Below are 57,391 nucleotides of genomic sequence, written 5' to 3' on the forward strand. Positions count from 1 at the left end.
GTGATTTTCGCTTTGCTTGTGCTTGGGTTTCAGCTGGGATTTTCGTATTACAAAAAGAAAAATCCACCGAAGGAAATTGAGGTGGAATTCCTTTCGGAGCAGCTTAATCCTGAATTTCTCGCAGAATTTGACCCGAATGATTTATCGGCGGAGGACTGGCAGAAACTTGGCTTCAGCAAAGGCCAGGTCAAGACGATTCTGAACTATAAGAATGTTGTTGGCGGCAGTTTCAAATCGAAGCAGCAGTTTAAAAAATGCTACGCCATTTCAGCTGAGATGTATGCGCAGCTTGAGCCCTACATCCTGCTGCCTGAAAGCGGTTTTGGCGGCTATCAAAAACGAGAAATTAAAATTCCGGGCAGGTTTAATCCGGATAATTATTCGCAGAAAGACTGGGAAAAAATGGGTTTTTCCGAAAGGCAGTCTGCCGCGATCTTGAAGTACAAAAATTACTTGGGCGGAAGTTTCGTGAGTAAGGAAAAGTTTAAGGAGTGCTTCATTATTTCGCAGGAAAATTACGCCAAACTAGCGCCGTATCTCATCTTGCCAGAAAAAACGCCCGCCAGTTATTCCCTATTTGCAGGGCGGGAAAAACGAGAGCTGAAAATTCCGGGCAGATTTAATCCCGATGATTTTTCGCAGCAAGATTGGGAAAAAATGGGTTTTTCGGAAAAACAGTCTGCCGCAATTTTGAAGTACAAAAATTACTTGGGCGGAAGTTTCGTGAGCAAGGAAAAATTTAGGGAATGCTTCATTATTTCCGATGAAAATTATGCTAAACTTGCGCCGTATTTGATTTTGCCAGAGAAAACGCCGGAAGATTATTCGCGCTTTCCAAGAAGGGAGAAACCGAAGGTGGAGCTTGCGCCGTTTGACCCGAATCTTCTGGATTTGGATGGATGGAAATCGCTTGGTTTCAGCGAGAAACAGGCCCAGGTTATTGTAAACTACCGTGACAGAAATTTGCGCGGGAGCTTCCGAAGTTTAGAAGACATCAGGAATTGCTTCGTGATAAATGAGGACAAATATTGGGAGCTCAAGCCGTTCATCAGGCTGAATCCTGAGAATTTTTCAGGCACAGCAACCAGAAATCCGCAGCAGCATTCTGCGCAATTTGCACCGAAACCTGCAGCACCGAAAGGCGCACCGAAAGTTGCAGAACCGGAAAGCCTTGGCCCTACGGATTTCGCAAAAGTGGATTTGAACCAAATCACCTTCAAACAATTGCGTGAATTTGGCTTTTCCGAGAAAGATGCAGCAATGCTTTTAAGTTTCCGCAAAAAACTTGGCGGTTTTGTGAACACTCAGCAAGTTGTGGATATTTATGAAATCGACAAGGAGTTGGCGACAAAATTGGTGAATTCCACACAACTCAATACTACAAGCGTTCAAAAATACAGCCTTGTGGATGCGCCGGAAGATTGGCTGAAAACGCATCCGTACTTCAAATATTCGGCGGATAAAATTATTTTCTACCGGCTAAGCCACCCGGACGAAAAGAAAATCTGGAAATTCCTGCAGCTGAAGCCCGAATACGAAGCAAGGATGCGGCTTTACACAAAATAAAATCAGCTCAATCCTGTGATATTGCCGTCTTTATCGATGTCCATTCCTTCGGAAGCCGGCACGCTTGGAAGCCCTGGCATCCGCATCATATCGCCAAGAATCGGGATGATGAAGCCTGCACCGGCAGCAAATTCAAACTCACGGACTGTGATTTTAAAGCCGATTGGCCTGCCGATTTTCTTCTCATCGTCCGACAGTGATTTCTGAGTTTTCGCCATACAAATCGGCAATTTGTCGAAGCCTAAATTCTTGATGGTTTTCAGTTGAGATTTCGCTTTCTGGGAAAAATTCACGCCATCCGCACCATAGATTTCTTGGGCAATGATGCCGATTTTCGTTTCAATCGTATCATTCACATCGTACAGCGGCTGGTAATTATTTTCGCCACTTTCCGCAGATTCCGCCACAGCAGCCGCCAGCTCACGCATTCCTTCGCCACCTTTCGTGAATTCATCGGCAAGAATCGCCTTCACGCCCAATTCTTCGCATTTTTTTTGGATAAATTCAATCTCATCCTGGGCATCAGTTGCAAAATGGTTGATGGCGATAATCGGTTTCAGGCCGAGCTTCAGCGCATTTTCGATATGTTTGCCAAGATTTTCAAAGCCTTTCTCCACGGCCTGCAAATTCGGATTTTCGTATTCGCCTTTTTTCGCGCCGCCGTGATAGCGCAGCGCACGAACTGTGGCCACAATCACGAAAGCATCGGGCTTTAGCCCAGCATAATGGCACTTGATGTGTAGGAATTTCTCCGCGCCCAAATCTGCACCGAAACCAGCTTCCGTTACCACGAAATCTGCAAGGGAAAGCCCAGTTTTTGTCGCGATAATCGTATTTGTTCCCTGAGCAATGTTGGCAAAAGGCCCACCGTGAAGAATCGCTGGATTGCCTTCCAAAGTCTGAACCAGGTTCGGTTTAATGGCGTCTTTCAGGAGAATTGCCATTGCACCTTGCGCTTTCAAATCCTTTGCAAAAACCGGTTTTTTATCGAAAGTGTAGCCGATGAAAATATTGCCGAGCCGCATTTTCAGGTCTTCAAAATCTTGAGAAAGGCAGAGGATCGCCATCACTTCGCTTGCCGGCGTTATGTTGAAGCCTTCTTCGCGCACGATGCCATCGGAAAGTCCGCCAAGTCCCACCACTATTTTGCGCAGCGAGCGGTCATTCATATCCATCACCCTTTTCCATACAATGGTTCTCGGATCGATGTTTAGCGAATGTTCTTTGTTCTGCAAATTATTGTCAATCAGCGCAGAAAGCAGGTTGTTCGCCTTCTCAATAGCTGCAAAATCGCCCGTAAAATGCAGGTTGATATCCACCATCGGAATAACCTGTGCGTAGCCACCGCCTGCAGCACCGCCTTTGATACCGAAAACTGGGCCAAGGCTTGGCTCCCGCAAAACGGCGATTGCCTTTTTCCCGATTTTGTTCAGTCCGTCGCAAAGCCCTACAGATACGGTGGTTTTGCCCTCGCCTGCAGGTGTGGGATTGATGGCGGAAACCAGTATCAGTTTGGAATTCCGGATTTTCGCTTCGTCGATATATTTCAGCGGGATTTTCGCTTTGTGCTTGCCGTAGTATTCAAGGTCGTCATTATCGATATTTATTTTTGCGGCAATTTCCTTAATATGCTGAATGTCAGCACTTTGCGCAATTTCTAAATCTGTAGGGAAGCTCATATCAGTCAAATTTTCTTTAGGTAAATTTACGAAAATTCGCCGTGAATTTCTCAGATTTCCGCTGATATATCTTCGATTTTCATCGCATTTTCCACAATAAAATCGCCGATTTTTGTGCGGCGGAGGTTGGATAAATATGCGCCGACTTGCAATTTCTGTCCGATATCGTGCGCAAGGCTGCGGATGTAAGTGCCTTTCGAGCAGCCCACCGTAAAGCGTACGATCGGCATTTCGATTTTGATATCGTCGATGTAATGGATGGTGGTTTTGCGCTTTTTCATTTCCACGGTTTCGCCGGACCGCGCAATGTTATACGCCCTTTCACCACCTATTTTTATGGCGGAAAATATGGGCGGTGCCTGCTCAATTTCGCCGATGAAAGTTTGGATGCATTCGGTGATTTTTTCGTGGGAAAGATGGGAAATATCGGTGTGGAGGATTTCCGGTTTTTCCGTGTCGAAGGATTCGGTTTGTGCGCCGAGTTTTATTTCGGCGATGTATTCTTTGGGTGCGTCCTGAATTTCCGGGATTTTCTTGGTGAATTTCCCAGTGCAGATGATGAGCAGGCCTGTAGCCTTCGGATCGAGCGTACCGGCGTGCCCGATTTTGAATTTTTTCGGAAGGTCGAATTTCCGACGCAGGAGATATTTGAGCTTGTTGACAGCCTGAAAGCTTGTCCAGTCCAAAGGCTTATCAATCAGGAAGATATGGCCGTCGAGAAGTTGCTGGGCAGTCATTGCAAGAAGTTATCCAAATCTGCTAAAAAATCAGTAGCGTTGAGAACCGGAATTTCTGATTTGCGGAAATCCTTTTCATTTTTTGTAATGATGACACAGCAACCTGAAGCCAAGGCGCTGAAATACTGAAGGGCGTCTTCAAAATCGGAAAAATCCGAGTTTATAGCCTGGTTAACAACCTCATCATTTATTTCTGAAACGCACGAAATCTGCTTGAATAATTTAATCTTTTGCAGAGCAGTTTCTTTGCCCAAGGTTTTTGTAAGAAGGTAAAATGTAGTGGCAATGCTGACGGGAGATATGTAGATTTTCCAAGCTCTATTTTCGGAAATGCTAATAATTTTGCCTATTTCCAAAGCGCCTTTTCTCTCACCGAGAAAATCCATTATGGCGTTGGTATCGAAGAAGATTTTCGAAATCATCCGTGTTTTTTTTCTTGGTAATCGTAGTAGATTTCTTTTAATTCTTCGTCTGAAAGATTGCCTGGAATGGATTTCCCTGAAAGTATTTTCTGGACTTGCGGAGATAATGGAATTTCCGAAACATCCGAATCCAAATTGGTAAGGTAGTTTTCTACGAGTTTGGAAAGGTCTGTATTATGGGCGGAGGCGTATTTCCTGGCTCTGCGAATGACGGCGGCATCCATCGTGAGTGTGAGTTCTTCGCTGTGCATCGTTTTATTTTTTCAAAGTTAAGGATTTTCAGGAATTAAAATGGCGGTGCGAATTTGCGCGAGGGATAGTAGCGGATACCCCGCAGCGTAGCCGCGGAGCGAAGCGGAGCGGCGAAGCGAGGAGTATGAGCGGATAGCCCAGTGCCGATGGCAGCGCGATTAGCGCTGGCAATCGGCACGCGCCGTAAAAATTTTAACTAAAAACTACGCCTGGAAGTACGAGAAGTAGATGATGAGCACGAGGCCTACTACGATGCGGTACCAGCCCCACGGCTTGAAACCGAAACGCGTGAGAACGCCGATGAAGAAACGGATGGCGATGACGGCGACGATGAATGCCACGGCGTTGCCGATGAGGAAGAGCTTGAGGTTTTCGCCCTGCATCAGCATTTCGTAGCCTTTCTGCTCGATGCCCTGGTAGTCCCATTTTTTGAGGAATACGGAGTAAACCGTGACGGCGAGCATTGTGGGTACGGCGAGGAAGAATGAGAATTCTGCGGCGGCCTTGCGGGTGAGCTTCTGCTGCATACCGCCAATGATGGAGGCGGCACTTCGGCTGGTGCCTGGCATCATTGCCATACATTGCCAGAAGCCGATGAGTATGGCGCTTTTGAAGGATATGTCTTTTTCGTCGTCAATGATTTGGTTGGTGAAAAGCCTGTCGATGAAGAGCAGGAAAATACCACCGATGACGAGCATCACGGCGATTGGGATGGGCTTGCCGAGAATTGCATCGATATAATCATCAAAAAGATAGCCAAGAAGCAGCGCTGGAAGTACGGCTACGGCTAATTTCAGGTAGAAATTGAGGTTGCTGAAGTTGAAGAATTTTTTCCAGTAAAGCGCTACGACAGCGAGTATGGCGCCGAACTGTATGGATACCTGAAACATCTTGACAAACTCATCTTCCTGGATGCCGAAAATAGAGCTGGTGAAAATCATATGTGCCGTGGAAGATACGGGCAAATATTCCGTGAGGCCTTCCACAATGGCGATGATGAGGGCTTTTAGTAAGTCCATTTAAAATTATTTTTTGCGCTTTAGAATGGCGTAGGCCTCCACGGCGAAACCGAGGACTACGAGCAGTGGTGCAATGCGAATTCTGACTATTGAAAAGATACCGTCGTTCCAGTAATTTGGGTCAAAAGTTCCATCCGGCCTTGTATTGGCGCCGCTTCCCATCATCAGCAGGAATCCAAGAATTATCAGCGCAAGGCCGATGAGCATCCACCTGAAATTTTCTTTGCCGAAGTAGAAAGCTTCCGATTTTTCGTCAGAAAGTATTTTTTGCTGCGGCTGAATTTTCCTTTGCTTTGCCATCGAAATCAACTGTAATAAAGGTCATCCACATTGGAACGAAGGAAGCGCCAAGTTGCAACCACCGTGCTGAGAACGGTGATGATAATGCCCAAGGCTAAAATTCCCAAACCTAACCAAATATACTTAGGATCTTCTGTAACGAACTGCTGCCCAATCTGTTGCGTGAAATAATACCAAACGCCAACTAGGGATAAAATCGCGATGATGGAACCAATCAACCCCAAAACAACGGCTTCTGTGATGAACGGCCGCAGGATGAAGCCACGCTTTGCACCTACCAGCTGCATCGTTTTGATGATGAAGCGTTTTGCGAAAATTTTCAGGCGTATCGAATTGTTAATCAGCACGATAGCTAAAATCAGGAACAGCAGTGAGAAGCCGAGAATCCACTTGAGAATTCGGCTGAGATTGTTGTAAATTTCCACCATCATTGTGCTGTTGTTCTTCACATCCACAATGCCTGGCACCGCTGCAATCTGCGCTATCGCACTATCGATTTTCGCCGGGTCCACATATTCCGGGCGAAGCGAAACTTCTACGGAAGATGGGTAAATATTCTTGTCGAAAAGTGCATCGCTATCAATTCCCATACTGGCTTTCGCCTCCTGGGCAGCCTTTTCCCGGCTGATGTAGGTCGCCTTTTTTACCGGCAGCAAAACCTGGATTTGCCGGAAGGCTTCCTGCTCCTGTTTTGCAATTTTCGCCGAATCTTTCGCGTCATAATTCTCGTTGAAAAACGCATTCACCACCAATTGCTCCTTGATGTAGTCCGAATATTTCTGCGCATTGATGAGAATCATACCCATCAAGCCGAGCAGGAAGAGAACGAGCGAAATGGAAATCACGACCGTAATGTTGCTGGAACGCAGCCTATTCCTATTTAAATCGTCCACTGTTTTAGCCATTCAAAAAATTTTTGGCTAAAATAGAAAAATCTTGCGAAATTTGCCGCTTCCAAAGCCAGGCAAAAACTGAAAGCATTGAGTGTAAAAGCGAAAAAGCATCTCGGTCAGCATTTTCTCACGGATGAAAATATCGCCCGGAAAATAGTGCATTCCCTGGATTTTGGCAAGGCGGAAAACATCCTGGAAGTAGGGCCAGGGATGGGCGTTCTCACGAAATACCTGCTGGAAACCGACCGCAAAATCTGGCTGGCGGAAATCGATTCGGAATCCATTGATTATCTGCAGTTTAACTATGAAAAGCTGAACGCTGCCAGCTTCATCGGCGATTTTCTTCAGACGGATTTTTCCTTTGTAAATGATGAAGAAATCTCAGTAATCGGCAATTTTCCTTACAATATTTCGTCGCAGATTTTGTTTAAAATCGTGGATTTTTACCGGCAAATTCCTGAAATGGTGGGGATGTTTCAAAAGGAAGTGGCTGAAAGGGTGGCCGCAAAACCGCGCAGCAAAGACTACGGCATACTTTCGGTTTTGGTGCAGGCGTACTTCAGCGTGGATTATCTCTTCACCGTGAACGAAAATGTGTTCAGCCCGCCGCCAAAGGTGAAATCCGGCGTGATAAAATTGGTACGAAATCCGAAGGAAGGTTTGCAGGGCAATGAGAACCTTTTCCGGCAGATTGTGAAAACCGGCTTCAATCAAAGGCGGAAAAAGCTTTCCAACGCGCTGAAACCGCTGAGCATCCCGGAAGAATTGAAGGAGCATCCTTTTTTGGAAAAGCGCGCCGAAGAGCTTTCCGTGGAAGATTTTATCGGCTTTGCAAATGAGTGGAAAAATTCCGCCGTTCAGTAATCTGCCCGATTAAATTTCCTTCGAAACGCCCAGGCCAAACAGCGCGAAATCGTATTTTGCAGGGTCATCGGCGTTCATTTTTCGGATGGCCATATCCAGCTCCTCCACAGTTTTCCAGTCGTTTTGTTTTCGGGAAACCAGTCCAAGTTTTCGGGAAATATTTCCAGTGTGAACATCCAGCGGAATCGACAGGTTTTTCGGCGAAAGCTTTTGCCAGATGCCGAAATCCACGCCTTTTTTATCCTGGCGAACCATCCATCGCAAAAACATCATCAGCCGCTTTGCCGAAGAATTTTTGTAGGTGGAGCTGATGTGCTTCCTGCTTCTATGCTGCTGATTTTCAGCGAAAAACGCATTGCGGAATCTTTCGAGCGAATGGTAAAAATTGGCCTCGTTTTCTTTCAGGATAAAAAGATTTTCCAGCGAAGAATTTTCACGGTAAAGCCGCTGCAAATTTTTCAGGAATTCCGCAAAATCTTCACCGTTAAAAGTTCTGTGAATACTCTGGTTTTCAATGGATTGCAAATCTTTTGGCTTAAAATTCAGCACGAAATCATACGGCGAATTGTCCATAAAATTCAGCATTTTTTCCGCCGATTTCAAAATCGATTTTCGGTTTCCCCATGAAATTGTGGCCGCTAAAAAACCCGCAATTTCGATGTCCTGTTTCTGCGAAAAACGGTGCGGAATGCTGATGGGGTCGTTCTCTATAAAATCCGGAACATTGTAGAAATCCGCCTTTTCATCGAGGAAAATTTTCAGCTCATCGAAATTCATTTCGGCAAAATTTCAATGCGTTCCAGAGCAGTTGGCAGAAAGCTGTTCGGGAAAATTTCGCGGGCTTCATCGGTGAAAACGCTTCTATCGGGATATCGGTTCGAAAAATGGCCGAGAATCAGTTTGCCGGCATTCGCTTTTCGGGCAATTCTTGCAGCTTCCAGCGCTGTGGAATGCCCCGTGAAATCCGCCATTTCCTTGAGTTCCTGCAGAAATGTGGCTTCGTGGTACAGCACATCCACATCCTGAATTATCGGCACGATGCTTTCAAAATAGCGGGTATCGCTGCAGAAAGCGTAGGAAACCGAGCGGTCTGGATTTTTTGTAATTGATTCATTTTTAATTAGATAGCCATCGCTAAGTAGAAAATCATTGCCGTCCTTCAAATTCTGATAATCGCAGACTTGAATTTCCGGATACTTGGCAATTTCCTGCATATTCAGATGCCTTGGCTTCGGCTTTTCGCGGAAAAGGTAGCCGTTGCAATAGATGCGGTGATTGAGCGGAATCGTGAAGACTTCCACCTTTTTATCTTCGAAAATCTTCTCGGAATTTCTGCCCTGAAGTTCGTGATATACCACCTCAAAACCGCGCTGCGTTTCCGTGATTCGGAAGATGGTTTCCAGCATTTCCTGAATGCCTTTCGGGCCGTAGATGTGCAGCGGCGTTTCCCTGCCCAGAAGCCTGAAGCTTGCAACTAAACCGGGCAAACCGAAGCAGTGATCGCCGTGAAGATGCGAGATGAAAATATGGTTGATTTTCGAAAATTTCGCCCTTGCCTTCCGCAATTGCACCTGGGTTCCTTCGCCGCAATCGATGAGGAAATGCCGCTCTTCCATTTCCAGCAGCTGTGCTGTGGGCGAAGAATTGACGGTGGGAATCGCTGAATTGAAACCGAGGATTGTGAGAAAGGCGCTCAAAATATTTTGTTAAAAGGCTGTAAATTTACGAAACAAAGTTTTGATTTTTGTCATTATATTTGCATAAATGCTTGGCGATGAATGCAGCAACAAGTTTAAAACTTTTCCAACCTACTCAGGAATTTATTCCGGATGCTGAGAAAGCACGGGAATTTGTTTCGAGAATTGAGCAGACCGTTGACCAGAAGTTCGACGAAAAATTAAACATTCTCGTGACAAAAAATGACCTTCATTCTGAGATGACCCAACTGAGAAAGGAAATGGCGGACAACAAGAATGATACGCTGAAATTTATTGTGATGGTAGGTTTGGGGCAAGTTATCACCATTATCGGTGCGATTTTGGCGATAATTAATTTTATTCGCTAAATCCCTGATTTCTCAATTTCCAAATTTCTCAATCAATTTATCAAACGCCCTTTTTCTGTGGCTTATGGCGTTTTTTTCTTCGGGCTGCATTTCGGCAAAAGTCCTGTCACAGCCTTCTGGAACGAAAATCGGGTCGTAGCCAAAACCTTTGTGGCCTTTGTTTTCCGTTAAAAGTTCGCCGTAAACTCTGCCTTCAAAAAACTGTGCGCCATTGTCATCAAAATAGCAGAGCACCGTTATGAAATATGCATTTCGGTTGGGTTTTCCCTGCATTTCTTCCAGAACCTTCGCGATATTTTTATCAAAATCGTGGTCGCCGGCATACCTCGCGGAATAAATTCCGGGCCTTCCGTCAAGCGCTTCCACCACCAATCCGGAATCATCGCCAATGCTTGGGATTCCAGTTTTCTCGAAGCAATATTTCGCCTTGATTAGGGCATTGTCTTCAAACGAATTTCCGTCTTCCACAATCTCATCGTGAAGCTCAAAATCCGAGAGGCTTTTCACAAAAAAATCATCGCCCAAAATCTGGCGGATTTCATCTTTCTTGTGTTCGTTGTGCGTGGCGATAAGGATAGATTTCATCAATCTTTTTTCGAATTAAAATTAGAAAACTTTAAACTAATTGTTGTCCCCTTGAATCTTCAGCAGGCAGTTTATTAAAAAAATAAAATGCGACACCAAAAATTAAACATCCTGCAAAAAATAACTTCCAGCCTTCTATGTTAAAAGCAATTTCAAAACTTTCGGAATTTGAACTGAGAATTAAAAGGCAGGAAACCAGATTGTTGAAGGCGTGCAACAGGATGGAATTCAGCAGCGAGCCCGTACGCCAGTACACGAAGCCGAGGACGAAGCCGAGCAGAAACGCCCCTATCGTCTGCCAGGGATTTCCGTGAATAATGGCAAAAAGGAGCGAAGAAAACATAATTGCGGAAATTGGTTGCCAGCCTTTATTCTGCAGACCTTTTTGAATAATCCCCCGGAAAATAATTTCTTCCAATACCGGCGCGAAACCGACCGTCATCACTAGCATTGTGGGTGTGTCCATTGAGACCATCTCCATTGCGCGGGCGAAGGTGTCGTACCATTTTCCAAAAACCGGGCCGGTGACAGGCACCAGCGAGACTAGGAATTCGGAGATGAGCATCATCCCGAGCATCATCGGAAAAATGACAAGGTAAACTTCTGGTTTTGAAGGTTTTAAATTAAAATTTAATGCTTCGCCTATAGCCGGTCTGCATGAGAAAAAATCGAAGGCGAAGATAGCACCAAGGAGCCCGCTGCTGTTTAGGACGATCATGAAAAACGGCTCCGTCTGCAAATCTTTCTGAAACACGAGAAGGCAGATCCCGGCTATCAGCGCAGGAAAGAGACTTGCGGCAAACATCCCTGCAAGCATTATCAGGAACGATTTTAAATCAAAAATATATTCGGGCAGAAACGATTTTTTCAGCATCCGCTGGTGGATTTCAGGCAAATATAAAACTTTTACGGTTCAGTAAAAATCACGATTTTTGCGGTCTTAAATTAAACGATGGCTGATCTTCTACAGGAAATAAAAAAACGCAAAACCTTCGGCGTCATCGCTCACCCTGATGCCGGAAAAACCACGCTCACCGAAAAGCTGCTGCTTTTTGGAGGTGCCATTCAGGAAGCAGGCGCAGTGAAATCCAACAAAATCAAAAAAGGCGCAACTTCCGACTTTATGGAAATCGAGCGGCAGAGAGGAATTTCCGTGGCAACTTCCGTTCTTGCTTTTGAATATAAAGGCCACAAAATCAATATTTTAGATACGCCCGGTCACAAAGATTTTGCAGAGGATACCTACCGAACTTTGACGGCGGTAGATTCCGTAATCGTGGTGATAGATGTGGCAAAAGGTGTGGAGGAGCAAACCGAAAAACTGGTGCAGGTGTGCAGGATGCGGAAAATTCCCATGCTGGTTTTCATCAACAAGCTGGACCGCGAAGGAAAGGATGCGTTCGATCTGCTGGACGAGGTGGAGCAGAAACTTGGGCTCACCGTCACGCCGCTTTCTCTGCCGATTGGTATGGGTGCGCAGTTTCAGGGCATCTATAATCTTTGGGAGAAAAATATCGAGTTTTTCCTGGAAGAAAAAAAGCAAAAAGTAGGCGAATCCGTAAAAATCGACGACCTGAACGATGCCAAGGTTGATGAACTCATCGGCGAAAAAGCGGCAGCAACTTTGCGCGAAGAAGCGGAACTTGTGGAAACGGTTTACCCACCTTTCAACCGTGAAGAATATATGAGGGGCGATTTGCAGCCGGTGTTTTTCGGCTCTGCGCTTAATAATTTTGGCGTGAGGGAATTGTTGGATGCCTTCATCGAAATTGCACCGATGCCGCAGCCAAAGGAAGCGGAAGAGCGCACCGTAGAGCCGGTGGAGAAGAACTTTAGCGGCTTTGTATTTAAAATTCACGCCAATATGGATCCGAAGCACCGTGACAGGCTGGCTTTCGTGAAAATAGTTTCAGGGACTTTCCGCCGAAATGAAAACTATCTGCTCGTTCGCGAAGGCAAGAAGATGAAATTTTCTTCGCCGAATGCATTTTTCGCGGATAAAAAAGAGGTAGTGGATGAGAGTTTTCCGGGCGATATCGTGGGGCTTCACGACACAGGAAATTTCCGCATCGGCGATACTTTGACGGCTGGCGAAAAACTGCATTTCAAGGGAATCCCTGCATTTTCGCCGGAGCATTTCCGTTATATTAATAATGATGATCCGCTGAAAGCCAAGCAGCTTGCCAAGGGAATCGATCAGCTGATGGATGAAGGTGTGGCGCAGCTTTTCACGCTGGAAATGAACGGCCGCAAAATCATAGGCACAGTTGGTGCGCTGCAATATGAAGTAATACAATATCGTCTGGAGCATGAATACGGTGCAAAATGCAGCTATGAGCCGCTTTCCATCCACAAAGCGTGCTGGGTAGAAGCCGATGAAAAATCGGAGGAGTTTAAGGAATTTGCACGGCTGAAGCAGCGGTTTTTAGCGCGCGACAAATTTGGCCAGCTTGTATTTCTTGCAGATTCCGCCTTCACCATCCAAATGACGCAGGACAAGTTTCCAAATGTGAAACTGCATTTTATTAGTGAGTGGAGGGATTAAACTTATAAAGCATCGGCCTTTTCCACGAGCATTTCCTTAAGCTTCGTCAGTTCCGCTCTCACGAATTGCAGCCGGTCTATTACCGAAATGGTTTCAGGGATGCGTTCATTGGTTGTCAGCGCGATTCTTGCGCCGTCCAAAGTGTAGCCCTTTTCCTTCACCAAATGGTAAATCATCTGGAAATGCTTCACATCTTCCGGCGTGAAATAGCGGTTGCCCTTCGCATTTTTCTTCGGGCGGATGATGGGGAATTCCTTTTCCCAATACCGTATCAGCGAAGTATTTACTTTAAATGCGTCGGCCACTTCGCCGATGGAATAATAGAGCTTATCCGGAAGATTGATTTTCATTAATGCGAAAATAAAAAAACCGCACCATTTTTCCGTGCGGTCTTTGATTAATTTTTACTTCATATTTCGAACTTCGTCCACCACATAGCGTGTGTTTCCGCGCCAAGGCAGCGGTGCGTGGTATTCTTTGTAATGCAGGTCCACATATCTTCCGCTTGCACCTTCTAACTGCTTGAAAACCTGCTCGTTCTCAATCGAAAATTCAAACTCGTTGCTCTGCACACCGCCTATCTGCGTATTCCTTCCGCTTCCTGCGGAGAAGCCTTGCTGAATCAGCTTTCCTTCGTAGGTTTTAAAGATGTTGCCTTTGTAAACGGCATAGTTCAGGTACCCAGATTTTACCCCGGTGCCAAAGACAAAATAATATTTGTACCAAATCCAGCCACCCAGGATCAGTAGCCCCACTAGGCTAAGCCAGATGAGCGTTTTCCTGAAGCCGTTTCCAGACTTTTTTTCCGGCTCAAGGTTATCTGTGTAAATTGTTGCTGCCATTTTTATTTTTTTTGAATTGCTCTTGAAATTACTATTTTCTGGATTTCCGAAGTACCTTCATAGATCTGCGTAATCTTCGCATCACGCATCATCCGCTCTACATGGTATTCCTTCACATAGCCGTATCCACCGTGGATCTGCACGGCTTCCACGGTAGTATCCATCGCCACTTTCGATGCGTAAAGCTTCGCCATAGCACCGCTCTCGGAGATATCCCTGCCCTCATCTTTTTCCGCTGCTGCCTTCCATACCAGCATCCTTGCGGCGGCTATTTCTGTAGCCATATCTGCAAGTTTGAAAGCTACCGCCTGATGGTTTATAATTTCCGTCCCGAAGGATTTTCTTTCCTGAGCGTACTTCAACGCGAGCTGATAGGCTCCCTCCGCAATGCCAAGCGCCTGGGAGGCAATGCCGATCCTGCCGCCGTTCAGCACATTCATTGCGAATTTAAAACCGAAACCATCCTCCCCGATTCTGTTTTCTTTAGGTACCTTCACATCGGTAAAGAGCAGGGAATGCGTGTCGCTCCCGCGGATGCCGAGCTTATCTTCCTTCGGCCCTACCTCGAAACCATCCCAGCCCTTCTCCACGATGAACGCGTTGATGCCGTGGTGTCTTTTTTCAGGATTTGTCTGTGCTATCACGATGTAGTACTGCGCCGTACCGCCGTTGGTAATCCAGTTTTTCGTGCCGTTCAGCAGGTAGTAATCGCCCTTATCTTCCGCCGTGGTTTTCTGCGAAGTAGCGTCCGAGCCGGCCTCAGGCTCAGAAAGTGCGAATGCGCCTATCACCTCCCCGCTAGCGAGCGGCGCCAGGTATTTCATTTTTTGGTCTTCGCTCGCGTATTTTTCCAGCCCTGCGCAAACCAGCGAGTTATTTACCGACATTATCACCGCTGCGGAAGCATCCACCTTGGCGATTTCTTCCATCGCCACCACATAGGAGATGGCATCCAGCCCTGCACCGCCGTACTTCGGGTCCACCATCATCCCAAGGAAGCCAAGCTCCGCCATTTTTCTTACCTGCTCTTGGGGGAATTTTTGATCCCTGTCTCGCTCTATGACGCCTGGCAACAGTTCGTTCTGGGCAAAATCCCGTGCAGCCTGCTGTATCATCAGCTGCTCTTCGGAAAGATTAAAGTTCATTTTCAAAAAAATTTTGGTAAATGTAAGGCTTTTCCCCCAAATCTGCACTGGCTTGTGTGCCGGTATGGTTTTATGACATTTTGCATATTTTGCAAAAAAGTTTAATTTTATCGAAAATAATTTATATGACTCCAAAAAGGCTTTTTGACATCCCATATTTTCAGGCAGAAAAATTTCCTCAAGAGGTGATGTTCGGTTCAAAATATCGCGGCAGATGGCAGACGCTCAGCACGAAGCAGTTTATAAACCTAGGCAATGCCACCTCCAGAGGCCTCTTAAAAATGGGTATAAAACCGGGCGACAAAATCGCGCTAATTACTTCCGCATCGCGTAATGAGTGGGCAGTGATGGACTTCGCAATCCTGCAGATAGGTGCCGTTACGGTGCCCATTTACCCCACCATTTCCCGGGACGAGTATGAATATATTTTCAATGATTCCGGGGTGAACTATTGCTTTGTTTCCGATGCTGAACTGTATGAAAAAGTGCTGTCCGCAAAGCGGAATGCTCCTGGATTGATGGGCGTTTTCACCTTCGATGAGGTGGAGGGCGCGCCCAACTGGAACGAAATCCCCGATCTTGGAAAAAATGAAACGACGCAAATAGAAGTTGACGACCTTGCGAAAGCCATCCACGAGGAAGATCTGGCTACTCTCATCTATACCTCCGGCACCACCGGAAAGCCGAAAGGCGTGATGCTATCTCACAAAAACATTGTGAGCAATGCTAAAGACTGCTCGCACCGGATCCCGAAGCTGCGCGGTGTGGAGACTAGCGACACCAAGGCGCTGAGCTTTCTGCCGATTTGCCATGTCTTCGAGCGGATGCTTTTCTATATGTATCAGATCAACGGCTTCTCCGTGTATTTCGCGGAAAGTATCGATAAAATGAGCGAAAATATGCAGGAAATAAAACCGCATTTTATGACGGTGGTGCCGCGCGTGGTAGAAAAAGTATACGATAAAATTTATCAGAAAGGCACAGAAGCCGGCGGATTTAAATCAAAAATATTTCACTGGGCGCTGGAAGTAAACGAGGGCAGAAAGGAATTTACCAAACCGAAGAACCTGCGGGAAATCCTCGCTGACAGGCTGGTTTTCAGGAAATGGCGCGAGGCACTGGGCGGGAACATCGCCGCACTGATCTGCGGTTCCGCGGCACTCTCCGAAAGGCTGAATAAAATATTCAATAACGCCGGCATCCCAATTTTGGAGGGCTACGGCCTTACCGAAACCTCCCCCGTAATAGCCGTAAATTCTTTTCAGAAAAGAAAGCTGGGCACCGTAGGCATCCCGCTGGAGAGCTGCCTGGTGCGCATTGCGGAGGACGGGGAAATCACCGTGAAAGGGCCGTCCGTATTTCTGGGCTACTACAACAATGAGGAAATGACCCGCGGTGTTTTTACGGAGGATGGTTTCTTTAAAACCGGCGACATAGGCCATATAGACGGCGAAGGATATCTTAAAATTACTGACAGAAAGAAAGAAATGTTTAAAACTTCCGGAGGGAAATATATAGCTCCGCAAGTCATTGAAAACCAGGCAAAAGCATCAAAGTTCATTGAGCAAATTATGGTTGTGGGCGAAGGGGAGAAAATGCCGACTGCGCTTATACAACCTGACTTTGATTTTGCCAAGGCCTGGGCAGAGAGAAAAGGCCACAACATCGGAAATACGCCCGAAAAAATTGCAAAAAACCAGATATTGAAGGATCGTATTATGCAGGACATAGAGCTTCTGAATAAACCCCTTGGAAATTGGGAGCAGATTAAAAAAATTGAGCTTACCGGGGATGTCTGGTCTATCGACGGCGGACAGCTCACCCCTACCCTAAAACTTAAACGGAAAGTTATTAAAGAAAAATATAGGGATCTGATTGATCAGATGTACGGCAGAAGATGAGTAAGCAGGGATCATTGAAATTATTTTTTTTCGAAATTTTTCTATGACATTTGTCATATTGAAAATATTGTTTAACTTTATGAAAAATTAAACAAATGAAAGTTGAACGCTTATTTGATGTAGCATACTATGCATTAAACCGCTATCCTCAGCCCGTGATGATGGCATCCAAACTCAACGGGGTGTGGCAGAAAATCAGTACAGAGGAGTTTATCAATATGGGCAACACGCTTGCCCGCGGCCTACTGAAACTCGGCATTAAACCAGGAGACAGAATTGTGCTTATAACCTCCTCCAGCCGTATCGAATGGGCATTGGCAGAATTTGCGATTTCCAGAGTCGGCGCGGTCTCCGTACCTGTGTACCCTACGATCTCCGAGCAGGATTATAAATTTATCTTTAATGATGCGCAGGTAAACTACTGCTTTCTTTCAGACCTTTCACTTTACGAAAAAGTAGAGGCAATCAGGTCGGAAGTGCCCACACTGAAGGCGGTTTATACTTTTGACGATATCCCCGGGGCGGCAAGCTGGAAAGAGGTCTATCACCTCGGTATTCCTGAGGAAAATCAGAAGGAGGTCGACGGGATTTCAGCAAACATTAAACACGAAGATCTGGCGACAATCATTTACACCTCGGGCACTACTGGGCGGCCAAAGGGCGTGATGCTGAGCCATAAAAATCTGATTAACAATATGATGGAATGCAGCGAGCGGTTCCCCATTGATGCCAATGCAGATTATAGGGATCTTCGTGCGGTAAGTGTATTGCCGATATGCCATGTAATTGAGAGAATGGTGTATTATCTGTATATTTATAACGGTATTTCTATTAACTTTTCTGACAGCATCGAAAATATTAGTGAAAATATCCAATTTGCAAAACCACATTATATGACCGTGGTACCGAGGCTGCTGGAGAAAATGTATGACAAAATTTATGAGAGGGGCGATCAGGCAGGAGGAATAAAATCAAAGATTTTCCACTGGGCTCTTAGAGTGAACGAATGCCGCAATACTACCGGTAAGCCTTCCAACCTTCGCGAGCACATCGCCGACAAACTCGTATTCAGCAAATGGAGAGAAGGACTTGGCGGAAATATTGTTTCTCTTATTTGCGGTTCTGCGGCGCTTTCAGAACGCATCAACAAGCTTTTTACCAATGCAGGAATCCCGGTAATGGAAGGCTATGGGCTTACGGAAACCTCTCCTGTAATATCGGTAAATTCTTTTCAGCACAACAAAATAGGGACCACGGGGCTGCCTCTGAAAAGCTACGAGGTACGCATCGCTGAGGATGGCGAGATTAATGTGAAAGGGCCTTCGGTCTTTATGGGCTACTACAACCACGATGAGATTACCAAGGAAGCGTTCACGGAAGACGGCTTCTTTAAAACGGGCGACATAGGGCATCTGGACTCGGATGGTTTCCTGAAAATCACCGACCGCAAGAAGGAAATGTTTAAAACTTCCGGAGGAAAGTATATTGCACCGCAAATAATTGAAAATCAGGCTAAAGCTTCAAAGTTTATAGAACAGATAATGGTGGTAGGCGAAGGTGAAAAAATGCCGACCGCGCTCATTCAGCCGGACTTTAATTTTGCACAAATGTGGGCAGAGCGGAAAGGATATGATATCGGCCGAACTCCGGAAGAGATTGCAGAAAATCAGCTTTTAAAGGACCGGATAATGCAGGATATCGGATTGCTGAACAAAAGCCTTGGCAAGTGGGAAAAAATTAAAAAAATTGAACTTACTGCAGATGTATGGTCAATCGATGGTGGCCAGCTGACACCAACTCTGAAACTGAAACGAAAGGTAATTAAAGAAAAATATAAAGATAAAATCAATAAGCTGTACGGCAGAAAATAAAAAAACCGCTGATTTCAGCGGTTTTTTTTATTCACGAAATGCTATCACTTCCTTCATTTTTTCATTTTCTTCATTCACAAGTTCGTCATCTACGAGGATTTTCCCGGAATGTTCATCAATAATGATTTTTTTCCTCTGGGCTATTTCCATTTGCTTCTGCGGCGGTATTGTAAAATACGAGCCTTTCGCTGCACCTCTTTCTACGCCTACCACAGCAAGCCCGTTCACGGAATTTTCGCGGATTCTCCTGTATGCAGCAAGATTCCTCTCATCGATTTTTGCCGCAAACTCTTGAGATTTTTCAAGCAGGTATTCTTCTTCCTTCTGCGTTTCGCTGATTAAGCCTTCCAGCTCGTTTTTCTTAAACTTGAGATGTTCTGCAGAGCTCGCTATTTTTTCAGTCAATTCGTCAAGGTTCTCTTTCTTTAAAGAAATTTTCGCATCAAACTCCCTGATGCGCTTTTCCGCCAGCTGGATTTCCAGCTCCTGATATTCAATCTCCTTACCCAAAGATTCAAATTCCTTATTGTTACGCACATTATTTTGTTGAGATTTATACTTCTCAATCAGGGTATTAGCATGATTAATAACCTCTTTCTTATTTTTAATCTCATCGTTCTGCTCCTTAATCTCGGCGCGGAACTTTTCGGCGCGCTTTTCCAGCCCTTCTATCTCGTTCTCAAGGTCTTCCACTTCCATCGGCAGCTCGCCACGCGTATTTCGGATCTCATCCAGCCTTGAATCGATGATTTGCAAATCATACAGCGCTCTCAGCTTGTCCTCTACGGAAATCTCGGTATTCGTTTTCGCCATTGTTACAGGTAATATTTTACAGGATTGGTATCTACTTCTGATTGTAAGACGGCAAAATTACTAAATTTTCCGGACAAAATTTTAAAAAGCTGCAACTTTACCCACTGCTCCGATTCGAAATGCCCGATGTCGCAAAGCAGCAGCCTGCCTTCCGCCTGAAAAAAATCGTGGTATTTCAAATCGCCAGTGAGGTACGCATCGCAGCCTGCAGCCTTTGCCGCCGAAATTCCGGACGCGCCGCTTCCTCCCAGTACACCTACCCGCTTTATTTTCTTGCCAAAATTTTCCGAATGCCGTATCACTTTCAGCCCGAAGGTTTCCTTCACCTTTTGCAGGAAATCTTCCGCGGAAATTTCCTCGGCAAAATCGCCGTACCTTCCCAAACCGGAATATTGGTTTTCATTTTCCAGCTGATAAATTTGGTACGCCACTTCTTCGTACGGGTGCACGGCTTTTATCGCGTTCAGGATTTTATTCTGCTTAAATTTTTCAAAGATGAAGAACAGCATATCTTCCGCGCTCTCTTCCCTCTCACCAATATCTCCGGTGGTAGGATCTGAACCGGGCAAAGGCCGGAAAGTGCCATCACCACTCACTTTGAAAGAGCATTCATCATAAAAGCCAATGTTTCCTGCACCAGCATCAAAGGCCGCCTGCTTCACCTTTTCCACCGCATCTTTCGGCGTATGCACCACTATCTGCTGCAGGTTTTCCTTCTTCGGCATTAATATCTTCTGATTTTCCAGCCCCAATTTTTCGCAAATCGCAAAATTCACGCCCCAATAATCATTGTCGAAAGCCGTGTGCACCGCATATATCGCCACCTTATTTTCGATGGCCTTCATCACCGCTTTTTCCACATAGTTTTTTCCTGTTAAAGATTTTATTCCCGAAAAAATGATGGGATGAAAGCACAAGATAAAATTCGCATCTTTCTGCAGGGCCTCATCCACAACGCTTTCCAGCGCATCGTGGCAAATCAGCACGGCACGGATTTCCCTGTCCGCTTTTCCGCAGAGCAAGCCTGCATTATCAAAATCTTCAGCCTGCCGGATGCTGAATTTTTCGTCAAGCCATCCAGAAAAATCACGAATTGTCATCGGTTTTTTTGCTAAGTTAATATTTTTGCAGTGAAAAACCTCTGCTTTGGAAACGCATAGAATTAGGCCAGAACACAACTTGGTGCCCGTAAACAATAAATTTCTGAAAAAAATTTTCCGAATCATTTATTATTCGGATACGCCTGGCGGGAAGATTTTTGATATTATCCTCCTCATATTGATCGTCATAAGTACGATGGTGATTATGCTGGAGACCGTACCGGCAATCGACATCCTCTACCACCGTGTGTTTTTCTACACCGAGGCGGCAATTACCACTATTTTCACTATTGAATATTTACTGCGAATCCTCTCCGTAAAAAACAAGGAGGATTATATCCTCAGCCCTCTCGGTCTGCTGGATGTCTTATCCCTTGTGCCGTTCTATCTGGGAATGGTATACCCTGATTTACATTATTTTATGATTTTCAGGATGCTGCGCCTGCTCAGGATTTTCCGGATTTTCAATCTTGCAGACTATATGAATGACGGGCATTACATCGTCTCCGCATTAAAAGAAAGTTCCAGGAAGATCTATGTTTTCTTGCTTTTTATGATAATCTTCATAACTATTATCGGCGCGGCCATGCATGTAGTAGAGGGCGGTAGCGAAGGTTTTACCAGCATTCCTCAAAGTATTTACTGGGCGGTGGTTACAATTACCACCGTAGGTTATGGTGACGCCACCCCTTCTACCGCAATTGGTAAATTCCTGTCCATCTTGGTGATGCTTGCCGGTTATAGCATCATCGCCGTACCTACCGGTATCGTTACGGCGCGCTTTCGGGAACAGGCGAGGAGCTGCAAAGCCTGCCCACGCTGCCAAACCGATAATGATCTGGATGCCGTTTACTGCAAAAAATGCAGCGAGAAGTTTGTCAATTAAAAAAATAAAAGATCTAAGCTAAAACCATCAGGCTGAACCACTTTTGCCTTTTTACTTTTGCCTTTTACCGTAAAATAAACTGTGTCAAAGTTTAGAGCTTTGACACAGTTGAAATCAATAATTTGTCACGCTGAGCCTGTTGAAGCACCAACTTCTTACTTTTTACTTAAAAATCCTTGGCTCTTTAAATATGTATCACTTCGCCGTATGCTGCGGCTACAGCCTCCATCACCGCTTCGGAAATTGTAGGGTGCGGATGCACGGATTTCAGAATTTCGTGGCCCGTAGTTTCCAGCTTGCGCGCTACCACAGCTTCCGCAATCATATCCGTTACGCCGTCGCCCACCATATGGCAGCCCAGCCACTCACCGTACTTCGCATCGAAAATCACTTTGATGAAGCCATCCGTATTTCCGTTAGCAGTGGCTTTCCCAGAAGCTGAAAGCGGGAATTTCCCCACCTTTATTTCCAGGCCTTTTTCCTTCGCCTGCTTTTCCGTAAGGCCTACGGATGCCACTTCGGGATGACAGTAAGTGCAGCCAGGAATATTGCCGTAATCGATTTTTTCCGTATGAAGTCCCTTGATTTTTTCAACGCAGGTAATGCCTTCCGCAGACGCAACATGTGCCAGAGCCTGCGTCGGCAAAATATCGCCAATTGCATAGTAGCCCGGCACAGAAGTCTCGTACCACTCGTTCACCACCACCTTGCCTTTCTCGGTTTTGATGCCCACCTCTTCGAAGCCCTGCCCTTCCACATTGGAAGTGATGCCCACCGCGGAAAGCAAGATGTCCGCTTCCAGCGTGGTTTCGCCGTCCTTGGTTTTCACCTTCGCTTTTATGCCTTCGCCGGAAGTATCCACACTTTCCACAGAAGAACTCGTCATAATTTCAATGCCGGATTTCTTCAGGGATTTTTCCATATGCTTAGAAACCTCCTCATCTTCCACCGGAAGAATTGTAGGCATAAATTCCACAATCGTAACCTTCGTTCCCATAGAGTTGTAGAAATCCGCGAATTCCACACCTATCGCTCCGGAGCCTACCACGATCATCGACTTCGGAAGCTGCGGCAAATTCAGGGCCTGGCGGTAGCCGATGACTTTCTTGCCATCCTGCGGAAGATTCGGCAACTCTCTTGAACGGGCACCGGTTGCTATGATGATGTGGCTTGCAGAATACTCCTTCGTTTCGCCATTTTCCGCCGAAACAGAAACCTTTTTGCCTGGCTTCAGCTTCGCCGTTCCCATAATTACATCAATCTTGTTCTTCTTCATCAGGAAGGAAATTCCGCCGCTCATCTTCTGCGCTACGCCGCGGCTTCTCTGCACTACCTTGCCAAAATCAAAGCCAGGATTTTCCACTTTATTAAGGCCGTAATCTTCGGCGTGCTTCAAGTAATTGAAAACCTGTGCAGATTTCAGCAGGGCTTTGGTAGGGATGCATCCCCAGTTCAGGCAGATGCCGCCAAGGTTTTCCTTTTCGATGATTGCCGTTTTAAAACCAAGCTGCGCCGCACGAATTGCCGCAACATATCCACCGGGACCAGAACCGATGACGATGATATCGTAGTTCATTGTAAAAAACTTTCTGCGAATTTACGAAAAAAACAGTCTAAAAGTCATCCCTTCCTGGTAATGCACATTACAAATTTTAATATAAAATTAATATGATGATATATATCAGTTTAAGTAAATTTGTCTGCAAACCTCCACCATGAAATATACGCTTGTAAAAAGGAACAAAAGCACCATTGCGCCCGACCACAGGCAATTCGTAACCTGGATGAGGCGACACGATATGCAGCATTTTGAATCAAATGAGGCATTTATGGACACCTATGCGCACCGTAAGGCAACTTTTGAAGACATTAAATTGCGACATAGCAGCGAAGAAGAGTTTGTAGAGGATCTTATTGCCCACGGCCTTTTGAAAATCGAGGAAACCAGGAAGTTTGGGTTTTTTGGAAATTTTAGCTGAAAGAGTGAGGCTGAAATTTTCGCACAAGAGCACCGCAAGCGTAGGCAAGAAATTTTAAATTCGCCTTTTTCCTTGAAGCTTTCTGCTCAGTTTTTAAACACTCAAAAACTTCCCCGGATTGCTCTCGTGGAAAAGCGCGTAAACTTTCTCCACAACATCATCGGCAGATGGCTTGCTGAAATAATCGCCGTCGCTCGCATAGGCAGGCCTGTGATCTTTCGCCGCAATGGTAATCGGCTCGCTGTCCAAATATCGGAAGGCCTTCTGCTTCTCGAGAATTTGCTGCAAAATAAACGCAGACGCTCCGCCTTCCACATCTTCATCAATCACGGCAAGCCGGCTGGTTTTCTTCACGCTTTCCGCAATTTCACCAGCCAAATCAAAAGGTATAAGTGATTGAACATCAATAACTTCCGCAGAAATCCCAAGTTTCTCAAGTTCGTTCGCAGCCTCGGTTACAACCTTCCAAGTTGAGCCGTAAGTTACCAGCGTAATATCGCTGCCTGGCTTCGTAATTTCAATTTTTCCGACAGGCACCGTGAATTCTCCGATATTATCCGGCTGTTTCTCTTTCAGGCGGTAGCCGTTCAGGCACTCCACAATCACGCACGGATCGTCGCTCTGTAGCATTGTGTTATAAAATCCGGCGGCACGCGTTAAATCCCTGGGAACCAGCACCATAATGCCTTTCACCAGGTTAAGAATTCCTGCCATTGGAGAACCGGAATGCCATATGCCTTCCAGCCTGTGCCCTCTTGTGCGGATGATTACAGGCGCTTTCTGCCCGCCTTTTGTGCGGTACTGCACCGTTGCCAAATCGTCGCTCATTCCCTGCAGGCAATACAGGATGTAGTCCAGGTACTGAATTTCCGCAATCGGCCTCAGGCCACGCATTGCCATACCTATGCCCTGCCCAAGAATGGTGGCCTCGCGAATTCCTGTATCGCTGATTCTCAGCGCACCGTATTTCTCCTGAAGCCCTTCCAGGCCTTGGTTTACATCGCCTATGTTTCCAGTATCTTCACCGAAAACCAAAGCCTGCGGATATTTTTCAAAAATCTTGTCAAAATTGTTCCGAAGCACCACCCTTCCGTCAAGCTCCTCGGAATTTTCAGAATAAATCGGCTTAATTTCCGCAACATTCAGCGCGCTCCATTCCGATTGAGAATAAAGGTGAGAAGAATAATTTTCCTGCTCTGCCTCATTAATTTCACGATAAATTTGTTCTAAAGCCGCGCGGTTTTCAGTTTTATTATTTCGTGAAAAAATCAAGGCTTTTCTTACCAATGTGAAAATTTCCTTTTTCGCAACAGAAACCTTTTTATTAAATTCGGAAAGAATCTCCTCCATTCCTGAATTTTCCGCAATTACCTTTTCCACAGCAGGCAGTGCCTTTTCACGAATATCGGTAATGCTTTTCTGGTAAAGTTCCCATGCCTTTTTCTGTCCGTCCCTCGCACGCTTTTTCGCCTCAGCATCTATCTCTGCCAGCTCTTCTTCGGTGGCCAGTTTCAGCGTAACGCCTTCATTTTCCTGAGCATAATTAAGAATCCACTGCCGGAATTTCACAAGGCCGTCAAACTCCGCTTCCCAACCCAATCGCTCGGCATTTTTATACCTTTCGTGCGACCCGGAAGTTGAATGTCCCTGCGGCTGCGTAACCTCCACACAATGCACTACTACAGGCACGCTTTCTGCCCTTGCAAACTGCTCCGCTCTTGCGAAAGCGTCCATCAGCGCAGGATAATCCCAGGCCTTCACCTGTATGATTTCGCAGCCCTGCCTTTCGCCATCCTTCCTTTGGAAACCGCTCAGCATCTCAGAAATATCCGCCTTCGCTCTTTGGTTTTGAGTAGGCACAGAAATTCCATAACCATCATCCCAAATCGCCACAACCAGCGGAACTTGTAATGCGCAAGCCGCATTAAGCGTTTCCCAAAAGTGGCCTTCCGCGGTAGAAGCATCCCCAATTGTCACAAATGTGATTTCTTCACCTTTTCGTGAAAATTTTTGCGAATCTTCAAATTCAATTTCTTTAAAAACATTGGATGCGTAGGCCAATCCTAAAGCTCTCGGCATTTGGCCAGCAGTCGGCGAAATATCGGATGAAATATTCTTTTGTTCTGTTAAATTTTTCCAGCTGCCGTCCTCGTTCAGGCTTCGCGTTGCAAAGTGGCCATTCATCTGTCGTCCCGCTGAAGCAGGATCCCTTTCTACATCGGTATCAGCGTAAAGCTGCGCGAAGAAGGATTCCACAGTAAGCGCATCTATGGCCATCGCAAAAGTCTGGTCACGGTAATATCCTGCCCTCCAGTCTCCATCCCGGAAAACCTTTGCCATCGCCAATTGTGGTAATTCCTTACCGTCTCCAAAAATTCCGAATTTGGCTTTTCCTGTCAAAACTTCCCTTCTGCCGATCAATGACATTTCGCGAGAAATTCTGCCAAGTTTGTAATCATCGAGGATGTTTTTTCGGAAATCTTCAAAAGAAAGCGTCTGTGTTTCAATAAAGTTTGAGGACATTTGCAGTAGTTTCCAACAAATATAGCAAAATATTTCAAACCGAAATTTCAGTTTGCGGAATTAATAATTTATTGGAAAAAATTTAAGAATAATTCAAGCGGAAAATCAAAACTTGCGCTCTACAACATAGTCCAAAAGATTGTGAAGCGCAGTCTTCGCTTCGGAATCAGGAAATTCATTCAGAATGTCTTTCGCCTTTTGCAGATAATCGTTCATAACGCCCACAGCATAATCCAAACCACCCGTAAGTTTCACATATTCAATGAGTTCCTTCACGCGCTTAGAATTATTCTTGTGCCGCTTTATCGTGTCGAAATAGTATTTGCGCTGCTTTTCTGGCGATTTGGAAAGAACATAAATCAGCGGCAAAGTCATTTTCTGCTCCTTAATATCGATGCCCACAGGCTTCCCTATAACATTCGAGCTCAAATAATCGAAAAGGTCATCCTTAATCTGGAAAGCCATCCCAGTATAAGTCCCGAAATTCCGCATCTTCACGGCAAGCTCCTCATCACAGTCATTGGAAACCGCACCGATTTCACAGCACGCAGCAATCAGCGCTGCCGTTTTCTGCCGGATGATTTCGTAGTAAACATCTTCCGTGATGTCCAGCTTGCGTGCTTTCTCCAGCTGAAGCAGCTCGCCCTCGCTCATTTCCTTTATCGCCCGGGAAACCACTTTCAGCAAATCAACCTCATCATTTTCGGAAGGCAGCAAAATGGATTTTGCCAGAAGAAAATCGCCAACCAGCACTGCAATTTTATTCTTCCATAAAGCATTGATAGAGAAGAAGTTACGGCGTTTATAGCTTTCGTCCACCACATCATCATGCACAAGCGTTGCGGTATGAATCAGCTCAATCATCGATGCGCCGCGGTAAGTTTTTTCCGTAACTTCGCCCACCAGTTTTGCCGTGAGAAACACGAACATCGGCCTCATCTGCTTGCCCTTCGTGGTCACGATAAAGTGCGTCACCCTGTCCAGCAAAGCCACATTGCTGCGCATCGATTCGCGAAACTTTTTCTCGAAAAGTTTCATCTCCTCAGCTATCGGCCTTTTGATTTCTTCTATCGCGTTTGCCACCGTTTTCCGGAAATTCTGTCTAAAAATCTCACAAATATAGGCTATTCGGCGGAAATGCTGCCAGGAAATTTTTCGTGCGGAATGAAGTAAAACGACTGCGGAACCTTGAAAAGCCGCGCATTAAATTCCTCGCCCGAAATGTAGATGCCCTCATCGTTTACCGCGATGCCTTCAATCTGGCCAAGGATTGTGCTTTCGCCGAGGAAATATTTTTTAGGTAAGGTATTGAAAAACAGGCCTTTATCATCCTCATCAAAAATGGCCATAAAAACTTCCAGCTTTTTCGTGTAGCCTACGAAATAAAGTTTTTGCCGGAAATATGCAGCATCCGTCACCATAAAACCGATGCTGAATTCCTCAATTTTCTGTGCTGGCTGAAGTTCGGCTTCGTCATTCAGGATGTAGCGTTTCACACCTCTGGAAGCCCATTCCTTCGTGAACACATTTAGCTTGCCATCCTTGATGATTAGGGCCTCCGCATCGAAATCGTGCGCACCGAACCGCACCGCGAAATCCGTTTGCTCAGGGTAGAAAAAGTTAATGCTTTTAATCGACGAAGAATCCACCGGCAAGGAAATCTTGTGGATCTGCAAATCCTTTCTGTTCCCTGCATTATTACCAAAATCTGCCACAAAAATACTGGTAGAATCCGTAGAAATTGCTTCCCAGTCATAGTTTCGCAGCGGTAGTTTTATGCGAGATTTCACGGCGCCATTCCGCTTATCCATCACGAAAATTTCGGATGAATTCCCACTGTCATTGATGGTGATGAGTTCGCCCTTGTAAAAGGCCAGCCCAGAAGTTTCGCGCAGTTCCGCAGGAAGCGTAGCCACCCGGAATTTCTTCAGGTCAAAATTTTCAATCTTCTGAGAATACGCTGAAAACGAGATAGTTAGGTATAAAAAAAGAAGTAGTTTTTTCATTTTGCAAATTTAATTAAACCGCCGTTTTATTTGCCAGTTGTCCGCAGGCAGCATCGATGTCTCCACCCCTGCTTTTGCGCACCATCACGGTAATTCCCGCTTTCTGTAGTTCCCTTAAATACCGCTCTTCCACCTCAGGATTTCTATGGTCAAATTTCCCTTCACCAATCGGATTGTACTGGATGAGATTCACTTTCGAAGGCACCCTCTTACAGTATTTTATCAGCGCCTTGATGTGCGCATCATCATCGTTGATTCCGCCCCAAACACAGTATTCAAAGGTAATTACAGAGCCAGTTTTCCGGTACCAGTACTGCAACGATTCCATTATTTCCGTCAATGGAAATTTCTCCGAAAACGGCATAATTTCGTTACGAGTTTCTTCGATGGCAGAGTGCAGCGAAAGCGCGAGTTTTACCTTCAGATCTTCGTCTGCTAGCATTTTTATCATTTTGGGAATCCCTGAAGTTGAGACCGTGATTCTTCGTGGCGACATACCCAAACCTTCCGGCTCGGTGATTTTCCGGATGGCATCCACCACATTTTTGTAATTCATCATCGGCTCGCCCATTCCCATAAACACAATGTTGCTGAGCGGCCTTCCGAAATTTTCCCTGCTCTGCTTGTCAATCAATGCCACCTGATCTACGATTTCCGCAACTTCAAGATTACGCATCCTTTTGAGCTTGGCGGTTGCACAGAATTCGCAATTCAGAGAGCATCCCACCTGAGAAGAAACACAGGCCGTGGTACGGGTTTCTGTGGGAATCAGAACGGATTCCACCGTTAATCCGTCGTGCAGTTTCACGCCGTTTTTTATGGTTCCGTCCACCGAATGTTGCACTACATCTTCCGAAGCTGGCTTTATGGTGAAATGTGCCGAAAGTTTCTCTCGCAAATCTTTCGAAAGATTCGTCATCTCATCGATGGAATGCAGGTTCTTGCTCCAAAGCCAGTCGTAAACCTGCTTCGCACGAAACGGCTTCTCACCGATTTGCACAAAAAAATCGGTAAGATTCTGAAGTGAAAGTTTGCGAAGATCCTCCATTTAAAAAGTGAAAAGGTGAAAACTGAGCCGTTCTACAAGCAGAGAGTTACTAAATTCTGATTCTTCACTTTTGGCTCTAAAATCTTTGTTCTCACAGAATCAGCATCGCATCGCCATAAGAGTAAAATTTATACTTTTCCTTGATGGCTTCTTCGTAGGCGTGCATCACGAAATCCTTTCCGGCAAAGGCTGCTATCATCATTATCAGCGTAGATTTCGGTGTGTGGAAGTTCGTAATCATCGATGTTGCCACGCCAAAATCGTGTGGCGGAAAAATAAACTTATTCGTCCAGCCCTGGTACGGCCCAATTTTCCGGTTGGAAGAAACGGATGTTTCCAGCGCACGCATCGTGGTAGTGCCCACCGCACAAATCCTCCTGTTTTCATCCACCGCATTATTGATAATTTTCGCCTGCTCTTCGGTGATAATCACCTCCTCAGATTCCATTTTATGCTTGCTCAAATCCTCCACTTCAATCGGGTTGAAAGTTCCCAAACCTACATGCAGCGTGATTTCCGCAAAATTGATGCCCTTGATTTCCATCCGCTTCATCAGGTGTTTCGAGAAGTGAAGTCCGGCGGTTGGCGCTGCCACAGCACCTTCATTTTTGGCATAAATCGTCTGGTAGCGTTCCGCATCTTCTGGCTCCACAGGCCGCTTGATGTACTTTGGCAGAGGCGTTTCGCCCAGGTCTTTCAGTTTTTGGCGGAATTCTTCGTAGCTGCCGTCATAAAGGAAGCGCAGCGTTCTTCCACGAGAAGTGGTGTTGTCAATCACCTCAGCAACCAGCGATTCATCCTCCGTGAAAAACAGCTTATTTCCAATGCGGATTTTCCGCGCAGGATCTACCAGCACATCCCAAACCCTGGTTTCTGCATCCAGCTCTCTCAGCAGGAAAACCTCGATTTTCGCGCCTGTTTTTTCCTTGTGGCCGTACAGCCTTGCCGGGAAAACCTTGGTATTATTGAAAATGAACAAATCGCCCTCATCGAAATAATCGATGACATCCTTAAACAGCTTATGTTCAATAGTTTGCGTTTTCCTGTCCAGCACCATCAGCCTTGCTTCGTCGCGGTGCTCAGACGGATGCTCTGCCAAAAGTTCGTCTGGCAGATTGAAATTAAAATCAGAAGTTTTCATCTTTAAATTACGGTTTAAAAATTCAGCCTGCAAAGATACGACAATGAAAAGCGGAAGTCAAGCGGTTGACAATTTGGGACAACCTTAAATGAATCCTCAAGCGAAATCTAAAATTCCCTTCCAGCGCTCCAGCTTGGTTTGGTAGGGGATTGATGCGTTGGCAGGGCTTGTGGAAGGCATTGCAAAAATTGGAAGCCTGAAATCTTTACCGAGTAATTTTAAGGTGTTGGCAAAAGATTTTTGACCATTACAATAAATCGCCCGGATTTGCGGATGATTTTCCAAAAGCTCACGGATTTTGTTCGCTTCCTCATTCCTAATGTCAGCATCCAGGCTGCCTTTCCTCGTGCAGCTTTCGATGGTGTCCCACACTGCGATTTTGTTTTTTGCCAAAAATTCCTTCCGCAATTCATAATCCGTGGTAAATTCTTCACCGAAAATCTCGAAAAGAATTTTCCAGAATTTATTTTGCGGATGAGCGTAGTATTGCTGCATTTCCAGCGATTTTACGCCAGGCATCGAGCCCAGAATCAAAATTTTTGAATCCGGAAAAACAATAGGTGGGAACGAGCAAACCCGATTTTCGCTCATTAATTTTCGGGTTTAAAAATCACGGAAAACTTCATCGGCAGAAATTTCCAACCCTTCGAATTTCCGCGATTTCGCCGTCATTCCCAAAGTCACAGGTTGCAGCCCGATGAATTTTCCTTCCTCCAAAGTGTAAACCAGGATGGCCTTTTCCGCCGGCTGTACAAGCCAGTACTCCTGCACGCCGCTTTCTTCGTACAGATTGAATTTTATGCCCATTTCCTTAGCGGAATTTCCCGGCGAAAGAATTTCCACAATCAGTTCCGGCGCACCGTTGCAGCCTTTGTCGTCCAGCTTGGTTTTATCGCAAATCACGCACAAATCCGGCTGAACCACCGTGAAAACATCGCCCGATTTGCTCGGCAATCTCACATCGAAAGGCGCTGTGAAAACCGCACATCCCGAATCATAAAACTGGCGAAGCAATTTAAAATTAATGATTTGCGAAATGCTCTGATGCTTCATCGAAGGCGCGGGGCTCATCTTGAAAATCTGTCCTTTCAAAAGTTCCACCCTTTCCTGAAATTTCCAAAGAAGATAATCGGCATAGGTGTAGGTTTTATCCAGATCCAGCTGATTCAGGCTCGTGATTTCCATCGCACTTTTTTCCAAAGTTAAACAATTGATTTTTAAAGCGTTTCCTTCAGCCAATCGAAAAATTCGCGCTGCCAAACTATCGCATTGTGCGGCTTCAGCACCCAGTGATTTTCATCAGGATAATATAGAAATTTCGCTTTCAATCCGCGGAGTTTCGCCGCCTGAAACGCTGCCTGCCCTTGCTCGTAAGGCACGCGGTAATCCTTCTGCCCCTGAATAATCATCATCGGTCTGTTCCATTTTTCCACGAAATTGGATGGGTTATATTCCGTGAAGGATTTTGGCAGCGGCTTATCGAAAATCGTGCCCACATCCCAATCTGCAAACCACAGTTCTTCCGTGGTCAGCGTCCACATTTTCATATCGAAAAGCCCGTTGTGCGAAATGAAAGTCTTGAACCTTCCCTCATGAATTCCGGCCAACATCAGCACGCTGTATCCTCCGTAGCTTGCGCCCACAGCTCCGATTCTTTCACCGTCGATAAATGGCAGAGTCTTCGCAAAATCCGTTGCCGCAAGGTAATCTCTCATCGGTTGCCCGCCCCAATCTTTGGAAATCGCCTCGTTCCATTCCGTGCCCCAACCTGGCATTCCACGGCGGTTTGGCGCGATGATGACATAGCCTTGCGCTGCCATCAAAGCGAAATTCCAGCGCATTGAAAAGTACTGCGTTAATGCAGATTGCGGACCGCCCTGGCAATACAGTAATGCGGGATATTTTTTATTCGGGTCAAAATTCGGTGGGTAGATGAACCAAACCCCCATTTCCTTTCCGTCGCTCGTTTTCACCATTTTCATTTCTGATTTCGATGGCGAAATTTGGCTGTAATTTTCGCGGTTCACATCGGAAATCTGCATCATCTTTCCACTTTTCACATCCGCTGAAAAAAGTTCATTATTATGGTTAAAGTCCGTTCTGCCAACAATCAGCGAAGTTTTCGTTTGCGCGTGAATGCTGTTGATGTCAAAATTTCCGCCGGCTATTTTCCTTACTTTTGGCTGATTAATCTCCACACCGAAAAGCTGCTTGGAACCGCGAAAAGCCGCCGTGAAAAACAGACCTTTGCTGTCCGCGTTCCAGGCAAAATCTCCGGTAATGCTCTCATTCCAATTCTGTGTTAAATTCCGGTACTTCCCTGATTTCCAATCCATTAGCATCAGATTATTCTTATCAGATTCAAAACCGTCTCTCGGCATTGAAAGCCAGGACAAATATTTTCCATCCGGCGAAAATTTCGGCTTCACATCGTAGCCCTTGTTGAATGCCGATAAATTTCGTAATGCCTTGGTTTTCAGGTCGTAAGCAAAAATATCCGTGTTGGTGGATTTGGCGTAATCTATTCCGCTCAATGGTTTCAGCACGAAAATTAGCTGCGAAGAATCCGGGCTGAAAATAAAATCTTCACTTCCTCCGAAGGGTCTTTGCGGCGAATCCCATTTTTTTCCTGCAAGAATATCCGTCGCATTTTCAACGCTTTGCGAAGTTTCCGCGATAAAAATATGGTTGAATCTCCCTTCGCTGAACGCATCCCAATGCCTGTGATTCAGGTCGGTGTAAATTTGCGCCGTGGAATTCGGAACATCTTCATATTTGTCTTTCGCAAGAATTTTTTCCAGCAAAACCTCTCTGCTGAAAGCCACCTTTTTAGCATCCGGCGAAATCACGATATTCCCCGCATCATCACCTATTTTATAAAATACCGTCCAGCTTTTTCCGGTATCTTTGCTCAGGAAAAGCACGCCGTTTTCCTTGGCATAAATTCCGTTGGCATCCCACTGTATCACGGATTTTTTTCCCAAATCCAATTTTTCAGCCCTATTATTTTTCAGGTTCAGCAAAAATTTTTCGCTGCTGCTTTTCTCAGTTTGCAAATCGGTTTTTGCCACGGAATAAATCAGCGCAGAATTATCCGGTGCCACAGCCTGCACGCTCATCCTGTTCAGCGACCAAAGTTTTTCCGGTGTCATCACATTTTGCCCATTAAAAACCGATATTATGAAAATCGCAATAAAACTCAGAAAAAATTTAATTTTCATCGGTACGATTTTTTATTGGGATAAATTATTTTGTTGATTAAAGAAGTAACGAACGACAGCAGAATACTGAACAGCAATGCCCACCAGAAGCCATCTATAAACACACCGTTCAGAATATTAGCCGTAAAAAGCGTAACCGCTGCTGTGATTACCAATGAGAAAAGCCCGAAGGTTAAAATCGTTAAAGGCAGGCCTAAAATTTTCAACAAAGGCGTAATCGTAACATTGAAAAGCCCCAGCACCAAAGCGAAAATACAGGCCTTCCCAAAATTATCAAATTGAATGCCCGGCAAAATCTGCTCAAGCAAAACGGCAGAAACCGCCGTAATTAACAAATTCACAATTAATTTCATAATATTTTAAATTTTCGTTAACACTCAGCTACATTTACAGCGATGGCCAGCCCACCTTCCGAAGTCTCTTTAAACCGTTCATTCATACTTTGCGCGGTATCCCACATCGATTGTATCACTTCATCCAGGCTCACTCTCGCTTTCGCAGGGTCGCTGTCTATCGCAATGTTGGCGGCGGTTATCGCCTTCATCGCACCCATGGAATTCCGTTCGATGCAAGGGATTTGCACCAGCCCACCAATTGGATCACAGGTCAAGCCCAAATGATGTTCCATCGCAATTTCCGCTGCCATCAAAACTTGCGCCGGCGTTCCGCCCATTATTTCCGTAAGGCCTGCCGCAGCCATCGATGCAGAAACGCCCACTTCAGCCTGGCAGCCCCCCATCGCTGCGGAAATTGTGGCGTTCTTCTTGAACAAAGTTCCGATTTCTCCGGCTACCAGCAAAAATCTCACCACATCTTCTTCGGAATTGAACGGCGTGAAAACATGCGCATAAGCCAAAACTGCCGGAATTACGCCGCTTGCCCCATTCGTTGGCGCTGTGATGATTCTGCCAAAACTCGCATTTTCTTCGTTCACAGCCAGGGCAAAGCAGGACACCCACTTGTTTATCGTGTTGAAACTGCCGTCATTCTCCTTCAAAAGTTCAAACCATTCATCAGCGTTGCCATACTTTTTTCCGCCCAAAAGCCTGCGGTTGATTTCTGGTGCACGCCGCGCCACATTCAAACCGCCAGGCAAAATTCCTTCGCGGTTCACACCTTTATATATGCATTCCCGAATTTGCTGCCAGATGTAAAGCGCCTGTTCATCGGTCTCCGCTTTTGTCCGCCAGCTTTCTTCGTTCAGGTAAACCAAATCCGAAACGCGTTTCAGCCCGAGCCTTTCGGCGAAAAACAAAATATCACCGCCACGATGACAAGGATAAAGAGTTCTCGTGCAGTGCTTCTCAATCGTCGTATGCTCCTGCGTTGCCACAAAGCCACCGCCAATCGAGTAATAATCCTGGGAAATTTCCGAGCCATCTTTCAGCAATGCCCTGAAAATCATTCCGTTAGGATGATACGGCAAAGTTTTTTCCTTGTTTAAAATCAGATGATGACCGTAAACAAACGGCAGAATTTTCTCACCGTTTAAATTCAGTTTTTGTGAATTTTTGATTTCGGAGATGATTTCATCAATCCTTCCGGTATCTATCGTGCGAAAATCATAGCCGCAAAGTCCCAGCATACCGGCAATATCGGTGCCGTGGCCAATTCCCGTTTTTGCCAATGAGCCGAAAAATTCCACGAAAACTTCCTGAACATTTTCAATGGAATTTTCGCGTTGAATTTTTTGGATGAAAAGTTCGGCGGCGTTCCAAGGGCCCATCGTATGCGAACTCGAAGGGCCGATGCCCACCTTGATAATCTCAAAAACACTAATGGATTGCATCAGACAAAAATATTAAAATTTCCGCCTTTTCATAATTTATTGAATGCCAGTGGTTTATACAAAAATATCCGCCAGGATTTTAGACACAGGTTTGGGTTTCATCACTGGAAACAGATGCGTGCCGCCCTTTATCACGAAATCCGGCGAAGAATTTTTAATGGGAAACACGATGTCTTTATCGCCCATTATCTGTATGGTTTCAGGGTTTTCCGTGCCGTTCCATTCCACGATTTTTTCCACTGACCATTTCAGATAATAAGGCTCCCTCACCGTAAAATATTCCAGAAGCTTGGGATTTGTAGGATCGAAATACCGGCGCACAACCGCATAGGCCGCCGCACTTTTCTGGTTGTAAAAGCGTGCCGGCAAATACTTTGGAATCATCGTAATTCTGCCGAGTTCCATAAATCTGGAACGCTCTTTCCCGGCTTTAATGCTAGCCAGAATCACCACTTTTTCCGCGGCTTTCCGCTTGTGAATTTCCTGAACGATGATGCCGCCGAAAGAATAGCCCAGCAGGTAAAACGGCTCTGAATCATCCACCCTGGCTGCCATCCTTTCCACATAATGTGGGAAGGATTCGCGCTCTTCTGGCATCAGCCAATCGAGAAAAACCGGCTCTATATTTTCGTTGAACTGCAGCTTTTCCAGCGCCTTGAAATCAGCGCCAAGTCCGCTCACGATATAAACTTTCATCGGAATTATTCGTAATATGCGCCATAAAGTGCGGCACCTTCTGCAATAGCATCGTCGTTGAAAACGAAGTATAGCGGTATGTCTTTCAGCAACTTATCCATTTTATCAGAAATTCTGAAGGATTTGTAAAACTGCTCTGCGTTGATGAAACGCCTCAGCTCTTTCGCCAAATCTCCGGTGATTACAAGTCCGCCGGTTGATTTTAGTTTTAACGCCAGATAATTCGCTTCCCTTGCCAAAAATTCCGCAAACCATTCCAAGGTTGTGCGCACCAGCCTTGAAGGCTCATCATTTCCTGCTGCTGCCAAATTTTTGATGAAATCGCCCTGCGTAATTGTGCCGGATAATTCAGGCTTTTCTTCGTGCCTGCCCACATCACGAAGGAAGCGGTAGATGTTGTAAATTCCGGATTTCGTGAGCACATTTTCCCAACTTACGATGCCGTAAATTTTGTTGAGAAACTGGTAAAATTCCACTTCAAACGGATTTCTCGGCGAAAACTCCGTGTGCCCACCCTCCGTTGCAAACGGGCGAAGCGTAGCGCCGTCCCAGAACAAACCGGCTTCACCTAAACCGTTTCCAGGCGATAAAAGCGCAACATTGCCCGGCATTATTTCTTCCGGCGCGTGAATTGTGATGACTTCAGAATTTGAAAGATCGCCAAGGCTGTAGGCCGTGGCTTCCATATCGTTCACCAGGCATACTTTTTCAGCCTTCAGTTCCTGTCTTATTTCCTGCAAATCCAGCGGCCACGGAAGGTTCGCCGTTTCCACCTTGCCCAGAATTACCGGGCCTGGTACCGCGATGGATACCCGGTCAAAAGGCAAATCGCAGGTTGAAAGATAAGCCTTCGCCATTTCTGTAAAGGACGAAAACTCGTCGGTTTTCAGCTCATTCCTGCACTCAAGTTTCAGGTTGCAGTTTTCCACCTGATAAATTGCAAATGTGGAACGCGTTTTTCTGAGATCCACCGCAAGCACCTTTGCTGCATCCTTCGCATCGGAATTTTTACCGGGAAAATAGAGCGGGAACTGAACTGCCATAGCTGAAAATTTTGTTCAAAATTAAGACAAATTGCGGTTTGCTCAAAATCAAAAGTTGCACCAAAATTAATTTAGAAACAGAAAAAAATCCCTGAGAATTTCCCAGGGATTTTGTTTTATGCTTCGCCGCTTTCGTTTTGCTGCTCGCTGTTTTCAGTGTTGCCGCTGTCTTTTTTTGGCCTCTCATTTTTCGGTTTCTCAGGTCTTGGTGGCCTTGGCAGGAGCACTTTCCGGGAAAGGCGCATTTTCTTGCGGTCATCATAGCCCAGGAATTTCACTTCCACCTCGTCGCCTTCAGCGTACGGCACTTTTTCCGTGCGCTTCCAGTCGATTTCAGAAATGTGTAGAAGTCCTTCCGTACCTTTCGCCAACGCGATGAACGCACCGAAATCCATCACCTTCACCACCTTGCCTTTGTAAACTTCGCCAACAACCGGCACGAAGGTAATTTCATTGATAGCCTCAATCGCTGCACGGATTTTCTCACGGTCAACGCCCGCAATTTCAATGCGCCCTATTTCACCGATTTCTTCAATCGCAATTTCCGTATCGGTATCCTTCTGCAGCTGCTGAATGATTTTTCCGCCAGGGCCTATCACAGCGCCGATGAAGTCTTTCGGAATTTCCAGCACTTCCATCTTCGGTGCGTGTGGTTTCACATCTTCCCTCGATTCAGAAATCGTCTTCATCATTTCACTCAGTATATGCAATCTGCCTTCCCTGGCCTGTTCCAGCGCTGTTTCCATTATATCCATCGTTAGTCCCTGGATTTTAATGTCCATTTGGCAAGCCGTAATTCCATCCGCAGTTCCCGTCACTTTGAAATCCATATCGCCAAGATGATCCTCATCACCCAGAATATCGGAAAGCACGGTGAACTTCCCGGATTTTGGATCGGTAATCAACCCCATCGCAATTCCGGAAACCGGTTTCTTAATCTGAACGCCGGCATCCATCAGTGCCAAAGTTCCGGCGCAAACCGTAGCCATTGAAGATGAGCCGTTGGATTCCAGAATGTCCGAAACCACACGGATTGTGTAAGGATTTTCCTCCGGAATCATATTGCTCAGCGCCCTTTGAGCCAGGTTGCCGTGCCCTACTTCCCTTCTGGATGTTCCTCTCAAAGGCCTTGCTTCGCCGGTTGAAAACGGCGGGAAGTTGTAGTGCAGGAAGAATTTCTCGTCAAATTCCGCAGCTACGGAATCCACAAGGTTGGCATCTTTCATCGAACCTAAGGTAACGGCTGTAAGGGACTGAGTTTCACCGCGTGAGAAAATGGACGAGCCGTGTGCACCAGGCAGATAATCCACCTCGCACCAAATAGGGCGGATGGTTTTCGGATCCCTGCCATCCAGCCTTACGCCTTCGTTCAGGATCATTTGTCGCATCGCCTCTTTTTCCACATCGTGGTAATATGTTTTGGCTAATGCCTCGTACTCCAGCAGTTCCTCTTCGGAATATTGCGCAAGGAAATCCGCCAGAACGGCTCCGAATTTCTCGTGGCGCTCTTCTTTTGCGGAAGGCGTTTTGGCAACCTCGTAAACCTTATCGTAAAGCTCTTTCGTAATGCGCTCACGAAGCTCTTCGTTGTGCGTTTCGTGCTCGTAAGTCCTCTTCACCGCAGCAGCCGGAATTCTTGCCGCCAGCCTTTCCTGCGCCTCGATTTGCACTTTGATTTCCTCGTGCGCAAATTTTATCGCCTCGAGCATTTCCTGTTCGGTGATTTCCTTCATTTCGCCTTCCACCATCACGATGGAATCCTTCGTAGCGCCCACCATAATATCAAGGTCGGCTTTTTTCAGGTTTTCAAGGCTTGGGTTCACGGAAAGCTGCCCATCAATACGAACGACGCGAACTTCGGACATAGGCCCGTTGAACGGGATATCGGTAATCGCTATCGCTGCGGAAGCTGCCAAACCTGCCAATGCTTCCGGCAGGGTCTCTTTATCGTAAGAAATCAGGGAAATCATCACCTGAACTTCTGCGTGGAAATCGCTTGGGAACAGCGGCCTCAGAACCCTGTCCACCAGTCTCATCGTCAGGATTTCTTCATCGGAAGGCCTCGCCTCTCTTCTGAAAAAGTTGCCGGGAATTTTTCCGCCGGCGTAGAATTTTTCGCGGTAATCCACCGTCAAAGGCAGGAAATCTACACCTGGGTTGGCATCTTTATTCGCCACCACGGTTGCCAGCAGCATAGTGCCGCCGCATTTTACAACTACGGAGCCGTTGGCCTGTTTAGCCAGCCTGCCCGTTTCTATGGACACTTCTCGCCCATCTTTCAGCTGAAATTTTTCAATAATTGCTTCGGGAGCATTCATAAAATTGTTTGAATTTTGCGCGCCGTATTGCACGCGTTACCTATTTAAACTTTTTAAATTTTCACCGGCAAAGGTAATGAAAAAATGGCGTTTGGAGATTGGGCATCCAAACAAAACCGCCATTGAAGAAACGGCTGTTCAGAAAAAAGTAATTAGATTTTATGATTTCTACCGGTCATTATAATGACCAAGTGCCTGAAGCACGGTAACTACCACTTCTTCATCAAAAATCTGATAAACTAATCTATCCTTCTTATTGATGCGCCTGCTCCAGGTTGGGATTTCGTAGTGCTTTAGCTGCTCCGGATTTCCCGTGCCTTCTCTCGGGTTTTCTTCCAGTTCTACGAAAATTTTCTGAACTTTGGAAACATCTGCCTTCCTGCCGGATTTGTAAAGCTTTTTCAAATCCTGCGCAGCGCCTTTACTCAGGTTAATCCTAAACTTTCCCATAAATTTTCGGGATCCACAGGGATTAATTCTCCTTCGGCTCTTTCCTTTTCGGCTTCTGCGATGCGGCGTTCAAGTTTTGTGGGAATTTTCGGATTTTCGGTTCTGATTTTTTTTCCGCCGATGGCACGAATTACCTTTTTCACCTGCACCAGATCTGCATCGTCCAGAATTTCAAATGAAATCTTTACGGTTTCCATAGCCACGAATTTATAAAATTTAAAACAAAAAAGCAACCCGATTTCCGAGTTGCCTTTGTGCTTACTTTCTTAAGCCCAATTCTGCGATGATGGCCCTGTATCGCTCGATATCCTTTTTCTTCAGATAATCCAGAAGCCTTTTTCTCTTACCTACCAATGCCACCAGCGAGCGCTCCGTCACGAAATCCTTTTGGTTCGATTTCAGGTGCTGAGATAGATGATTGATTCTGTAGGTGAACAGCGCAATCTGTCCTTCTGCGCTGCCGGTATCCTTTTCAGATTTTCCGTGTTTTGCGAAAATTTCCGCCTTTTTTTCAGGTGCTAAGTACATGCCAATATTATTTTAATGATTATTATGTAACAGGCCGCGAAATTAAAAATTATTTTTGAATTACAAAAGCTTTTGGTTTATTTTTTTATTTCCCATTACCTTTACCCCAAATCTCTACTCAATTGGTTAAATATTTGCTGTGCAAGATTATAAATGAAAATAAAGCTATCCCCTGTCATACCGCTTTTCCTTGCCGTACTTTCCTTTCAGCTCGCGGCGGGCCAAAGACACGCACTGCCGGAGGGAAAGGGTTTCAGCCGCATTCTCTACTTCAGCCCGGAGATAGAGCCGGATATTGATGAATTGAAGGCACCCACCTACGAAGCTTTTTTCTCCGCCGTTTCTGACCATGCGGAGCAGTTTAAAAAGAGGTCAATGCTGCGCGTGGAGGATCCCTTGAACTATGACGATGTGGATGACGAACTTGTGAAAATTTTCTGTGAAAATAACGATGCGGATTTTGCCATAGTCCCAAAAATTCAATACTTTAAGGTGGGGATAGGGCAGTATGTCTTCTCAAACCAGGCCGTAGTAAGCATGAAACTTTTTGACAAAGAGGGGAATTTAATTTCCGAAAGCAGCTACGATACGCTCCGGCGCAAGTACCGGGTGCTTGGCAGCACTGAAAACTCCGTGAAGATAGGTACAAGTGGCGCGATGAACGACATAAAGAAAGAAATTCGAAGAGCTACAAGGAAGAATCTTAAAAGTTAATAAAATATACCTGTGAGGATTGCATTTTTTCGTTTATTTTTGCAGCCGAATTCTGTAAAATTCTTTGGAAGAAAATCAGTCCATACTAAGCCCTGCTGATATTGCTGAGCACCTCTCGGAGCTGGATGTAGAGCGCCGTGTAATGGAATTTTTGAAAGTTCCCAAAGAATTTAAAGCCGAAGTATTTTCTCATCTCGATCCTGATTTTCAGGAAGATACGATACGGAGCATTACTAGCAGCGAGGTCTCAGAGATCCTCAACGCCATGCCCCCGGACGACCGTACGGCGCTGTTCGAAGATTTCCCGGACGAGCTTATTAAATATTCTATCAACCACCTCAACCCGCAGGAAAGGCGCGTAGCACTGGAGCTTTTGGGATACCCGGAGGAATCCATCGCCAGGATGATGACGCCTTATTATGTGCAGATCCGCAAGGAATGGACTGTGGAGCGGTGCTTTGCTCAGATAAAAAAAATCGGGGGCAAGGTGGAAACCCTGAACTACCTGTATGTGGTGGATCAGAACAATATCCTGATAGACGACCTGGATATCCGTAACCTACTGCTTGCCGACCGGGAGCAGCTAGTGTCCGAGATTACGGACAATAATTTCGTAGCCATCCACACGAAAACAAGCCGTGAGGATGCCGTTCAGTATTTCGAAAAATATGACAGGAATGCCCTGCCCATCGTCACAGAAGCCGGAGTGCTGGTAGGGATTGTGACCATTGACGACATCCTTGACCAGATAGAACAGCAAAACACCGAAGACATCCAGAAATTCGGAGGTCTGGATGCCCTCGATCTACCATACACGCAAACCTCCCTCGCCGAGATGGTGCGCAAGCGTGGTACCTGGCTGGTGATACTCTTTATTTCAGAAATGCTCACCGCATCTGCGATGGGCTATTTTGATAAGGAAATCGAAAAAGCCGTGGTACTGGCACTCTTCGTACCGCTGATAATCTCCAGCGGGGGCAACTCGGGATCCCAGGCTGCCACGCTTATCATCCGCGCTATGGCCCTGCAGGAAATCACGCTGAAAGACTGGTGGTATGTAATGCGCAAGGAAATTGTTTCCGGTATCTTGCTCGGCCTGATTCTCGGAATCATCGGGTATATACGGATTTTAGTCTGGCAGAAAACAGGCCTGTACGACTATGGAGAATACTGGAGCTCTGTGGGGCTTACGGTATCCTTCTCTCTCGTGGCTATCGTACTTTGGGGTACCCTTAGCGGCTCGATGATTCCGTTTATCCTGAAAAAACTGAACCTGGACCCCGCTACTTCCTCGGCACCATTCGTAGCGACATTGGTGGATGTTACCGGGCTTATTATTTACTTCACCGTAGCCGGGCTTTTCCTCGCGGGGAAACTACTTTAGGCTTAAATTTTACTAATAAACTAAAGCTGAGCACCCAGCTCTTCACAGAGCCACTCCAGCAATTCCCGATCCCCATCATTAAATGCGTTGGCCGTATGGGAATCGATATCAATCTGCCCGATATTTTCTCCATTTTTGAAAATCGGCACTACGATCTCGGATTTCGTATCTGCGGAGCAGCTAAGGTAATTCTCCTGTGCTTGCACATCGGGAACTAAAAAGGTTTCTCCCGAAACCGCCACCTGCCCGCAGATGCCGCGCCCGTAAGGTATTATTCTATGGTCGGTAGGCTCGCCGACATACGGCCCCAGGATGAGCTCATCCTTATCTCCGTTTTTGAAATAAAAACCCGTCCAGTTGAAATGCGGCAGCTCAGAATCCAGCACTTGGCAGATCTGCAGTAATCTCTCTTCTACTGCGCCGCCCGAAGTTAAAACCTCCGTTAATTTTTCCTTTAAAATATCCATTTTTGCTTACTCCTTAAAGATTTCTTTTATACCCAAACATTCCGCGGGTCTTTATCAGTTCTGCCACTCCATCGGGCACGCCGGCCTCCCAGCCCTTTTCGCCGTTTGAGATTTTTTGTAGTATTTCTCTTGAAAAAATATTGGCAAGGCTCGCATTAAAATCATCGATATCTACAATTCTCCTGTTTTTCTTAAAATATTTGTAAAGCTCCTTCAAATTATCATCCACCTTTAAATTACTGGAATTTAGGAAGATGCCGCTTTCCTTGTCGTAGAAAGGATAAAGGTAAACCCTCATATCCTTGCGGAAAAACTTCCCGAACGCCTCCAGAATACCGCCCGAAAGATGCTGGTAGTACTGCTCCTCGAATACCAGGAGAAGATTGTTCACCCCCATGCCTATGCCGATGTACCCGTTGGTATAGCCCGAAAAATAATCTACGAGGCGGTAATATTCTGAAAAGTTGGAAATCATCACGGTGTAGCCCAGCTGCCCGAGAATATCAACCCTGTCGAGAAAGTCGCGCTCATCGATCACCCCCTCCGCGCTCAGGTTGGAAGTGGTAATCTCAAACACTACGCGCACATCTTCCGGGTCTGCTTCCGCATCCTTTCGGAACATCTGCATCCCGGTTTCAAACATATCTATCACCAGGCGGGTAACCGGGCGGAAGCTACCGCGCACGGCATAGACATTTTTTTTGTAAAGGAAATCCGACGGGAGGATGTTTGCCCCCTCGTGGTCGAAAATTACCGCGTCCGTCATCCCCAGCTTTACCAGCTGCAGGCTCATAAGTCGGTTGTCCACATAGCGGAAAGCCGGCCCGCGGAAGTCGATCATATCAATCTCAATTTTATCCACCGATATATCGTCATACAGGCTACGGAGCAGCACGCGCGGGTCATCAGAATGATAGAAAGCCCCATAAATCAGGTTTACGCCCAGGTTGCCGAGGGTTTCCTGCTGAAGGGTGGCATCATTTTCTTTAAAGCGGATGTGCAGCGTGATTTCGCTCGGCTCCTCCCCGGGGTTATCCTGGAAAATAATGCCCACCCAGCCGTGTCCCTTAAAGGTTTTGGCGTAGTTTATCGTGGTTACGGTATTCGCATAGGAGAAAAATTTCCGGCGCGGGTTATCAGAATTGTCCAGCCGCTCTTCTATCAGGCTCATCTCATATTTCAGCATCTTATCAAGCCGGCTGCGTGTCACATACCTGTTTTTCTCCTCTTTCCCGTAGATGGCGTCGCTGTAATCCTTATCATAGGCGGACATTGCCTTGGCAATAGTCCCCGATGCGCCGCCTGCACGGAAGAAGTGGCGCACCGTCTCCTGCCCCGCCCCTATCTCCGCAAGGGTGCCGTAAATATCTGGGTTGAGGTTGATAGCCAGCGCCTTTTGGCGGGCGGTGAGGTACTGCCGGATTTCTGCCATGGAAATTTTTGCCCAAAGATAAAATTTTGGGCTGAGGCAATGAAATGATTGCGAAGCAAAGGGAGAAAATTCTGCAAGAATTCAATAGGATAGAGTAAATTTGCACCGCACGAAATTTGGAAATGACGCTAAAATTCCTTGGCACCGGCACATCTCAGGGGGTTCCGCCTATCGGCTGCACGCATCCAGTATGCCTGTCCCGCGACCCGCGCGACCGGCGGCTGCGCACCTCCGCCATCATCACCACGGATTCGGGGAAAAAAATCCTGATAGATTGCGGGCCCGACTTCCGCCAGCAGATGCTCGCCAACAGGGAATCCAGAGTGGACGCAGTGCTCATCACCCACGAACATAACGACCATGTAATCGGGCTGGACGACCTCCGGCCGCTCATTTTCCAGAACGGTGCCGGGATGCCGTTGTACTGCCGGGAGCGTGTAGGCAATGAAATACGCGCGCGCTTCCCATATGCCTTCGCCCAAGAAAAATACCCGGGAGCCCCTACCTTTGACCTCCACGCGGTGGATGGAGAGTTTGAGGTTTGCGGTGAGAAAATCCTTCCCGTCACCATACGGCATAGGGCTATCGATATTTACGGGTACAGGCTGAAGGACCTTGCTTACATCACCGATGCAAGTTTTATTTCGGAAGAAGAAAAGCGCAAGCTCCGGAATCTTGAAATTTTGATAGTCAACTGCCTTCGCAAAACCGAGCCGCACCCCGCTCATTTCATTTTGCCGGATGTCCTGAAACTTGTGGAAGAGCTTCGGCCGAGGCAAACTTTCCTAACGCACATCAGCCACCACCTAGGTTTTCATTCGGAGCTCATCAAAATTCTGCCGGCGGGTATTCTCCCCGCGTATGATGGCCAGGAAATAAAATTTTAGCCGAACCGTCATTCTTTTGGGTAAAATGATTATATTTGCAGTCTTCAAAAAAGCCCAGGTGGCGGAATTGGTAGACGCGCTGGTCTCAAACACCAGTTCTTCGGAGTACCGGTTCGATCCCGGTCCTGGGTACTAAAAACGCTGTTAATCTTTTGATTATCAGCGTTTTATATTTTTAAGGGTGGCCAAAAGGGTGGCTAAATTTACCTCTGTTTTATTTATTCTTTGTTTTTCTAAAAGTGAATTTTGTAATTCTACATCAAAACCTTGTTTGGAAAAAATGTTGATTGAATCCCACGAAGAATTCTTAAGGAATGTTTTACTCAATGACGGAAGAGTTACAATCTCAGATGATATAAATACCTTAATTATTGAATTTGATGGCTTTGAGGAGTATGAAGTTTTGTTAAACGGGGTGCCAATAAAATGTTTTGACGATTTTTTCGGAGCCTGGCACTGTTTTCAGGAGCTTGCAAAGAAACTAAAGATGCCATTTGACAATCTAACAACGGAGATAGAAAACTGCGCGGAAGTGCACGAAGCATTCTATATTTTGGGCTACGATATTTTTTTTCAATCTCAATTGAAATTTCACATTAACATTGGGAGCCACCATCATTTTGGCGGTGTTCTAATGAAGTGATACTTATCGGGTAAATAGCGTAGTTAAATTTTTTACCAATTTTGGCGCATCTGCTGCGATAAATAGGTTTTTTCTCTCAGTTAGCCAGGCCCATTTTTTTAGTTTTTTGTTTAAGGGGATTTTTTGGAGCTCCTGCAAGGTGTGTATTTATTCGGAAGGATTTCGCTGCGCTACATCCTTGTAAAATACGCCTCGCCTTTTTCTTTGCAGAAAAAAGGTGGAAAATTTCGGAACTCAATTTTCATTTTTTAAGATATAGTTTATTTTAGAAACGACTTACGAATAGTGCTCAATGTATATGGCTGTCAGGGAAAATTTCCAGAAATATTTACGTAAATTTGAACAGGACTTATGCCGTAGAGGGAAAACTATAAACATTTAAATTATATAAATTTCGACCGTGATAACCTTTATTTCTTATTAATTCTAATGAATACGGGAGAATGCTAAAATATATAGGCACAAGCGATGCAAGATTTTAGAGAGTTTTATGATGTATATGTCGGTAAAGTTTACCATTTCGTAAGTCGGTATATTTCTGATGGTCAGGATATCGAGGATGTAGTGCAAGAGGTTTTCGTGCACATATGGAAATACCAAAGCTTCAAATCTCGGGGAGAACTTTTGGATCAAATTGTATTCAAAACCGCCAAACAGGAAATTGCCAATTTCTACCGCAAGAACAAGATAAGTGCTGTGCCTAAGGGGATTTTTGAAGAGATTGCCGAAGAATCTGATGTTTTCGATGAGGAATTGCAGAGGGAACAATTCAACAAGGTTACTCATCTTATTGATAAATTGCCCTTAAAAACCCGCGAGATTTTCTTAAAAAACAAGCTCGAGAGGCGAAGTTATGCATCCATAGCAAAAGAATACAATATTTCCAAAAGTGCCGTGGAGAAACACATCAATAGAGCGCTGAAGTTTATCCGTGAAAATTTCGCATCTATCGTTATCGCAATACAGACAGTTTTTTCTAGGTGATTTACTATAATTCACAAGCAATATTAACAAATCATTAACAATTAAATTTTGGGGTGGACGATTCTAACGATCCGCCGTAATTAAAAATAGAATGCAATGTCAAATAAACAAACGGAAGCTGAAAAGGTTTGGAAAGAAGCTGGAGAAAATCATCATTTAGATGAGATTACTGTGGCAAGAGTTTGGGGAAGAATTTTCCAACGGATTCAGAGTTTCCGCCGGAGAAGGAAATATGCTGGCATTGCAGCTGCTGCCGCGCTACTTTTCGGTTTGGGATTTTTTTTAAGAAATTCTTTTGCCGATCAGTTTAAAGAGCAGATGGTCTTTGAAAGTGGAGAAAAGCAGCTGAGCCTAAATTTGAAGGATGGCTCTACAGTCCTGTTGCTGCCGCACAGCAAGCTGGTACTTCACAAGCAATTCAGCCGAAAAACTCGGGCAGCAGAGTTCTTCGGAAGTGGAGATTTCAAAATCACGGAAGATGCAGCACATCCGTTTGTGATAGCTGCTAAAGGTTTTGAGGTAAAAGTTTTGGGTACGCAGTTTTTACTTATAAGCGATGGCAATCGTGAAGAGGTAAATCTGAAGAAAGGTTTGGTTGAAATTTTATCAGAAAACAAAACCTGGAAACTGCAGCCGAAAGAAATATGGGAAAGGACGAATGGAGAGGTGAAACAGTTTTTCTCAAAGGACTATGAAGTATCGTTCGATTATGAAGATGAGACTTTTGGAAAAGTCATAGCGGATCTGGAGAGAATATATGGGATGAAAATTAACTATCCGAAAAATTTGAAAAACCAGATGGTTTCGGGGAAAATAGCAGGAAATCTGGAAGAGATTTTAGAGGTTATATCTTATCCTTACAACCTGCAAGTGCGTTTAAATGAAAAAAACAGAACGATTGAAATGAAATAAAAAATCCGGCAATGGGGGTTGCCGGAAATGAAAACTTAACCATGTGAAATAATTAAATTTTTGTAAAAATATGAAAAAAACCATCATCAGTATCTGCATGTTGGGAATTCTTTCTGTGCCGCAAGTTCAGTTGGCAAAAGCACAGACAACCACCTATCAGCAATCAGGCCAGTTAGTTCCCGTTGGAACAGTCATCGAGAAGCTAGGCAAGGCAAACAATTTAAAATTCTTCTACTCAAAATCTGATGTCGCTGATTTAAAAGTAGATGAAAACAAAATCAACTACCGTGCAGTGCAGGAAACATTGGAGTTTTTAGAGGGAAATTATCCACTGCAGTTTGAAAATAGAAACAATACAATCATCGTAAAAAGGTCTGCTGCAAGGCAGGGTGAGCCTGTTGCATTTTCTCAGCTTGAAAGCGAAGCGAGAACTGCAAACAGAAATGCTTCTGCACAGGATACTGTAAAACAAAGCGGTAAAGAGCGTGCGCTGGAAGAAGTTGTAATCACAGCTCTCGGTATCTCCAAGGAGAAAAAAACGCTAGCATATTCCACTCAGAACCTGAAGGAAGAGGATTTTACCAGAGTAAAGCAGGATAATATCGCCAAATCTTTATCGGGAAAGGTGGCAGGTCTTCAGATTACGGAAGGATCTGCAGGAGTGGGCAGCAATGCGAGAATTTTGATCAGGGGTAACCGCTCTATTTCTGGAAACAACCAGCCGCTCATCGTGGTGGACGGCGTTGCGATCAGCAATTCTTCTGTAAATCTTTTGGAAGACGGTAATGAGGTAGCTACCAACAGAGTAAATGGACAGAATGCTTTCGCAGACGGTATTTCCACAATTAACCCTGATGATATAGAATCCGTAAATGTACTGAAAGGTGCCAATGCAGCCGCGCTTTACGGTAGCAGGGCGGCAAACGGTGTGATTGTCATTACAACTAAAAAAGGAAAGGGAAGAAAAGGCCTCGGCGTTTCTTATTCGAATTCTACCACCTGGAATTTCCCTGTAATTCTTACAAAATTCCAAAATATTTACGGGCAGGGCTATGGAGGAAAGTATGATAAAAATGCTATATCTAGCTGGGGGCCTGTAATGGACGGCCAGCTAGTGGATGCCTGGTCGAACAACCCAAACTATACCGGGGAAAAAACTTATCAGTATCTGCCGCAGCCAAATAATGTGAAAGACTTTTTTAAAACGGGTGTAAGTTTTTCAAATTTTGTAGCGGCTAACCTGGTAGGCGATAAAGTAAACGGGTATTTCTCCTATAAAAACGAGGATGTAAGAGGCATCGTGGAGCAAAATAATATGAAGCGCCACTTTGTAAATCTTAAAACAGAATTCAAAATCAGCCCGAAAATTAATGCGGATGTAAAATTATCAGGGGTAATGAGTGACATTCAGCACAAGCCTTTCACAGGAGAATCCACATTCAATGCTTGGAGGCAGATCAGCCGAATTCCGCGTAACATTCCTCTTTCTCAAGCTAAAGATTATCAATATACTACGCCAGACGGCTTTATCAGGCAGCATTACTGGACGCCTGGTGGCGGTGGCGGAGGAAACCTCGGCCAAAATCCTTATTGGGTGATACACAATGTAAATGTAACCGAAAAACAAAACCGACTATACGGCTATGCAAAGATCAATTATAAAATTTTGGATAATCTGAATTTGATGCTCCGCTCGGCACTGGATAAGTCCTTTACATCATCCGAAACTTCCCTTAACAATGATACCTACATAAGAGCGACAAACGGAAATTACATCACTTCAGATTACGAAAAATTAGAAACCAACTACGATTTCCTGCTTACCTATAATAACGGTTTTGATGCGTTCAAATACACCTTGAATATAGGAGGAAATCTCCTTCAGCAGGATAATTCTTTAAAATCCTTCAATAACACTTCCCTGCTGAAAGAAAATTTCTTCAATCACGCCAATGCAAGTTTCCTCTATCAGGTGAATAATACACCATTCAAAAGGGAAATTCAGTCTTTGTATGCCATGGCAGATTTTGAAATCTTCAATTACCTTTTCCTGAACGGAACGCTGCGAAACGACTGGTCTTCTACAATGCCGACATCTGAAAGGTCGTACTTGTATCCGTCTGTCGGTGGTTCAGTTCTACTGGATAAATTGTTTTCAATGGAATCTGGAATAGTTGATATTTTAAAACTGCGTGCCAACTGGGCTACAGTAGGGAATGATGCCAAACCATACCTGATTAATCAAACCTACACCTTTGCTGCAGGCGGTAATAACGGTTATGTAACTATTGATAACATTAAGCCTATCGAAAATCTGAAGCCCGAAAAAACAAACTCGGTTGAAGTAGGTATCGAAACATCCTTCTTCCGCAGAAGACTGAGCTTGGATGCCAGCTACTACAATTCTAAAAGCCGGAATCAGCTGCTATTGGTGAATCTTCCTGCGGCATCACTTTACTCATCGGAATATATCAATGCCGGCGAGGTTGAGAATAAAGGTGTGGATGTTGCGCTCAATGTAGTGCCTGTAAAGACTTCCGATTTTAAATGGGATATCAGTTTTAATTTCAATAAAAACAAAAGCAAGGTCATTGAAATTTCTGAAAACCTGAATAAATATACCATAGCATCAGACTATCTTGTAGATAATGTTCTGATGGTAGGCAAACCTTTCGGTGAGTTATATGTAAGAGGTTTTGAAAGAGACGCCAACGGTAACATTATCGTACTGAACAACGGTCTTCCGAAACTTACATCTTCAAAGAATGTTTATGCAGGTAATTTCAATCCAAAATGGACAGGTGGCCTAAGTTCCAACCTCAGCTTTAAAAACATTAATCTGTACTTCTTGGTTGATTTCAAACAAGGCGGAACGGTGGTATCATTTACTAATGCAATGCTAAATTATGCCGGTGTAACAGAGGAAACCCTGAACGGAAGGGATGGCTTCGTTATAGGTGGCGTGACAGCGAATGGCAGCCCGAACGAGACAAAAATTACGGCAGAACAATACTGGACAAACATCGGGGGAAGAAGCAACCCGGTGGGAGAGGCGTTTGTTTCCGATGCATCTACAATCAGGATGCGAGAGATCAGCCTCGGTTATGATTTCCCGAAGAGGATGTTTGAGGGGACTCCTGTTCAGAACCTTAAACTCTCGCTGAGCGGCCGAAATTTATTCTTCTTCCAGAACAAGGCTAAGAATTTTGATCCGGAACTTGCACCAAGCACCGGTAACGCGCAGGGTATTGAATCCTTCGCGCTGCCGAATACCAGAAGCTATGGTGTTAATCTTAATGTAACATTCTAAAAATTTGAAAACATGAAAAAAATACTTTCTACCGCAATTATTTTATCCGTAATAAGCTGCACCGGTGATTTTGATGAAATCAACAGGGACGAAACGAAAATTACTATTGTAGATAAATCTACAGTTGGGCAGCTGTATGCTTCCTCTCAGTTTAATGGACTGATACTGAACCGATTTAGATATCAAACTTCGCAAAGTTTGTTTGGCGATTTCTACAGTCAGTATTTTGCGAACTTTTCTCAAAGCTTTGCATCAGACCGCTATACCATGCCTGGAGGTTGGCTTAATAACACCTGGAATTTTTTCTATCAGAAAGGTGCTCCGCAGATTTACGAGGTTTTGAATAAATCGAAAGAGCTGGAACTGAGTGAAGAATACGCTTTAGCTTTAGTTTGGAAAGTTACGATGTTTCACAGAATGACGGATTACTTCGGGCCAATTCCATACTCTTCCATAGGCACACCTGGAAAATCTTTCGAATACGACAGTCAGAAGGATATTTATTCACAGTTTTTTAAGGAGCTCGATGAAGCCATCGTTATTTTGAAAAATTCCAGTCAGGCTACTGTATTTGGTGCAAACGATCAAATCTATTCGGGAAATGTGAAAAAATGGCTAAAATATGCCAATACATTAAAGCTGAGACTGGCAATGCGCATATCCGATGTGAGTCCTGCCGAAGCACGGAAATTTGCTGAACAGGCTGTTGCAGATGGCGTGTTTACGGATGTGGCCGATGAAGCTTGGTTTAAAGCTACGGCAAGCTCTAATAACCCGATTGGTTGGACATCGCAATGGGATGAGTACCGTATGAGTGCAACAATGGAGAGTGTGTTAGTTGGGTACAATGACCCAAGGCTTCCAATATATTTTCAGCCTGCACAAAATGGCGAATACCATGGCGTACGCAACGGTGTTAATAACACTCAGATGAATAAGTACAACAAAAACAGCGTCTCAAGAATCGGCACATTTTTCTACGGTGAGCCGGGTAAATTGCAGAAATTTATCGTAATGCCTGCAGCTGAGGCTTATTTCCTAAGAGCCGAAGGTGCACTGCTTGGCTGGAATATGAACGGCACCGCCAAAGACCTCTACGAAGAAGGCATAAAGAAATCCCTACAGCAATGGGGAATTACTGGTGCAGCAGCAAATACCTATGTAAATTCCACCGCCACTCCGAAAGCACTGAACGACCAGTTTAATAGTCCGGCAGTGTCATCTGTACCAGTGAAGTTTTCAAATGATCTTGAGGAGCAGAAACATCAGGTAGCAATGCAAAAATGGCTTGCCTTGTTCCCGAATGGCTGGGAAGCCTGGAGCAGTCTGAGAAAAAGCGATTACCCTAAGATTTATGATGTCATCAATTCTGACAACGCGGATATTCCAACAACATCAAAAATCAAGAGACTACAATTCCCAGGCACTGAGTACACCTTGAATCCAGATGGTGTGAAGACGGGCATCAACGCGCTTAATGGAAAGGATTCCGGTGCCACAAGACTGTGGTGGGATGTAAAATAACAGATTGTGAGAAGAGTTACTTTTGTAATATTAATCTTCATATTTTTCTCAGCTTCTTGCTTTGCGCAGGAGTTGACTGTGATGAGTTTTAATATTCGATACAGCAACAACCACGACGGAATCAACGGATGGAAGTTTAGAAAGCAATGGATAGCTGATTTCGTAGATTTTCAAGACACCGATATTGTAGGTTTTCAGGAAGTAATGGATGATATGTATCCCGAGCTGCAATCTTTAATGCCGGGATACTCTTCCATCCATATGCCGAGCGATACGGGCAAACCAAATGGAGAATATGAAGCGGTGTCAATCTTCTACAAAAAGGAAAATCTGAAATTGCTGGACAGCGGAACATTCTGGCTTTCTGAAACGCCCGAAAAGCCGAGCAAGGGCTGGGATGCGATTTATAACAGAATCTGCACTTGGGGGAAATTTCAGCACAGCAATAGCGGAAAAACATTCTATCTCTTTAACACTCATCTGTCCCATGTTGGTGAAAATGCTAGGAGGAATGCTTCGCAAGTTATCTTGGATAAAATCAAAAATATAGCAAAAGGGCAGCCTGTGGTACTTTGCGGAGATTTCAATACTAAGCCGGATTCGCCGACTTACAATTACATAACTTCAGCATTGATTGACTCAAGAAAAATTTCAAAGAAGGTATATGCGCCCAATTATACAGGAACACCTTTCGAATGGCCAGTAAAAGACAATAACATCATTGATTACATATTTGTGAATGATAAATTGGAAGTTGCAAAATTTGCAGCCTATGCCGAACAGAGACTACATACTAAAATTTCGGATCATTTGCCTTTATTAGTTAATCTAAAAATCAAGTAAAATGTTTAAAAAATTTTTTCTTCTAGTACTTCACATTTTAATCTTCCAGGTTTACGCTCAGAAACCAATTTCGCTGTCCAAATTTCCGGACGATAAAGTGATGGTGGTAAGCCACAGAGCTGACTGGAGAAACGCACCTGAAAATTCCATTTGGGCTATTAGAAAAGCTATTGAAAAAGGTGTTGATATGGTGGAAATCGATTTAGCATTGACAAAAGACTCCGTCTTAATTTTGTTGCACGACAAGACTATCGACCGAACTACAACTGGAAAAGGTAAGCCGTCTGATTATACGCTCGCCGAAATCAAAGAATTCTATCTGAGAGATGGCCTTGGCGTGAAAACGCAAATGAAAGTGCCAACTTTGGAAGAGGCACTTGATGAGACTCAGGGCAAGGTGCTTGTTAATCTTGATAAGGCTTTTGACTACATTGATTTGGTATATCCCATATTGAAAAAGAGGAAAATGCTGGATGAAGTTTTAATTAAAGGCACAGAGACTTACAAAGATTTTGATAGAAAATACGGCCATCTAAAGAACGAAATCCATTTTATGCCAATAATAAGACTGGAAATAAAAGAAGGCTGGGGGAAAATAGATGAGTACCTCTCAAATTATAAAGTCTACGGCTTTGAATTCACCGTAGGTGAAACTGAAGAAAATCTAATCGACTTTGGCAAACTAAGGAAAAGGGGTGTAAAAGTTTGGGTAAATTCACTTTGGCCGCACCATAATGCAGGACATAATGATGATTTGGCTCTCGCAAACCTGAATGTTTACGATTGGTTTCTTAAAAATAAAATTAATATAATTCAAACGGACAGACCTTTGGAACTGATAAAATTTCTGAAAGCAAGGAATAAAAAATATTAAGCATTCATCATTTTCTTTATATATTTCGGAAAGCCCTTTAAAGCTAATGCTTTTTGGGGCTTTTTTTACTTTTGTTCCTAATGTCTTGCTCTTCTTCCCGTGGTCTTTAAGTAATTAATCAGATTATGTGGATAGTTAGTTTCAATCACAGTAAAGCCCTGATTTATCAACCATTGCCAGCCGTAGGCACCACCCTTTTCTATACTTATGAAGTCATCGTGCCCAGCAGTATGGTGAGCCCAGGTAGCAGCGACAAACAGCTTGGTTCCATCTGCCTTAAGCTTTGGAATGTAGGAATAAGATTTATCCTCTAATGTTTTGATTCTGAACTGATACATTAACGGTTTCAGTTTTTTTCGGTATTCACTTATATAATTGTCCAAATCTTTTATGCCATCTTCCACTACAGGACAATAAATAATCTTTTTCAAATCTTCACCAAAAATATTGTATGCTTTGCTGTAAGGCATATCCAATACAAATATCGCCTGGCCCAGCGCCTGATGTTTCTTCAAAAGTGCAAGTATCGCCTGAAGTTTATATTCTACTGTTTTATCAGAATTTGCCTGCCCGGCTTTGTCGAGATATAGATAAATTCTACCTTTTGCCGCCAGAATATATTCTTCCAGTGTTGGTACTGTTTCATTAGTCAATATGCCTTGTCCGTTTTTTAATCTAAGCGTTTTTATTTCAGCTAGAGTTTTTTCCGCTATCTTACCAGTGCCATTGGTAGTTCTGTCCAGTGTTTTGTCGTGCATAATAACCAGCTGATCGTCTTTGGTAAGCCACACATCTGTTTCCATAATATCCACTCCCAAAGTGATGGCATTTTCAAGCGCCTTTAGCGAATTTTCCGGCGCAAAAATCCAATCACCTCTGTGTGCAGTTACAAACACATAATCGTCGTTATCCCGAATATCAACGGATTGCGACTTCAAACTAAAAAAAGCTAACAGAAAAAAGAACAGAAAAATCTTGCTTATTTTCATAAATTTTAAGAATTTAATAAAACTAAATGTACGGGCTACCCGTCGTAAATTTAAGAAAAATGAACCAGATTCAATTGGGAAACAGAAAATATCCAAAATATTAATTAGCACCTATATTAGCACCTGAAAATAAAAAAAACCTGTAAATCAATGACTTACAGGAATATCGGCGGAGAGAGAGGGATTCGAACCCCCGGAGGTGTTACCCTCAACGGTTTTCAAGACCGCCGCAATCGACCACTCTGCCATCTCTCCAAAACCTTCCGGTTTTTGGTGGTGCAAATATAAGGTGCTTTTGTATTTTGAGCAAATTATTTTAGCAAAATTCTTTTAAAGCCTTTGTTTTCAGGATAAAAAATTAGCTTTTCATTAAATGGGAACCCACAAAAACAGCTGCGAGCCCCACGAATACACTCAAAAGTACATAGGCAACAAGCACAAAGCTGTTGCCGCTTTGCCATAATGAATAATTTTCTGCAGAAAAAGTAGAAAATGTGGTAAAGCCGCCACAAAAACCTGCAATCATAAAGAACTTCAGCTGGCTGTCAGTTTTAAAAAAATACGCAGAGAATAATCCGATGAGGAAACAACCAATTATATTCACTACAAAAGTGCCCACCGGAAAACTGCTGATATTCCACAGTTTCTGGGTATGTTTTGAAATGAGGAAGCGCAGGACGCTCCCCAGTCCGCCACCAAGAAATATGTAGAGAATTTGTTTCAATTTTAGCTCAAGTTCTTCCGAGATAAACCCTTCGGCAGGCCCAAGATGACACTCTCTGATGTTTAGAGGTTAAAGTTTTAAATTGTAAATTAAAAATTTACCATTCACCATAATTAGTCCTTCACTCCTACTGCAATTCTGCCAGATATTTTTCCGCATCCATGGCTGCCATACAGCCTGTGCCAGCCGCCGTTATTGCCTGCCGGTAATGCTGATCCTGAACATCTCCTGCCGCAAAAACGCCCGGAACATTAGTAACCGTAGTGCCAGGATTTGTAAGGATGTAGCCGTTTTCATCCAGATTTATCTGCCCTGCAAAAACTTCCGTATTCGGTTTGTGGCCTATCGCAATAAAAATTCCGTCCACATTCTGCGTGGAAATTTCCTGCGTTAAGTTATTGATAATCAACGCCCTTTCCACAAGATTATTCTCACCTTCAATGCCAATCAGCTCGTGGTTAAATTTCACTTCGATGTTCGGCGTGCTCATCACTTTATTCGCCATAAATTTGGACGCGCGAAACTCATCCCTGCGCACAAGCATCGTAACTTTCGACGCAAGGTTTGCCAGGTAGGTGGCCTCTTCAGCCGCCGTATCACCGGCACCCACCACTATCACCTCACGGCCTTTGTAGAAAAATCCATCGCAGGTTGCACACGCCGAAACACCGCCGCCAGAATATTTTTTCTCGTCCTCTAGCCCAAGATATTTCGCCGTAGCGCCGGTTGCAATTATCACCGTTTTTGCCAGAATTTCCTTCGTGCCGGCATAAAGTTTATGCACGCCACCATCTTTCGAAAATTCCACTTTGGTGATGAGCTCGTAATGAATTTTCGTGTCAAATCTTTCCGCCTGTTTCTGCAAATCCAGCATCATCTGTGGCCCGGTAATTCCATCAGGGTAGCCCGGGAAGTTCTCCACATCGCTTGTTGTGGTCAGTTGGCCGCCAGGCTCTAAACCTGTGTAAAGTTCCGGCTTCAAATCGGCTCTTGCAGCGTAGATTGCCGCCGTAAAACCTGCAGGCCCGGAACCTACAATCACACAGTTTAAAATATTATCGCTAATTTCCATATTCTCAAAAATTTCGTTTAATTATTGTCGATTATTTAATTTGGTCATACAGCAACCTTCACTTTGTCCACATTCAAAATTTTGTAAACCATTTCCACCAGAAGTTCTTCGTGCGGCGTTTGCTGTACGCCCAAGCCTTTGCTTTTCAAGTCATATTCCCGCAAAATGGAAATCACCCGCGTTGCCAATTTGAACGGATAAAAATTGGCGGCTTGCGCAAAATCTTTTACGAAATAAGGATTTACGCCCATTTCTGCAGCCACGGTTTTAGAATCCACGCCCTTCCTCGTTTGGTAAATGATGATGTTGGAAAAAAAGTTGTACAGATTGCCCAGCATCATCGGAAACGGACTGCTTTTCGGGTTCTTCGCAATGTAGTGCGCAATTTTCATCGCCCTTGCTGAA

57 protein-coding genes and 2 tRNA genes (2 of these 59 running past the window's edge) are annotated in these 57,391 nt (G+C 44.8%); 19 read left to right on the plus strand and 40 right to left on the minus strand.

Annotation, left to right across the window (positions count from 1 at the left end; genetic code table 11):
* A protein-coding gene (locus tag IMZ16_RS02380) for a helix-hairpin-helix domain-containing protein (RefSeq protein WP_227411546.1) crosses the window boundary here: on the plus strand, positions 1–1,566 show its 3' portion. The gene continues 51 nt to the left of window position 1, outside the view; 1,566 of the gene's 1,617 nt are visible here — the last part of the coding sequence; its start codon lies off the left edge, out of view; its stop codon occupies positions 1,564–1,566.
* Between the two features lie 2 nt (positions 1,567–1,568).
* Here IMZ16_RS02380 and IMZ16_RS02385 read toward each other — a convergent pair whose 3' ends face one another.
* The 7 genes from IMZ16_RS02385 to IMZ16_RS02415 form a co-directional block, all read right to left on the minus strand.
* Entirely contained in the window at positions 1,569–3,245 is a 1,677-nt protein-coding gene (locus IMZ16_RS02385; RefSeq protein WP_193440331.1) for a formate--tetrahydrofolate ligase, read from the minus strand.
* A gap of 50 nt (positions 3,246–3,295) precedes the next feature.
* On the minus strand, positions 3,296–3,982 hold the full coding sequence (truB, locus tag IMZ16_RS02390) for a tRNA pseudouridine(55) synthase TruB (RefSeq protein ID WP_193440332.1): 687 nt from the start codon (positions 3,980–3,982) through the stop codon (positions 3,296–3,298).
* Positions 3,979–4,404, minus strand: coding sequence for a type II toxin-antitoxin system VapC family toxin (locus tag IMZ16_RS02395; RefSeq protein WP_193440333.1), 426 nt, complete (start codon positions 4,402–4,404; stop codon positions 3,979–3,981). The genes truB and IMZ16_RS02395 overlap by 4 nt, the downstream gene beginning before the upstream one ends.
* Positions 4,401–4,655: a DUF6364 family protein gene (locus IMZ16_RS02400; RefSeq protein ID WP_193440334.1), complete on the minus strand. Its 255-nt coding sequence runs from the start codon at positions 4,653–4,655 to the stop codon at positions 4,401–4,403. The genes IMZ16_RS02395 and IMZ16_RS02400 overlap by 4 nt, the downstream gene beginning before the upstream one ends.
* Before the next feature lie 204 nt (positions 4,656–4,859).
* Positions 4,860–5,675 (minus strand): undecaprenyl-diphosphate phosphatase, encoded by an 816-nt coding sequence (locus IMZ16_RS02405; protein WP_193440335.1) that lies wholly within the window; start codon positions 5,673–5,675, stop codon positions 4,860–4,862.
* 6 nt (positions 5,676–5,681) lie between these two features.
* On the minus strand, positions 5,682–5,975 hold the full coding sequence (locus IMZ16_RS02410) for a DUF3098 domain-containing protein (protein ID WP_193440336.1): 294 nt from the start codon (positions 5,973–5,975) through the stop codon (positions 5,682–5,684).
* Between the two features lie 5 nt (positions 5,976–5,980).
* On the minus strand, positions 5,981–6,880 hold the full coding sequence (locus IMZ16_RS02415) for a cell division protein FtsX (protein ID WP_193440337.1): 900 nt from the start codon (positions 6,878–6,880) through the stop codon (positions 5,981–5,983).
* A 75-nt stretch (positions 6,881–6,955) separates the two neighbouring features.
* Between IMZ16_RS02415 and rsmA the strand changes: the two genes are divergently transcribed.
* Positions 6,956–7,732 carry a 16S rRNA (adenine(1518)-N(6)/adenine(1519)-N(6))-dimethyltransferase RsmA gene (gene rsmA / locus IMZ16_RS02420; protein WP_193440338.1) on the plus strand — a complete coding sequence of 259 codons (777 nt, stop codon included), beginning with the start codon at positions 6,956–6,958 and terminating at the stop codon, positions 7,730–7,732.
* Between the two features lie 9 nt (positions 7,733–7,741).
* On the opposite strand, the gene IMZ16_RS02425 is transcribed toward rsmA, so the two are convergent.
* The gene (locus IMZ16_RS02425) at positions 7,742–8,509 is read right to left on the minus strand and encodes a TIGR02757 family protein (RefSeq protein WP_193440339.1); all 768 of its coding nucleotides are present in this window, start codon (positions 8,507–8,509) and stop codon (positions 7,742–7,744) included.
* Positions 8,506–9,429, minus strand: a complete 924-nt coding sequence (locus tag IMZ16_RS02430) for a ribonuclease Z (RefSeq protein WP_193440340.1) — start codon at positions 9,427–9,429, stop codon at positions 8,506–8,508. Before IMZ16_RS02430 ends, IMZ16_RS02425 begins: the two co-directional genes overlap by 4 nt.
* Positions 9,430–9,506: 77 nt before the next feature.
* Here IMZ16_RS02430 and IMZ16_RS02435 point away from each other — a divergent pair, with 77 nt between their 5' ends.
* Positions 9,507–9,797 (plus strand): hypothetical protein, encoded by a 291-nt coding sequence (locus tag IMZ16_RS02435; protein WP_193440341.1) that lies wholly within the window; start codon positions 9,507–9,509, stop codon positions 9,795–9,797.
* Positions 9,798–9,809: 12 nt separating this feature from the next.
* On the opposite strand, the gene rdgB is transcribed toward IMZ16_RS02435, so the two are convergent.
* Both rdgB and IMZ16_RS02445 read right to left on the minus strand, forming a co-directional pair.
* Complete coding sequence (gene rdgB / locus IMZ16_RS02440; RefSeq protein WP_193440342.1) at positions 9,810–10,385, minus strand: RdgB/HAM1 family non-canonical purine NTP pyrophosphatase; 576 nt, start codon at positions 10,383–10,385, stop codon at positions 9,810–9,812.
* A gap of 28 nt (positions 10,386–10,413) precedes the next feature.
* Entirely contained in the window at positions 10,414–11,277 is an 864-nt protein-coding gene (locus IMZ16_RS02445; protein ID WP_193440343.1) for a CPBP family intramembrane glutamic endopeptidase, read from the minus strand.
* Between the two features lie 57 nt (positions 11,278–11,334).
* On the opposite strand from IMZ16_RS02445, the gene IMZ16_RS02450 reads away from it, so the two are divergent.
* Positions 11,335–12,927, plus strand: a complete 1,593-nt coding sequence (locus tag IMZ16_RS02450; RefSeq protein WP_193440344.1) for a peptide chain release factor 3 — start codon at positions 11,335–11,337, stop codon at positions 12,925–12,927.
* Positions 12,928–12,929: 2 nt separating this feature from the next.
* Here IMZ16_RS02450 and IMZ16_RS02455 read toward each other — a convergent pair whose 3' ends face one another.
* From IMZ16_RS02455 to IMZ16_RS02465, 3 genes are read right to left on the minus strand one after another with little or no spacing between them, the layout of a single operon-like run.
* Positions 12,930–13,277, minus strand: coding sequence for a MerR family transcriptional regulator (locus IMZ16_RS02455; RefSeq protein ID WP_193440345.1), 348 nt, complete (start codon positions 13,275–13,277; stop codon positions 12,930–12,932).
* Positions 13,278–13,331: 54 nt separating this feature from the next.
* Complete coding sequence (locus IMZ16_RS02460; RefSeq protein ID WP_193440346.1) at positions 13,332–13,769, minus strand: hypothetical protein; 438 nt, start codon at positions 13,767–13,769, stop codon at positions 13,332–13,334.
* Positions 13,770–13,771: 2 nt separating this feature from the next.
* Positions 13,772–14,914 carry an acyl-CoA dehydrogenase gene (locus IMZ16_RS02465; protein ID WP_193440347.1) on the minus strand — a complete coding sequence of 381 codons (1,143 nt, stop codon included), beginning with the start codon at positions 14,912–14,914 and terminating at the stop codon, positions 13,772–13,774.
* A gap of 125 nt (positions 14,915–15,039) precedes the next feature.
* Here IMZ16_RS02465 and IMZ16_RS02470 point away from each other — a divergent pair, with 125 nt between their 5' ends.
* Together IMZ16_RS02470 and IMZ16_RS02475 are read left to right on the plus strand one after the other, a co-directional pair.
* Positions 15,040–16,815, plus strand: coding sequence for an AMP-dependent synthetase/ligase (locus IMZ16_RS02470; RefSeq protein ID WP_193440348.1), 1,776 nt, complete (start codon positions 15,040–15,042; stop codon positions 16,813–16,815).
* 95 nt (positions 16,816–16,910) lie between these two features.
* Positions 16,911–18,686 (plus strand): AMP-dependent synthetase/ligase, encoded by a 1,776-nt coding sequence (locus IMZ16_RS02475; protein WP_193440349.1) that lies wholly within the window; start codon positions 16,911–16,913, stop codon positions 18,684–18,686.
* A gap of 27 nt (positions 18,687–18,713) precedes the next feature.
* Here the strand turns inward: IMZ16_RS02475 and IMZ16_RS02480 are convergent, their stop codons facing one another.
* Both IMZ16_RS02480 and IMZ16_RS02485 read right to left on the minus strand, forming a co-directional pair.
* Positions 18,714–19,499 carry a zinc ribbon domain-containing protein gene (locus tag IMZ16_RS02480; RefSeq protein ID WP_193440350.1) on the minus strand — a complete coding sequence of 262 codons (786 nt, stop codon included), beginning with the start codon at positions 19,497–19,499 and terminating at the stop codon, positions 18,714–18,716.
* Positions 19,500–19,501: 2 nt separating this feature from the next.
* Positions 19,502–20,599, minus strand: coding sequence for a Nif3-like dinuclear metal center hexameric protein (locus IMZ16_RS02485; protein WP_193440351.1), 1,098 nt, complete (start codon positions 20,597–20,599; stop codon positions 19,502–19,504).
* Between the two features lie 46 nt (positions 20,600–20,645).
* Between IMZ16_RS02485 and IMZ16_RS02490 the strand changes: the two genes are divergently transcribed.
* A complete protein-coding gene (locus IMZ16_RS02490; protein ID WP_193440352.1) occupies positions 20,646–21,485 on the plus strand; it encodes an ion transporter in 840 nt (279 codons plus the stop codon).
* A 184-nt stretch (positions 21,486–21,669) separates the two neighbouring features.
* On the opposite strand, the gene lpdA is transcribed toward IMZ16_RS02490, so the two are convergent.
* Entirely contained in the window at positions 21,670–23,061 is a 1,392-nt protein-coding gene (gene lpdA / locus IMZ16_RS02495) for a dihydrolipoyl dehydrogenase (RefSeq protein WP_193440353.1), read from the minus strand.
* 139 nt (positions 23,062–23,200) lie between these two features.
* Here lpdA and IMZ16_RS02500 point away from each other — a divergent pair, with 139 nt between their 5' ends.
* Positions 23,201–23,464 carry a hypothetical protein gene (locus IMZ16_RS02500; RefSeq protein ID WP_193440354.1) on the plus strand — a complete coding sequence of 88 codons (264 nt, stop codon included), beginning with the start codon at positions 23,201–23,203 and terminating at the stop codon, positions 23,462–23,464.
* Between the two features lie 93 nt (positions 23,465–23,557).
* On the opposite strand, the gene IMZ16_RS02505 is transcribed toward IMZ16_RS02500, so the two are convergent.
* The 16 genes from IMZ16_RS02505 to rpsO form a co-directional block, all read right to left on the minus strand.
* Positions 23,558–25,987 carry an alpha-ketoacid dehydrogenase subunit alpha/beta gene (locus IMZ16_RS02505; RefSeq protein WP_193440355.1) on the minus strand — a complete coding sequence of 810 codons (2,430 nt, stop codon included), beginning with the start codon at positions 25,985–25,987 and terminating at the stop codon, positions 23,558–23,560.
* A gap of 105 nt (positions 25,988–26,092) precedes the next feature.
* The gene (locus tag IMZ16_RS02510; RefSeq protein WP_193440356.1) at positions 26,093–27,070 is read right to left on the minus strand and encodes a polyprenyl synthetase family protein; all 978 of its coding nucleotides are present in this window, start codon (positions 27,068–27,070) and stop codon (positions 26,093–26,095) included.
* Between the two features lie 41 nt (positions 27,071–27,111).
* Positions 27,112–27,993 carry a hypothetical protein gene (locus IMZ16_RS02515; RefSeq protein ID WP_193440357.1) on the minus strand — a complete coding sequence of 294 codons (882 nt, stop codon included), beginning with the start codon at positions 27,991–27,993 and terminating at the stop codon, positions 27,112–27,114.
* A gap of 13 nt (positions 27,994–28,006) precedes the next feature.
* Entirely contained in the window at positions 28,007–29,041 is a 1,035-nt protein-coding gene (gene rlmN, locus IMZ16_RS02520; RefSeq protein ID WP_193440358.1) for a 23S rRNA (adenine(2503)-C(2))-methyltransferase RlmN, read from the minus strand.
* A gap of 91 nt (positions 29,042–29,132) precedes the next feature.
* Entirely contained in the window at positions 29,133–30,182 is a 1,050-nt protein-coding gene (gene queA, locus IMZ16_RS02525; protein WP_193440359.1) for a tRNA preQ1(34) S-adenosylmethionine ribosyltransferase-isomerase QueA, read from the minus strand.
* A 96-nt stretch (positions 30,183–30,278) separates the two neighbouring features.
* Complete coding sequence (locus IMZ16_RS02530; protein WP_193440360.1) at positions 30,279–30,773, minus strand: DNA-deoxyinosine glycosylase; 495 nt, start codon at positions 30,771–30,773, stop codon at positions 30,279–30,281.
* A gap of 12 nt (positions 30,774–30,785) precedes the next feature.
* Positions 30,786–31,367 (minus strand): Uma2 family endonuclease, encoded by a 582-nt coding sequence (locus tag IMZ16_RS02535; RefSeq protein ID WP_193440361.1) that lies wholly within the window; start codon positions 31,365–31,367, stop codon positions 30,786–30,788.
* Between the two features lie 32 nt (positions 31,368–31,399).
* Entirely contained in the window at positions 31,400–33,403 is a 2,004-nt protein-coding gene (locus IMZ16_RS02540; RefSeq protein ID WP_193440362.1) for a S9 family peptidase, read from the minus strand.
* Positions 33,400–33,756: a phage holin family protein gene (locus IMZ16_RS02545; protein WP_073179331.1), complete on the minus strand. Its 357-nt coding sequence runs from the start codon at positions 33,754–33,756 to the stop codon at positions 33,400–33,402. The genes IMZ16_RS02540 and IMZ16_RS02545 overlap by 4 nt, the downstream gene beginning before the upstream one ends.
* 17 nt (positions 33,757–33,773) lie before the next feature.
* On the minus strand, positions 33,774–35,192 hold the full coding sequence (locus tag IMZ16_RS02550; RefSeq protein ID WP_193440363.1) for an L-serine ammonia-lyase: 1,419 nt from the start codon (positions 35,190–35,192) through the stop codon (positions 33,774–33,776).
* 54 nt (positions 35,193–35,246) lie between these two features.
* A complete protein-coding gene (locus IMZ16_RS02555) occupies positions 35,247–35,888 on the minus strand; it encodes an alpha/beta hydrolase (RefSeq protein WP_193440364.1) in 642 nt (213 codons plus the stop codon).
* A 5-nt stretch (positions 35,889–35,893) separates the two neighbouring features.
* Positions 35,894–36,931: a glucokinase gene (locus IMZ16_RS02560; RefSeq protein WP_193440365.1), complete on the minus strand. Its 1,038-nt coding sequence runs from the start codon at positions 36,929–36,931 to the stop codon at positions 35,894–35,896.
* A 116-nt stretch (positions 36,932–37,047) separates the two neighbouring features.
* On the minus strand, positions 37,048–39,249 hold the full coding sequence (locus IMZ16_RS02565; protein ID WP_193440366.1) for a polyribonucleotide nucleotidyltransferase: 2,202 nt from the start codon (positions 39,247–39,249) through the stop codon (positions 37,048–37,050).
* 168 nt (positions 39,250–39,417) lie between these two features.
* Positions 39,418–39,699 carry a Txe/YoeB family addiction module toxin gene (locus tag IMZ16_RS02570; RefSeq protein WP_073179325.1) on the minus strand — a complete coding sequence of 94 codons (282 nt, stop codon included), beginning with the start codon at positions 39,697–39,699 and terminating at the stop codon, positions 39,418–39,420.
* A complete protein-coding gene (locus tag IMZ16_RS02575; RefSeq protein WP_073179323.1) occupies positions 39,675–39,896 on the minus strand; it encodes a hypothetical protein in 222 nt (73 codons plus the stop codon). The genes IMZ16_RS02570 and IMZ16_RS02575 overlap by 25 nt, the downstream gene beginning before the upstream one ends.
* A 61-nt stretch (positions 39,897–39,957) precedes the next feature.
* On the minus strand, positions 39,958–40,227 hold the full coding sequence (gene rpsO / locus IMZ16_RS02580; RefSeq protein WP_073179321.1) for a 30S ribosomal protein S15: 270 nt from the start codon (positions 40,225–40,227) through the stop codon (positions 39,958–39,960).
* Positions 40,228–40,380: 153 nt separating this feature from the next.
* Between rpsO and IMZ16_RS02585 the strand changes: the two genes are divergently transcribed.
* Together IMZ16_RS02585 and mgtE are read left to right on the plus strand one after the other, a co-directional pair.
* Complete coding sequence (locus tag IMZ16_RS02585; RefSeq protein ID WP_193440367.1) at positions 40,381–40,941, plus strand: pyruvate decarboxylase; 561 nt, start codon at positions 40,381–40,383, stop codon at positions 40,939–40,941.
* 64 nt (positions 40,942–41,005) lie between these two features.
* A complete protein-coding gene (mgtE, locus tag IMZ16_RS02590; protein ID WP_073179317.1) occupies positions 41,006–42,325 on the plus strand; it encodes a magnesium transporter in 1,320 nt (439 codons plus the stop codon).
* 20 nt (positions 42,326–42,345) lie between these two features.
* On the opposite strand, the gene IMZ16_RS02595 is transcribed toward mgtE, so the two are convergent.
* Together IMZ16_RS02595 and IMZ16_RS02600 are read right to left on the minus strand one after the other, a co-directional pair.
* Positions 42,346–42,792 (minus strand): GAF domain-containing protein, encoded by a 447-nt coding sequence (locus IMZ16_RS02595; RefSeq protein WP_193440368.1) that lies wholly within the window; start codon positions 42,790–42,792, stop codon positions 42,346–42,348.
* A gap of 13 nt (positions 42,793–42,805) precedes the next feature.
* A complete protein-coding gene (locus tag IMZ16_RS02600) occupies positions 42,806–44,224 on the minus strand; it encodes a TonB-dependent receptor (RefSeq protein WP_193440369.1) in 1,419 nt (472 codons plus the stop codon).
* A 122-nt stretch (positions 44,225–44,346) separates the two neighbouring features.
* Between IMZ16_RS02600 and IMZ16_RS02605 the strand changes: the two genes are divergently transcribed.
* From IMZ16_RS02605 to IMZ16_RS02645, 9 genes are all read left to right on the plus strand, one after another.
* Positions 44,347–45,111, plus strand: a complete 765-nt coding sequence (locus IMZ16_RS02605) for an MBL fold metallo-hydrolase (RefSeq protein WP_193440370.1) — start codon at positions 44,347–44,349, stop codon at positions 45,109–45,111.
* 52 nt (positions 45,112–45,163) lie between these two features.
* Positions 45,164–45,243, plus strand: a tRNA-Leu gene (locus IMZ16_RS02610).
* A gap of 61 nt (positions 45,244–45,304) precedes the next feature.
* Entirely contained in the window at positions 45,305–45,754 is a 450-nt protein-coding gene (locus tag IMZ16_RS02615; RefSeq protein WP_193440371.1) for a hypothetical protein, read from the plus strand.
* A gap of 468 nt (positions 45,755–46,222) precedes the next feature.
* Positions 46,223–46,738: an RNA polymerase sigma factor gene (locus IMZ16_RS02620; protein WP_193440372.1), complete on the plus strand. Its 516-nt coding sequence runs from the start codon at positions 46,223–46,225 to the stop codon at positions 46,736–46,738.
* A gap of 96 nt (positions 46,739–46,834) precedes the next feature.
* Positions 46,835–47,650: a FecR family protein gene (locus IMZ16_RS02625; protein WP_073179307.1), complete on the plus strand. Its 816-nt coding sequence runs from the start codon at positions 46,835–46,837 to the stop codon at positions 47,648–47,650.
* A gap of 70 nt (positions 47,651–47,720) precedes the next feature.
* Positions 47,721–50,960 (plus strand): SusC/RagA family TonB-linked outer membrane protein, encoded by a 3,240-nt coding sequence (locus tag IMZ16_RS02630; protein ID WP_193440373.1) that lies wholly within the window; start codon positions 47,721–47,723, stop codon positions 50,958–50,960.
* A gap of 12 nt (positions 50,961–50,972) precedes the next feature.
* Positions 50,973–52,484: a SusD/RagB family nutrient-binding outer membrane lipoprotein gene (locus tag IMZ16_RS02635; protein WP_193440374.1), complete on the plus strand. Its 1,512-nt coding sequence runs from the start codon at positions 50,973–50,975 to the stop codon at positions 52,482–52,484.
* Between the two features lie 81 nt (positions 52,485–52,565).
* Entirely contained in the window at positions 52,566–53,327 is a 762-nt protein-coding gene (locus IMZ16_RS02640) for an endonuclease/exonuclease/phosphatase family protein (protein WP_193440375.1), read from the plus strand.
* Between the two features lies 1 nt (position 53,328).
* Positions 53,329–54,201 (plus strand): glycerophosphodiester phosphodiesterase family protein, encoded by an 873-nt coding sequence (locus IMZ16_RS02645; protein WP_227411547.1) that lies wholly within the window; start codon positions 53,329–53,331, stop codon positions 54,199–54,201.
* 77 nt (positions 54,202–54,278) lie between these two features.
* Here the strand turns inward: IMZ16_RS02645 and IMZ16_RS02650 are convergent, their stop codons facing one another.
* The 5 genes from IMZ16_RS02650 to holA all read right to left on the minus strand — a co-directional run.
* The gene (locus tag IMZ16_RS02650; protein ID WP_193440376.1) at positions 54,279–55,190 is read right to left on the minus strand and encodes a glycerophosphodiester phosphodiesterase family protein; all 912 of its coding nucleotides are present in this window, start codon (positions 55,188–55,190) and stop codon (positions 54,279–54,281) included.
* Positions 55,191–55,360: 170 nt separating this feature from the next.
* Positions 55,361–55,445 (minus strand) — tRNA-Ser (locus IMZ16_RS02655).
* Between the two features lie 103 nt (positions 55,446–55,548).
* Positions 55,549–55,914 carry a fluoride efflux transporter CrcB gene (gene crcB, locus IMZ16_RS02660; protein WP_073180361.1) on the minus strand — a complete coding sequence of 122 codons (366 nt, stop codon included), beginning with the start codon at positions 55,912–55,914 and terminating at the stop codon, positions 55,549–55,551.
* A 127-nt stretch (positions 55,915–56,041) separates the two neighbouring features.
* The gene (gene trxB / locus IMZ16_RS02665) at positions 56,042–56,986 is read right to left on the minus strand and encodes a thioredoxin-disulfide reductase (RefSeq protein WP_193440377.1); all 945 of its coding nucleotides are present in this window, start codon (positions 56,984–56,986) and stop codon (positions 56,042–56,044) included.
* A 44-nt stretch (positions 56,987–57,030) separates the two neighbouring features.
* Positions 57,031–57,391, minus strand: the 3' end of a protein-coding gene (holA, locus tag IMZ16_RS02670) for a DNA polymerase III subunit delta (protein ID WP_193440378.1). The gene runs 674 nt beyond the window's last position; the window shows 361 of its 1,035 coding nt (coding positions 675–1,035); the start codon falls outside the window, past its right edge; its stop codon occupies positions 57,031–57,033.

It is taken from the genome of Cruoricaptor ignavus (genome assembly GCF_014961145.1).
Lineage (GTDB): Bacteria > Bacteroidota > Bacteroidia > Flavobacteriales > Weeksellaceae > Cruoricaptor > Cruoricaptor ignavus.

Bases quoted from the DNA above. Each gene is read 5' to 3' on its own strand.
- IMZ16_RS02480 (WP_193440350.1), bottom strand. From the start codon at position 19,499: ATGGCGAAAACGAATACCGAGATTTCCGTAGAGGACAAGCTGAGAGCG.
- IMZ16_RS02565 (WP_193440366.1), bottom strand. From the start codon at position 39,249: ATGAATGCTCCCGAAGCAATTATTGAAAAATTTCAGCTGAAAGATGGG.
- IMZ16_RS02465 (WP_193440347.1), bottom strand. From the start codon at position 14,914: ATGAACTTTAATCTTTCCGAAGAGCAGCTGATGATACAGCAGGCTGCA.
- IMZ16_RS02540 (WP_193440362.1), bottom strand. From the start codon at position 33,403: ATGAAAATTAAATTTTTTCTGAGTTTTATTGCGATTTTCATAATATCG.
- IMZ16_RS02645 (WP_227411547.1), top strand. From the start codon at position 53,329: ATGTTTAAAAAATTTTTTCTTCTAGTACTTCACATTTTAATCTTCCAG.
- IMZ16_RS02415 (WP_193440337.1), bottom strand. From the start codon at position 6,880: ATGGCTAAAACAGTGGACGATTTAAATAGGAATAGGCTGCGTTCCAGC.
- IMZ16_RS02405 (WP_193440335.1), bottom strand. From the start codon at position 5,675: ATGGACTTACTAAAAGCCCTCATCATCGCCATTGTGGAAGGCCTCACG.
- IMZ16_RS02425 (WP_193440339.1), bottom strand. From the start codon at position 8,509: ATGAATTTCGATGAGCTGAAAATTTTCCTCGATGAAAAGGCGGATTTC.
- IMZ16_RS02620 (WP_193440372.1), top strand. From the start codon at position 46,223: ATGCAAGATTTTAGAGAGTTTTATGATGTATATGTCGGTAAAGTTTAC.
- IMZ16_RS02410 (WP_193440336.1), bottom strand. From the start codon at position 5,975: ATGGCAAAGCAAAGGAAAATTCAGCCGCAGCAAAAAATACTTTCTGAC.
- IMZ16_RS02470 (WP_193440348.1), top strand. From the start codon at position 15,040: ATGACTCCAAAAAGGCTTTTTGACATCCCATATTTTCAGGCAGAAAAA.
- IMZ16_RS02550 (WP_193440363.1), bottom strand. From the start codon at position 35,192: ATGCAATCCATTAGTGTTTTTGAGATTATCAAGGTGGGCATCGGCCCT.
- IMZ16_RS02485 (WP_193440351.1), bottom strand. From the start codon at position 20,599: ATGACAATTCGTGATTTTTCTGGATGGCTTGACGAAAAATTCAGCATC.
- IMZ16_RS02450 (WP_193440344.1), top strand. From the start codon at position 11,335: ATGGCTGATCTTCTACAGGAAATAAAAAAACGCAAAACCTTCGGCGTC.
- IMZ16_RS02595 (WP_193440368.1), bottom strand. From the start codon at position 42,792: ATGGATATTTTAAAGGAAAAATTAACGGAGGTTTTAACTTCGGGCGGC.
- IMZ16_RS02535 (WP_193440361.1), bottom strand. From the start codon at position 31,367: ATGGAAATCACGAGCCTGAATCAGCTGGATCTGGATAAAACCTACACC.
- IMZ16_RS02515 (WP_193440357.1), bottom strand. From the start codon at position 27,993: ATGAAAAAACTACTTCTTTTTTTATACCTAACTATCTCGTTTTCAGCG.
- truB (WP_193440332.1), bottom strand. From the start codon at position 3,982: ATGACTGCCCAGCAACTTCTCGACGGCCATATCTTCCTGATTGATAAG.
- IMZ16_RS02400 (WP_193440334.1), bottom strand. From the start codon at position 4,655: ATGCACAGCGAAGAACTCACACTCACGATGGATGCCGCCGTCATTCGC.
- IMZ16_RS02600 (WP_193440369.1), bottom strand. From the start codon at position 44,224: ATGGCAGAAATCCGGCAGTACCTCACCGCCCGCCAAAAGGCGCTGGCT.
- IMZ16_RS02560 (WP_193440365.1), bottom strand. From the start codon at position 36,931: ATGGCAGTTCAGTTCCCGCTCTATTTTCCCGGTAAAAATTCCGATGCG.
- IMZ16_RS02545 (WP_073179331.1), bottom strand. From the start codon at position 33,756: ATGAAATTAATTGTGAATTTGTTAATTACGGCGGTTTCTGCCGTTTTG.
- IMZ16_RS02650 (WP_193440376.1), bottom strand. From the start codon at position 55,190: ATGAAAATAAGCAAGATTTTTCTGTTCTTTTTTCTGTTAGCTTTTTTT.
- IMZ16_RS02435 (WP_193440341.1), top strand. From the start codon at position 9,507: ATGAATGCAGCAACAAGTTTAAAACTTTTCCAACCTACTCAGGAATTT.
- IMZ16_RS02395 (WP_193440333.1), bottom strand. From the start codon at position 4,404: ATGATTTCGAAAATCTTCTTCGATACCAACGCCATAATGGATTTTCTC.
- IMZ16_RS02640 (WP_193440375.1), top strand. From the start codon at position 52,566: ATGAGTTTTAATATTCGATACAGCAACAACCACGACGGAATCAACGGA.
- IMZ16_RS02500 (WP_193440354.1), top strand. From the start codon at position 23,201: ATGAAATATACGCTTGTAAAAAGGAACAAAAGCACCATTGCGCCCGAC.
- IMZ16_RS02475 (WP_193440349.1), top strand. From the start codon at position 16,911: ATGAAAGTTGAACGCTTATTTGATGTAGCATACTATGCATTAAACCGC.
- IMZ16_RS02455 (WP_193440345.1), bottom strand. From the start codon at position 13,277: ATGAAAATCAATCTTCCGGATAAGCTCTATTATTCCATCGGCGAAGTG.
- rpsO (WP_073179321.1), bottom strand. From the start codon at position 40,227: ATGTACTTAGCACCTGAAAAAAAGGCGGAAATTTTCGCAAAACACGGA.
- IMZ16_RS02570 (WP_073179325.1), bottom strand. From the start codon at position 39,699: ATGGGAAAGTTTAGGATTAACCTGAGTAAAGGCGCTGCGCAGGATTTG.
- IMZ16_RS02630 (WP_193440373.1), top strand. From the start codon at position 47,721: ATGAAAAAAACCATCATCAGTATCTGCATGTTGGGAATTCTTTCTGTG.
- IMZ16_RS02555 (WP_193440364.1), bottom strand. From the start codon at position 35,888: ATGAAAGTTTATATCGTGAGCGGACTTGGCGCTGATTTCAAGGCGCTG.
- IMZ16_RS02460 (WP_193440346.1), bottom strand. From the start codon at position 13,769: ATGGCAGCAACAATTTACACAGATAACCTTGAGCCGGAAAAAAAGTCT.
- IMZ16_RS02585 (WP_193440367.1), top strand. From the start codon at position 40,381: ATGAAAATAAAGCTATCCCCTGTCATACCGCTTTTCCTTGCCGTACTT.
- IMZ16_RS02625 (WP_073179307.1), top strand. From the start codon at position 46,835: ATGTCAAATAAACAAACGGAAGCTGAAAAGGTTTGGAAAGAAGCTGGA.
- trxB (WP_193440377.1), bottom strand. From the start codon at position 56,986: ATGGAAATTAGCGATAATATTTTAAACTGTGTGATTGTAGGTTCCGGG.
- IMZ16_RS02530 (WP_193440360.1), bottom strand. From the start codon at position 30,773: ATGAGCGAAAATCGGGTTTGCTCGTTCCCACCTATTGTTTTTCCGGAT.
- queA (WP_193440359.1), bottom strand. From the start codon at position 30,182: ATGAAAACTTCTGATTTTAATTTCAATCTGCCAGACGAACTTTTGGCA.
- lpdA (WP_193440353.1), bottom strand. From the start codon at position 23,061: ATGAACTACGATATCATCGTCATCGGTTCTGGTCCCGGTGGATATGTT.
- rlmN (WP_193440358.1), bottom strand. From the start codon at position 29,041: ATGGAGGATCTTCGCAAACTTTCACTTCAGAATCTTACCGATTTTTTT.
- IMZ16_RS02505 (WP_193440355.1), bottom strand. From the start codon at position 25,987: ATGTCCTCAAACTTTATTGAAACACAGACGCTTTCTTTTGAAGATTTC.
- IMZ16_RS02575 (WP_073179323.1), bottom strand. From the start codon at position 39,896: ATGGAAACCGTAAAGATTTCATTTGAAATTCTGGACGATGCAGATCTG.
- IMZ16_RS02605 (WP_193440370.1), top strand. From the start codon at position 44,347: ATGACGCTAAAATTCCTTGGCACCGGCACATCTCAGGGGGTTCCGCCT.
- IMZ16_RS02385 (WP_193440331.1), bottom strand. From the start codon at position 3,245: ATGAGCTTCCCTACAGATTTAGAAATTGCGCAAAGTGCTGACATTCAG.
- IMZ16_RS02635 (WP_193440374.1), top strand. From the start codon at position 50,973: ATGAAAAAAATACTTTCTACCGCAATTATTTTATCCGTAATAAGCTGC.